At 35.6% G+C, this 57,671-nt stretch carries 62 protein-coding genes, 2 tRNA genes and 1 other annotated feature (1 of these 65 cut by a window edge); of the genes, 55 read left to right on the top strand and 9 right to left on the bottom strand.

The features are described from left to right. A protein-coding gene (locus FC97_RS12330; protein ID WP_056968318.1) for a cation diffusion facilitator family transporter crosses the window boundary here: on the top strand, nt 1-471 show its final stretch. 504 nt of this gene lie to the left of the window's left edge; only the last 471 of its 975 coding nucleotides appear in the window; its start codon lies beyond the left edge, outside the window; the stop codon is at nt 469-471. A gap of 46 nt (nt 472-517) precedes the next feature. On the opposite strand, the gene FC97_RS12325 is transcribed toward FC97_RS12330, so the two are convergent. The 4 genes from FC97_RS12325 to FC97_RS12315 all read right to left on the bottom strand — a co-directional run bounded on the left by FC97_RS12325 (nt 518) and on the right by FC97_RS12315 (nt 1,453). Then, a tRNA-Arg gene (locus FC97_RS12325) sits at nt 518-591 on the bottom strand. A gap of 144 nt (nt 592-735) precedes the next feature. Continuing rightward, nucleotides 736-809: transfer RNA gene (locus FC97_RS12320), tRNA-Arg, on the bottom strand. Nucleotides 810-944: 135 nt separating this feature from the next. Beyond that, the gene (locus tag FC97_RS13790) at nt 945-1,067 is read right to left on the bottom strand and encodes a hypothetical protein (RefSeq protein ID WP_256970472.1); all 123 of its coding nucleotides are present in this window, start codon (nt 1,065-1,067) and stop codon (nt 945-947) included. Nucleotides 1,068-1,252: 185 nt separating this feature from the next. After that, complete coding sequence (locus FC97_RS12315) at nt 1,253-1,453, bottom strand: hypothetical protein (RefSeq protein ID WP_054641980.1); 201 nt, start codon at nt 1,451-1,453, stop codon at nt 1,253-1,255. A gap of 185 nt (nt 1,454-1,638) precedes the next feature. On the opposite strand from FC97_RS12315, the gene FC97_RS12310 reads away from it, so the two are divergent. The 15 genes from FC97_RS12310 (at nt 1,639) to recN (ending at nt 13,564) form a co-directional block, all read left to right on the top strand. Further along, entirely contained in the window at nt 1,639-3,042 is a 1,404-nt protein-coding gene (locus FC97_RS12310; RefSeq protein WP_056968316.1) for a carboxylesterase family protein, read from the top strand. A 132-nt stretch (nt 3,043-3,174) separates the two neighbouring features. Continuing rightward, nucleotides 3,175-3,429, top strand: coding sequence for a hypothetical protein (locus FC97_RS12305; RefSeq protein ID WP_054641978.1), 255 nt, complete (start codon nt 3,175-3,177; stop codon nt 3,427-3,429). Between the two features lie 93 nt (nt 3,430-3,522). Further along, nucleotides 3,523-5,091, top strand: a complete 1,569-nt coding sequence (locus FC97_RS12300) for a hypothetical protein (RefSeq protein ID WP_054641977.1) — start codon at nt 3,523-3,525, stop codon at nt 5,089-5,091. Nucleotides 5,092-5,135: 44 nt separating this feature from the next. Continuing rightward, nucleotides 5,136-5,203: a sequence feature (ribosomal protein L21 leader region), on the top strand. 9 nt (nt 5,204-5,212) lie between these two features. Continuing rightward, nucleotides 5,213-5,524 (top strand): 50S ribosomal protein L21, encoded by a 312-nt coding sequence (rplU, locus tag FC97_RS12295; protein WP_025085481.1) that lies wholly within the window; start codon nt 5,213-5,215, stop codon nt 5,522-5,524. Nucleotides 5,525-5,526: 2 nt separating this feature from the next. Further along, a complete protein-coding gene (locus tag FC97_RS12290) occupies nt 5,527-5,871 on the top strand; it encodes a ribosomal-processing cysteine protease Prp (RefSeq protein WP_054641976.1) in 345 nt (114 codons plus the stop codon). A gap of 12 nt (nt 5,872-5,883) precedes the next feature. Next, nucleotides 5,884-6,156, top strand: a complete 273-nt coding sequence (gene rpmA / locus FC97_RS12285; RefSeq protein ID WP_025085479.1) for a 50S ribosomal protein L27 — start codon at nt 5,884-5,886, stop codon at nt 6,154-6,156. Between the two features lie 137 nt (nt 6,157-6,293). After that, on the top strand, nt 6,294-6,857 hold the full coding sequence (gene efp / locus FC97_RS12280; protein ID WP_054641975.1) for an elongation factor P: 564 nt from the start codon (nt 6,294-6,296) through the stop codon (nt 6,855-6,857). 23 nt (nt 6,858-6,880) lie between these two features. After that, complete coding sequence (locus FC97_RS12275) at nt 6,881-7,300, top strand: Asp23/Gls24 family envelope stress response protein (RefSeq protein ID WP_025085477.1); 420 nt, start codon at nt 6,881-6,883, stop codon at nt 7,298-7,300. A 5-nt stretch (nt 7,301-7,305) separates the two neighbouring features. Continuing rightward, nucleotides 7,306-7,710: a transcription antitermination factor NusB gene (gene nusB / locus FC97_RS12270; RefSeq protein WP_054641974.1), complete on the top strand. Its 405-nt coding sequence runs from the start codon at nt 7,306-7,308 to the stop codon at nt 7,708-7,710. Between the two features lie 39 nt (nt 7,711-7,749). Further along, nucleotides 7,750-8,598, top strand: coding sequence for a bifunctional 5,10-methylenetetrahydrofolate dehydrogenase/5,10-methenyltetrahydrofolate cyclohydrolase (locus FC97_RS12265; RefSeq protein WP_199800794.1), 849 nt, complete (start codon nt 7,750-7,752; stop codon nt 8,596-8,598). After that, entirely contained in the window at nt 8,591-9,940 is a 1,350-nt protein-coding gene (gene xseA / locus FC97_RS12260) for an exodeoxyribonuclease VII large subunit (protein ID WP_056968314.1), read from the top strand. The genes FC97_RS12265 and xseA overlap by 8 nt, the downstream gene beginning before the upstream one ends. After that, nucleotides 9,933-10,172, top strand: a complete 240-nt coding sequence (locus FC97_RS12255) for an exodeoxyribonuclease VII small subunit (RefSeq protein WP_025085473.1) — start codon at nt 9,933-9,935, stop codon at nt 10,170-10,172. The genes xseA and FC97_RS12255 overlap by 8 nt, the downstream gene beginning before the upstream one ends. Nucleotides 10,173-10,174: 2 nt before the next feature. Further along, nucleotides 10,175-11,023, top strand: coding sequence for a polyprenyl synthetase family protein (locus FC97_RS12250; RefSeq protein ID WP_054641972.1), 849 nt, complete (start codon nt 10,175-10,177; stop codon nt 11,021-11,023). 10 nt (nt 11,024-11,033) lie between these two features. Beyond that, a complete protein-coding gene (locus FC97_RS12245; protein WP_054641971.1) occupies nt 11,034-11,858 on the top strand; it encodes a TlyA family RNA methyltransferase in 825 nt (274 codons plus the stop codon). A gap of 8 nt (nt 11,859-11,866) precedes the next feature. Next, on the top strand, nt 11,867-13,564 hold the full coding sequence (gene recN, locus FC97_RS12240; RefSeq protein WP_054641970.1) for a DNA repair protein RecN: 1,698 nt from the start codon (nt 11,867-11,869) through the stop codon (nt 13,562-13,564). Here the strand turns inward: recN and FC97_RS12235 are convergent. Next, complete coding sequence (locus tag FC97_RS12235; RefSeq protein ID WP_054641969.1) at nt 13,556-13,876, bottom strand: hypothetical protein; 321 nt, start codon at nt 13,874-13,876, stop codon at nt 13,556-13,558. The two genes, recN and FC97_RS12235, sit on opposite strands and share 9 nt — an antisense overlap. A 179-nt stretch (nt 13,877-14,055) precedes the next feature. Between FC97_RS12235 and gmk the strand changes: the two genes are divergently transcribed. From gmk to FC97_RS12175, 12 genes are all read left to right on the top strand, one after another. Continuing rightward, the gene (gene gmk / locus FC97_RS12230) at nt 14,056-14,667 is read left to right on the top strand and encodes a guanylate kinase (RefSeq protein WP_025085469.1); all 612 of its coding nucleotides are present in this window, start codon (nt 14,056-14,058) and stop codon (nt 14,665-14,667) included. A gap of 4 nt (nt 14,668-14,671) precedes the next feature. Next, a complete protein-coding gene (rpoZ, locus tag FC97_RS12225; protein ID WP_054641968.1) occupies nt 14,672-14,929 on the top strand; it encodes a DNA-directed RNA polymerase subunit omega in 258 nt (85 codons plus the stop codon). A 72-nt stretch (nt 14,930-15,001) separates the two neighbouring features. Further along, nucleotides 15,002-17,410, top strand: coding sequence for a primosomal protein N' (priA, locus tag FC97_RS12220; protein WP_054641967.1), 2,409 nt, complete (start codon nt 15,002-15,004; stop codon nt 17,408-17,410). A gap of 10 nt (nt 17,411-17,420) precedes the next feature. Then, nucleotides 17,421-18,371 carry a methionyl-tRNA formyltransferase gene (gene fmt, locus FC97_RS12215; protein ID WP_054641966.1) on the top strand — a complete coding sequence of 317 codons (951 nt, stop codon included), beginning with the start codon at nt 17,421-17,423 and terminating at the stop codon, nt 18,369-18,371. Further along, a complete protein-coding gene (rsmB, locus tag FC97_RS12210; RefSeq protein ID WP_054641965.1) occupies nt 18,361-19,683 on the top strand; it encodes a 16S rRNA (cytosine(967)-C(5))-methyltransferase RsmB in 1,323 nt (440 codons plus the stop codon). Before fmt ends, rsmB begins: the two co-directional genes overlap by 11 nt. Before the next feature lie 19 nt (nt 19,684-19,702). Then, complete coding sequence (locus FC97_RS12205; RefSeq protein WP_054641964.1) at nt 19,703-20,449, top strand: Stp1/IreP family PP2C-type Ser/Thr phosphatase; 747 nt, start codon at nt 19,703-19,705, stop codon at nt 20,447-20,449. Continuing rightward, nucleotides 20,450-22,417, top strand: a complete 1,968-nt coding sequence (gene pknB / locus FC97_RS12200; protein WP_054641963.1) for a Stk1 family PASTA domain-containing Ser/Thr kinase — start codon at nt 20,450-20,452, stop codon at nt 22,415-22,417. Between the two features lie 7 nt (nt 22,418-22,424). Beyond that, entirely contained in the window at nt 22,425-23,315 is an 891-nt protein-coding gene (gene rsgA, locus FC97_RS12195; protein WP_054641962.1) for a ribosome small subunit-dependent GTPase A, read from the top strand. Between the two features lie 13 nt (nt 23,316-23,328). Further along, complete coding sequence (rpe, locus tag FC97_RS12190; protein WP_054641961.1) at nt 23,329-24,000, top strand: ribulose-phosphate 3-epimerase; 672 nt, start codon at nt 23,329-23,331, stop codon at nt 23,998-24,000. Next, nucleotides 23,997-24,650, top strand: coding sequence for a thiamine diphosphokinase (locus FC97_RS12185; protein ID WP_054641960.1), 654 nt, complete (start codon nt 23,997-23,999; stop codon nt 24,648-24,650). Before rpe ends, FC97_RS12185 begins: the two co-directional genes overlap by 4 nt. Nucleotides 24,651-24,812: 162 nt before the next feature. After that, nucleotides 24,813-25,433 (top strand): hydrolase, encoded by a 621-nt coding sequence (locus FC97_RS12180; protein ID WP_054641959.1) that lies wholly within the window; start codon nt 24,813-24,815, stop codon nt 25,431-25,433. A 209-nt stretch (nt 25,434-25,642) separates the two neighbouring features. Next, the gene (locus FC97_RS12175) at nt 25,643-26,788 is read left to right on the top strand and encodes a trans-sulfuration enzyme family protein (protein WP_054641958.1); all 1,146 of its coding nucleotides are present in this window, start codon (nt 25,643-25,645) and stop codon (nt 26,786-26,788) included. A gap of 58 nt (nt 26,789-26,846) precedes the next feature. Here FC97_RS12175 and FC97_RS12170 read toward each other — a convergent pair whose 3' ends face one another. Then, on the bottom strand, nt 26,847-27,677 hold the full coding sequence (locus FC97_RS12170) for a polysaccharide lyase domain-containing protein (RefSeq protein ID WP_054641957.1): 831 nt from the start codon (nt 27,675-27,677) through the stop codon (nt 26,847-26,849). A gap of 109 nt (nt 27,678-27,786) precedes the next feature. Next, nucleotides 27,787-27,972, bottom strand: a complete 186-nt coding sequence (gene rpmB / locus FC97_RS12165; protein ID WP_054641956.1) for a 50S ribosomal protein L28 — start codon at nt 27,970-27,972, stop codon at nt 27,787-27,789. Nucleotides 27,973-28,169: 197 nt separating this feature from the next. On the opposite strand from rpmB, the gene FC97_RS12160 reads away from it, so the two are divergent. The 14 genes from FC97_RS12160 to rplS all read left to right on the top strand — a co-directional run bounded on the left by FC97_RS12160 (nt 28,170) and on the right by rplS (nt 43,685). Then, a complete protein-coding gene (locus FC97_RS12160) occupies nt 28,170-28,538 on the top strand; it encodes an Asp23/Gls24 family envelope stress response protein (protein WP_025085695.1) in 369 nt (122 codons plus the stop codon). Nucleotides 28,539-28,563: 25 nt separating this feature from the next. Next, the gene (locus FC97_RS12155) at nt 28,564-30,252 is read left to right on the top strand and encodes a DAK2 domain-containing protein (protein WP_087882335.1); all 1,689 of its coding nucleotides are present in this window, start codon (nt 28,564-28,566) and stop codon (nt 30,250-30,252) included. 73 nt (nt 30,253-30,325) lie between these two features. Continuing rightward, complete coding sequence (recG, locus tag FC97_RS12150; protein WP_054641955.1) at nt 30,326-32,362, top strand: ATP-dependent DNA helicase RecG; 2,037 nt, start codon at nt 30,326-30,328, stop codon at nt 32,360-32,362. Between the two features lie 12 nt (nt 32,363-32,374). Then, entirely contained in the window at nt 32,375-33,379 is a 1,005-nt protein-coding gene (plsX, locus tag FC97_RS12145; RefSeq protein WP_056968312.1) for a phosphate acyltransferase PlsX, read from the top strand. Between the two features lie 11 nt (nt 33,380-33,390). Continuing rightward, nucleotides 33,391-33,633, top strand: coding sequence for an acyl carrier protein (gene acpP / locus FC97_RS12140; protein WP_025085698.1), 243 nt, complete (start codon nt 33,391-33,393; stop codon nt 33,631-33,633). An 85-nt stretch (nt 33,634-33,718) separates the two neighbouring features. Further along, nucleotides 33,719-34,408 carry a ribonuclease III gene (gene rnc / locus FC97_RS12135; protein ID WP_054641954.1) on the top strand — a complete coding sequence of 230 codons (690 nt, stop codon included), beginning with the start codon at nt 33,719-33,721 and terminating at the stop codon, nt 34,406-34,408. Between the two features lie 14 nt (nt 34,409-34,422). After that, nucleotides 34,423-37,968: a chromosome segregation protein SMC gene (smc, locus tag FC97_RS12130; protein ID WP_056968309.1), complete on the top strand. Its 3,546-nt coding sequence runs from the start codon at nt 34,423-34,425 to the stop codon at nt 37,966-37,968. Nucleotides 37,969-37,978: 10 nt separating this feature from the next. Then, complete coding sequence (gene ftsY / locus FC97_RS12125) at nt 37,979-39,460, top strand: signal recognition particle-docking protein FtsY (RefSeq protein WP_056968307.1); 1,482 nt, start codon at nt 37,979-37,981, stop codon at nt 39,458-39,460. Nucleotide 39,461: 1 nt separating this feature from the next. Then, nucleotides 39,462-39,803 (top strand): YlxM family DNA-binding protein, encoded by a 342-nt coding sequence (ylxM, locus tag FC97_RS12120; protein WP_054641953.1) that lies wholly within the window; start codon nt 39,462-39,464, stop codon nt 39,801-39,803. 12 nt (nt 39,804-39,815) lie between these two features. Further along, nucleotides 39,816-41,252: a signal recognition particle protein gene (gene ffh / locus FC97_RS12115; protein ID WP_054641952.1), complete on the top strand. Its 1,437-nt coding sequence runs from the start codon at nt 39,816-39,818 to the stop codon at nt 41,250-41,252. 383 nt (nt 41,253-41,635) lie between these two features. Next, nucleotides 41,636-41,908 (top strand): 30S ribosomal protein S16, encoded by a 273-nt coding sequence (gene rpsP / locus FC97_RS12110; protein WP_010019451.1) that lies wholly within the window; start codon nt 41,636-41,638, stop codon nt 41,906-41,908. A 66-nt stretch (nt 41,909-41,974) separates the two neighbouring features. Next, the gene (rimM, locus tag FC97_RS12105) at nt 41,975-42,490 is read left to right on the top strand and encodes a ribosome maturation factor RimM (RefSeq protein WP_054641951.1); all 516 of its coding nucleotides are present in this window, start codon (nt 41,975-41,977) and stop codon (nt 42,488-42,490) included. After that, nucleotides 42,490-43,218, top strand: coding sequence for a tRNA (guanosine(37)-N1)-methyltransferase TrmD (gene trmD, locus FC97_RS12100; protein ID WP_054641950.1), 729 nt, complete (start codon nt 42,490-42,492; stop codon nt 43,216-43,218). The genes rimM and trmD overlap by 1 nt, the downstream gene beginning before the upstream one ends. Nucleotides 43,219-43,331: 113 nt before the next feature. Then, on the top strand, nt 43,332-43,685 hold the full coding sequence (rplS, locus tag FC97_RS12095) for a 50S ribosomal protein L19 (RefSeq protein ID WP_054641949.1): 354 nt from the start codon (nt 43,332-43,334) through the stop codon (nt 43,683-43,685). An 85-nt stretch (nt 43,686-43,770) separates the two neighbouring features. Here the strand turns inward: rplS and FC97_RS12090 are convergent, their stop codons facing one another. Then, nucleotides 43,771-44,391: a histidine phosphatase family protein gene (locus FC97_RS12090; RefSeq protein ID WP_054641948.1), complete on the bottom strand. Its 621-nt coding sequence runs from the start codon at nt 44,389-44,391 to the stop codon at nt 43,771-43,773. An 87-nt stretch (nt 44,392-44,478) separates the two neighbouring features. Beyond that, nucleotides 44,479-45,102 carry a transcriptional repressor LexA gene (lexA, locus tag FC97_RS12085; protein WP_025085679.1) on the bottom strand — a complete coding sequence of 208 codons (624 nt, stop codon included), beginning with the start codon at nt 45,100-45,102 and terminating at the stop codon, nt 44,479-44,481. 94 nt (nt 45,103-45,196) lie between these two features. Between lexA and FC97_RS12080 the strand changes: the two genes are divergently transcribed. The 13 genes from FC97_RS12080 to purD all read left to right on the top strand — a co-directional run bounded on the left by FC97_RS12080 (nt 45,197) and on the right by purD (nt 57,226). Beyond that, nucleotides 45,197-45,439 (top strand): DUF896 domain-containing protein, encoded by a 243-nt coding sequence (locus FC97_RS12080; protein ID WP_025085678.1) that lies wholly within the window; start codon nt 45,197-45,199, stop codon nt 45,437-45,439. Between the two features lie 62 nt (nt 45,440-45,501). Continuing rightward, complete coding sequence (locus FC97_RS12075) at nt 45,502-45,720, top strand: YneF family protein (RefSeq protein WP_025085677.1); 219 nt, start codon at nt 45,502-45,504, stop codon at nt 45,718-45,720. A gap of 240 nt (nt 45,721-45,960) precedes the next feature. Continuing rightward, nucleotides 45,961-46,446: a 5-(carboxyamino)imidazole ribonucleotide mutase gene (gene purE, locus FC97_RS12070; RefSeq protein ID WP_054641947.1), complete on the top strand. Its 486-nt coding sequence runs from the start codon at nt 45,961-45,963 to the stop codon at nt 46,444-46,446. Beyond that, nucleotides 46,439-47,569, top strand: coding sequence for a 5-(carboxyamino)imidazole ribonucleotide synthase (gene purK, locus FC97_RS12065; RefSeq protein ID WP_082397450.1), 1,131 nt, complete (start codon nt 46,439-46,441; stop codon nt 47,567-47,569). Before purE ends, purK begins: the two co-directional genes overlap by 8 nt. A 3-nt stretch (nt 47,570-47,572) precedes the next feature. Then, entirely contained in the window at nt 47,573-48,280 is a 708-nt protein-coding gene (gene purC, locus FC97_RS12060; RefSeq protein ID WP_054641945.1) for a phosphoribosylaminoimidazolesuccinocarboxamide synthase, read from the top strand. Nucleotides 48,281-48,289: 9 nt separating this feature from the next. Next, entirely contained in the window at nt 48,290-48,535 is a 246-nt protein-coding gene (gene purS, locus FC97_RS12055; protein ID WP_056968305.1) for a phosphoribosylformylglycinamidine synthase subunit PurS, read from the top strand. Next, a complete protein-coding gene (purQ, locus tag FC97_RS12050) occupies nt 48,536-49,207 on the top strand; it encodes a phosphoribosylformylglycinamidine synthase subunit PurQ (RefSeq protein WP_054641944.1) in 672 nt (223 codons plus the stop codon). Beyond that, on the top strand, nt 49,207-51,417 hold the full coding sequence (gene purL, locus FC97_RS12045) for a phosphoribosylformylglycinamidine synthase subunit PurL (RefSeq protein WP_054641943.1): 2,211 nt from the start codon (nt 49,207-49,209) through the stop codon (nt 51,415-51,417). The genes purQ and purL overlap by 1 nt, the downstream gene beginning before the upstream one ends. Next, complete coding sequence (gene purF, locus FC97_RS12040) at nt 51,402-52,808, top strand: amidophosphoribosyltransferase (protein ID WP_056968303.1); 1,407 nt, start codon at nt 51,402-51,404, stop codon at nt 52,806-52,808. The genes purL and purF overlap by 16 nt, the downstream gene beginning before the upstream one ends. 10 nt (nt 52,809-52,818) lie before the next feature. Continuing rightward, nucleotides 52,819-53,838, top strand: a complete 1,020-nt coding sequence (purM, locus tag FC97_RS12035) for a phosphoribosylformylglycinamidine cyclo-ligase (RefSeq protein WP_054641942.1) — start codon at nt 52,819-52,821, stop codon at nt 53,836-53,838. Then, a complete protein-coding gene (gene purN, locus FC97_RS12030; protein ID WP_054641941.1) occupies nt 53,835-54,416 on the top strand; it encodes a phosphoribosylglycinamide formyltransferase in 582 nt (193 codons plus the stop codon). Before purM ends, purN begins: the two co-directional genes overlap by 4 nt. Further along, complete coding sequence (purH, locus tag FC97_RS12025) at nt 54,416-55,957, top strand: bifunctional phosphoribosylaminoimidazolecarboxamide formyltransferase/IMP cyclohydrolase (RefSeq protein ID WP_054641940.1); 1,542 nt, start codon at nt 54,416-54,418, stop codon at nt 55,955-55,957. The genes purN and purH overlap by 1 nt, the downstream gene beginning before the upstream one ends. Before the next feature lie 12 nt (nt 55,958-55,969). Then, nucleotides 55,970-57,226 (top strand): phosphoribosylamine--glycine ligase, encoded by a 1,257-nt coding sequence (gene purD / locus FC97_RS12020; RefSeq protein WP_054641939.1) that lies wholly within the window; start codon nt 55,970-55,972, stop codon nt 57,224-57,226. Nucleotides 57,227-57,671 lie beyond the last annotated feature (445 nt).

The following is a 57,671-nucleotide window of genomic DNA, read 5'->3' as shown; positions in this document are numbered from 1 at the left end:
TGGTGGATGAATCGTTTGGCTGGTTTAAAATTACAGAATGCAGCTTTGACGGCAGCTTCTCAGGATAGTTTAAGTGATGCTTTGACTAGCTTAGGAACCTTAGTAGCTATTGGCGGTGCCTTATTGTTCAAAGTGACATGGCTTGATGGCGTAGCAAGTATCATTGTTGGTATCTTTATTTTGGTAGCTGGCATCAAGATTTTTAAAGAAAGTAGTTTGAATTTAGCTGATTACTTTGATCCAAAAGCTGAAATGCAATTTCGTACAGCTATTGAGAATAATCCTCAGGTTAAGAAGGTAGAGGATATAAATGCCCATTACAGTGGGAATATGGTCACTATGGATGTGATTATTGCTGTAGATGCCCATATGGAAGTGAAAGACAGCTACCGCTTGGGGGAGGAAATTGAAGCTCAGATGCGTCGTCAGTTTGGAATTGTTGATACTGATGTAATGGTCGTTCCAGCATAAAAAAAGCCGTTAGGGTTATCCCTAACGGCTTTTAACGTATAAAAAATGTCACAGGTGAGATTCGAACTCACGACCTACGGTTTAGAAGACCGTTGCTCTATCCAACTGAGCCACTGTGACATCACTTGTACTATTATAGAGAAAAGTGATTTGAGTTGCAATAATTAATTTGAATTTTTTTATTATAAATTATGGCTCAAATTAGTAATTAGATATTAAAAAAACCGTTAGGAGACAATCCCAACGGCTTTAGCGTATAAAAAATGTCACAGGTGAGATTCGAACTCACGACCTACGGTTTAGAAGACCGTTGCTCTATCCAACTGAGCCACTGTGACATCACTCGTACTATTATAGTGAAAGTGATGACTTGATGTCAATAAAATTTTAACTAAATATTCGAAAAAAGGGCAAAATAAAAGGTTCACTTAATAATAAGTGAACCATCCCTAATAATAATTTACTGAATGACATTATTTACCAAACAAGAAGGGTTTGTTTTCAGCTTCAAGTTCGGAGAGTATCTCTCTATCTTGAGTAGAAGCTTCATTTTTTTCGGCTTTTAATAATGATTTGATCCAAGTTATCAATTTCATGGTTTTCATCTCCGAAATAATCACAGCTTTTTATGTCATCAGCATCTGGACAGAACGCTTATAGGACAAGGCTTCCTTTAACCTTATCCTTAGCCAAATTATATCAGAAAAAATAAAATTAAGATAAATTAATGTCTTATTTTAAAAAAATTTTTGTGATTTTCAAATGCAAAGGCATACATTTTTTAAAATTGATTATTTAGGGATTGTGCTAATTCTTTACGACGACCCTCAATGATGTCCTGGAGTTCTTTTAAGTCTTCCAAGGTAGACTTTTTACGAATAAAACTTCTTGCAGATGAACGCATAGCAATATAATTTGCACGTTCACGATGATTCTTATGCCATTTTTCATTGGCACGCTTTTGTGCATCTGTTAATACCATAAATTACTCTCCCTCTAAAACGTATCTCTGAAATTATATACAAGCTTTATTAACTAAACAAGGCAAATTATGAATAAATTTATATAACTTTCTTGTAAAAATGGTTTCATGAAATTCTTGTACATTAATATTATTAGTTTAGAATGTTAACTAAACCGATATTTTGTTTACTGGGGGTTTATTTGATGAAAAAGATTATAAAAACAACAACTGGTACTTTCCACGGAATCGCTGATCATCAGCATGTGGACTTTCTAGGAATTCCTTTTGGTTACGGTCGAAGATTCAAGCGAGCTGAGGAATTTTCAATTGCCAAATTTGGTAAACAAGAAATCAATAAACTCCAATATGCTGTACATAATGGTACACAACCAATGCAAAATGAAGCTTTGGAACAAAGTGAGAGTAAAATTAATTTTGGTGAAAATTGTTTGAATTTAGATATTTGTACACCCGATGTCGATGGAGATTATCCAATTGTCATTGAATTTTATGGTGGGGGATTCACAACAGGTGGAAATTATCAAAAACAGATGTCCTGGTTGGATCACCAAGAAGTAGTACACGTTGTTCCTAATTATCGATTAGGTTTGTTTGGTTGGGGGAAAGTTGACGGTGGTGACACTAATGTCGGCCTATCTGATCAGTTAATGGCAATTCAATGGGTTATAGATAACGCACGTAGTTTTGGTGGCGATGTAGATAATATTAATTTGATAGGGTTGTCTGCTGGAGCAAAATCAATTTCTGCCTTGATGGCGTCTAATTCTAAAATGCTGGATCGCATTAAAAAAGTGATTATGTTTTCTGGTGGTGTACAGACTATACGTGATTTAGAAACAGCCCAAAAAGTGATTGATAATATTTGCCAAGCTAACAAGATTAAAACAAGTAAAGATTTATTTAATTTAACTGATGATGGTTTGCAATTAGCTCAGAAGACAGCCTTAGAAGGACATTTTGCAACTAACTGGTTTGGTCCTGTGATCGATGATGATTTGATTTCTGCTGATTGGCAAGACAAACTAATTCAACGTGTCAAGAGAACTAGTTTTAAAACAATTATTTCAGCTGGCAGCAATGAATTAAAATTTTTTGAAGATATGGATTCCACTCAAATTGAACAGAATGTTTTGCCAGACTTATTTGGCGAAAGTGCTGAACAATTGAAACAAGAATTATTGGGCAAAAATTATTCTAAAGCTGAATTGATCCAAATGTTAGGTAATGCAATGTATGCTTTGCCTGCAAGAAGATTAGCTGATTTATTGATTAAAAATAGTGATGCAGAAGTTTATTGTAATTATGCCAAAGTTGATGAGGGGAAGCATGGTGGTATTGTGCGTTATTTGAATACACCGACTGCTGATCTAAAAATTGATTATCGTAAGAATCAGTTGCACATGCTCCGTTTGCTGAAAGAATTTATTAATAATGGCAAACCTTACGACGAAGAAATTAAGTTTGAATGGCCTGCTTATGATGATGACCAATTAGTTCTTGAATTAGATCCTGATGACCTTAAAAGTATCTCTGTAATAAGCCGCCGAAGCCCTGATGATTTACCTTGGCAGTCATACAAACTATAGTCTATAAATAAATATTGTGATTTTCATTATAAAAAATATATTGCAATTAATATATCCCACTTTTATACTATAGATGTTGTGCTTAAGTTTGAGCATCTTTTTGCGGTGCTTAGGATTTTAGAGGTGGGCGATTTGAAAAGAAAGTTTTCATTTGTTATTACAATTGCTTTCATTTTAATTGATGTTGTTGCAGCATTTTTAACGCAGCAGGCGATTATTAGTAATTTAATGGGGATTTTAATTGGTGTAGGGCTAATTGTTGCTCTTATACTGATAACAAGCTTGATCAGAAGATTGAAATTTAGTAGAGGCAAATTAGTTTTGGCAACACTATTCTTCTTTTTGGTCATCGGACATGTAGTCATGGCAACCTTGCCAATATACTAAAACTGAATATTGTAAAAGGGTTGTGAAGAATAAAGTCTTCGCAGTCCTTTTTTAGTATAATTATTTAGTAAGTCATTTTTTAAGGGGCTAATTATGTCAAGTCGTTCATGGAGAAGAATAATCGTTGGAATTATTTTTCTAATACTAACTATTTTTTATACATTCTTATTTTTAAAACACGCGTCGGTGACTAATGAACTGATATTCAATATCGCACATATCAAAAGTTTATCTAATATTTTTATTTCACCGATCAATTTCGATTACTGGGGCCATACAGGCAGTCTGATCAATTTCTATAGTCCATGGTTAACGATATTGCCTGGGCTACTCTTTTTGAATCAAAACGTCATTATTGGCTTTGTATTTATTTTTGCATTAGTTACTTATTTAACCTTCACAAGTTCTTATTACTATATGAAAAAGTTTTCTAACGATACCTTGGAAGCTTTACTGTTCGCCGTAATTTATACATTATCTTTTAATCGTTTCTTGTTGGTTTTTGATGAACAGAGGATTGAAAATTATTTGGTTTTAATTTTTTTGCCGATGGTCTATTATGGAGCATTTCAAATTTTTAATGGTAAATTTCAAGATTGGTTGACATTAGCTTTAGGGATGACATTGATTATTTGGACCAATCCATACATGGCACTCGCAGTTACTTTAACTTTGTTGCCAATATTACCATTGATGATTTTTTCAAAACTTTCTCACAATTGGACATATTGGTGGAAAACTTTACTGAGTTTAATTAAAGCTGGATCAGTAACAGGACTATTGACTGTTGGCTACTGGGGACCGTTATTGGAGAATCAGTGGTCCAAGAAAATACTGCAACAAAGTCGCCCACAATTTGACTACTGGACTTGGTTCAGTAAGGAAGTGTTAGCAAAGAATAATTGGTATCTTGTTTTAACTTTAGCAATTTTATTAGGTTTAGTTTTGATTATGGTTTTCTTAAAGAGTTCTTTCAGTTATAAAATCATGATTTTGGAAAGCTGTGTTCTAGCAACTTTATTAATAGTTCGTCCACAATTAGCGTTTGATGTAAGCCGATTGATGTTTGCAATGATAACGATTTTGGATCTTTTTTTTATCGTTATTTTAATTCGAGTCGTTTTATTGCTTTTCCAAGAAGGACCGTCTATTTTGCAATTGTTGATTCTATTATTAGCTATTGGAAGTTTTGGGTATTTAACATATAGCCAAGCAAATCAATTGCAGCCGCGTAATAAAATTGAATTTACTCAAAAAGTTGATTATAAGAACTTGGTTGTGAATTATCATGACCGAGCCTCAGACAGTAAAAATCATTTTTTGATTGATGGTCACAGTAGTCAGGTACAGTTCAATACGAAAGGAAATGAATATTGGTTGCAATATTATAATCCTAAATCTGTAGCAATGGATATTCCGATTCAAAAGTATGCCGGATATAAAGTCACTGTTAACAATGAACAACCTAAAATTGCTCATTCTAAGCGTCAAACACTATTATTAAAGACAGATCCAAATAAAAATATTATTGAAATCCATGCTCACTATACTGTTTTGGCTGTAATTTCTTTATTGATCAATTTATTTAGTTTCATTGGTTTAGGCTATATTTATTTCAGTAATAAATGGAAAATGAAGAAAAAAATCGTGGCAGAGAGTTGAAAAAGTATGTGAAATTTGCTATATTTTATTAGTTGCAATCACTATTGCATCTACAACCGCTCAAAACTAGGTTTAAGCTTAGTGCACCTAGTTGGCGAGTCTTAGAAGGGAGTGTACGTTTATGTACGCAATTATTAAAACTGGTGGTAAGCAATATAAAGTTGAAGAAAATGCTTCAATTTATGTTGAAAAGCTTGATGTCAAAGAAGGAGACGCAGTTACATTTGATGATGTAATCTTAGTTTCTGATGGCAAGACTGTTAAAGTTGGTAGCCCAGTAGTTGAAGGCGCTAGTGTTTCAGGTAAGGTTGAAAAGCAAGGTAAGGAAAAGAAAGTTGTTACTTACAAGTACAAACCTAAGAAGCATTCACACAAGAAGACAGGTCACCGTCAACCATATACAAAGGTACTTATCGATAGTATCAAGGCTTAATCATGATAAGAGCGAGTTTTCACCAGAATTCAGATGAACAGATTGATTCCTTTTTAATTAAAGGACATGCTGATTCAGGGCCTTACGGTCAAGATTTGGTTTGTGCTGCTGTTTCAGCAGTGACAATTGGAACAATCAACAATCTGGAAAAACTTACTGGGGCTAGTCCTCAGGTCGTCATGGATGAAGTTAATGGTGGTCATCTTGGCTGCCAATTCGATAAAGCAGTTTCACATGACACTGCCTTATTATTAGATAATTTATTTTGGATATTGAAAGATATTGAAGGTAGTTATTCTAAAAATATTGAAGTTCAAGTGCAAAAAAATAATATAGATCTTGATTAGGAGGTAAATTTCATGCTTAAGATGAATTTACAATTTTTCTCTCACCATAAGGGTGGTGGATCAACAACTAATGGCCGTAACTCAGCTGGTCGTAGACTAGGTGCAAAGCGTGCTGATGGTCAAGCTATCACTGCTGGTGCAATTATTTATAGACAACGTGGAACAAAGATTCACCCAGGTGCTAATGTTGGCCGTGGAAACGATGATACATTGTTCGCACTTAAAGATGGCGTTGTTAAGTTCGAAAGACTTGGCAGAGACAAGAGAAAAGTTTCAGTATACTAATATATTGAGAAAAAAAGAGGACAATGTTCCTCTTTTTTTTATATAATAAGTATGAGTTATTGCCATTAACACCGAAATATTGGTAAGATAATGTATAGTGTTCTATTGGCAAAATTTAGGAACCAAGGGAGAAAGAAATGTCAATTTCAGTAAATGAATTTAAAAATGGATTAACAATCGAAGTAAAAGATGGTATCTGGCGTGTTGTAGAATTTCAGCATGTTAAGCCAGGTAAGGGTAGTGCCTTTGTTCGTTCAAAGTTAAAGAATTTAAGAACTGGTGCCGTTCAAGAAATGACATTCAGATCAACTGCTAAGGTTGAAAAAGCTAACATCGAAAACAAAAAGATGCAATATCTATATGCAGAAGGTGACAACTACGTCTTCATGGATACTACAACTTATGAACAACTTTCATTACCAGGTGATGAAATTAGAGATGAACTTAAGTTTTTGAAGGAAAACATGGAAGTCAGCGTAGTCATGTATAATGGTGAAACACTTGGTGTTGATGTACCTAATACAGTTGATCTTAAAGTTGTTGAAACTGAAGCTTCAATTAAAGGTGATACACAATCTGGTGGTTCAAAACCAGCTACTATGGAAACAGGCTTAGTTGTGCAAGTACCATTCTTCGTTAACGAAGGTGATATGCTAACTATCAATACTCAAGATGGTACTTACATTTCACGTGCTAATTAATAACTGATTATGGAGATAAGTTTATGGCTGAACAAAAATATGTTTCTCTACAACAAGATAGTGGAAAAATAAACGGTAATGTTGAAATATCACATCAAGTTATTGAGATCCTTCTTGGGATTGCTACAAACCAAGTTGAAGGTGTCTACGAAATGCGTGGCACTATTTCTAGTCGAATAGATTCACTTTTTGGCAGAATCAATCATGGTAAGGGCGTTGATGTGTCGTTCAATGACGATCAAATATCTGCGGATGTTTATGTATATTTGGAATATGGCGTATCGATTCCGAAAGTATCCTTGGAGATCCAAAAATCAGCCATTGAACAACTTGAATTCATGACCGATTTAGACTTAAGTGAAATTAACGTACATGTTGTAGGTTTGATCGCTAAAAAAGATAGCGGCGAAATAGAACGTGTAACAACAGATAAAAAGGAATAAAACTAGTGATAAGTAGACATAAGATCAGAGAACTCGCAGTTCAATCACTATTTTCTATCGAAACGACTCAGGATACTCCTCAAGATGCTATTTCTTCTACCATGCAATTATGCGATTTGACATCTGAGGCAGTACCAGATTATTTGACGTTTCTAGTTTCAGGTGTTGTAGAACACCAAGATGATCTTGACAAAGAAATTTCAGAACACTTAAAGAACAAGTGGACTGTTCAGCGTTTATCCAGAATTGACCGCTCGATTTTACGTGTGGGATTATTTGAAATGGAAAATAGTTTAGAAGTACCCAGAAAAGTAGCTATTGATGAAGCAATTGAAATGGCTGGCGATTTTGGCGACAAGGACTCAAAGTCCTTCGTTAATGGTATTTTATCTAATTTTGTAGAAGGGTAAGGCTGGTGATTTTTTGCCAGCCTTTTTATGGTGATTAGTGTGAATTTATTAGAAGGTAAAAAAGTAGCAACAGCATTAGATGAAACAATGACAAAGCGTGTTCAAGTTTTGAAAGAAAAGGGTGTAACTCCTGGTTTGGCTGTTATCTTAGTTGGTGACAACAGTGCCAGTGCTGTTTATGTTCGTAATAAGAAACGTCGCGCTGAAAAATTAGGAATTGATTTCCAACTCATCCATTTCGATGCCACCGTTACGGAACAAGAGTTGCTAAATAAGATTGATGAATTAAATAATGATCCAGCTATTGATGGATTTATTGTTCAATTACCAGTTCCAGATCATATTGATGAGGATAAAGTTATTGAAGCCATTAGTCCGGCTAAGGATGTTGATGGCTTTACACCAATTAGTGTCGGAAACCTATGGATTGGTACACCACTAACCAAACCAGCCACAGCTTCTGGTATTTTAATGATGTTGGACTATTATAATGTTGACCTTGATGGTAAGAATGTTGTCATTGTCGGACGTAGTAATATTGTAGGTAAGCCTACTGCTGCTTTGATGTTGGATCGTAATGCCACTGTAACGATCACGCATTCACATACTAAGAACCTAAAAGAAATAACAAGTAAGGCTGATGTGCTAGTTGTTGCCATTGGACAAGCTAAATTTATTAAAAAAGATTATGTCAAAGATCAAGCAATTGTTATCGATGTCGGAATGGACCGCGATGAGAATGGCAAGCTTTGTGGAGACGTTGATTTTGAAGATGTTAAGGATCACGTTTCAATGATCACACCGGTACCTGGTGGGGTTGGCCCAATGACGATTACTGCATTAGTAGATCAAGTGATTGAATTAGCCGAAGGCAGGGCAAATGGATAATGAGCAATATTTAACTGTAACGGCTTTAACTCAATATCTGAAAAGAAAATTTGACGTGGACCCTTATTTGGGACACGTCTATTTGATGGGGGAAATTTCTAATTTTAGAATGCGTCCCAATGCTCATCAATATTTTTCTTTGAAAGATGATAAAGCCAAAATTTCAGCTATCATGTTTAAATCAAATTTTAGTAAGGTTAAATTTCAACCAGAAGAGGGAATGAAAGTTCTCGTCAAGGGTCGGATTTCACTTTATGGACCTAGCGGTTCTTATCAGATTTATGTTGAATCGATGGAACCGGATGGATTAGGAGCTTTGTACTTAGCTTTTGAGCAATTGAAGAAAAAGCTGGCAGCACAAGGCGTCTTTGATTTACCTAAAAAGCCTATACCACAATTCCCTAAACGAATAGCGGTGGTAACCAGTCAATCAGGTGCGGTTATTCATGATATTATGACAACCGTTGCTAGAAGGTATCCAATTGTACAAATAGTTTTGTATCCGGCTCAAGTTCAAGGTCAAGAAGCCGCCCCAACGATTGTTAAGCAACTGAAACGAATTAATGAAGATGGTAATTATGACACTATCATTATTGGACGTGGTGGTGGATCGATTGAAGATCTGTGGCCATTTAATGAAGAGGTGGTTGCCCAAGCCATTGTTCAAAGTAAAATTCCTGTAATCAGTTCAGTTGGTCATGAAACTGACACGACTATCGCTGATTTAGTTGCTGATTTAAGAGCAGCCACACCAACGGCCGCTGCTGAATTGGCTACACCAGTTTTGAGGGATGTGCTATTACATCTGCAAGATCTCAATACGAGACTGTATAATGCACAAACAAAGATTATAGGTAATTACAAGGATAAAGTTGATTCCTTGGCTCAGAATGTCTTTTTGCAACATCCAGAGCGAATCTACGAAGTGTATTTGCAAAAAGTCGATTATCTGCAAGATAAATTACATCAGAATTTCTCTAATTCATTGAGCAGGTCGAAAACAGAATTGATTCAGTATGCTAATCGATTGGTACAAGCGTCACCTAGAGATCAAATCTATAGTTACGCCAATCAAGTCAATCGGTTATATCAAATTTTGATTAATAATGTAAATAAAATTATCAATAAAAATCGTAATGTATTTAATAGTGAGGTTGCCACATTGGATTCGTTGAGTCCACTAAAAACTTTGAGTCGTGGATATGCCATTCCTACTAGTAAATCAGGCAAGGTGTTGAAGAATGTAACTGATTATCAAGTAGATCAAGAGGTTGACCTAAAAGTTAAAAATGGTAACGTCAAATTAATAACCAAAGAAGTAAGCGAGGACGGAAATGGCTGAAAAGAAGAAATCATTTGAAGAAAATCTTGCTGATTTAGAAGCAATTGTAACTAATCTTGAGGCGGGAAACGTTCCTTTAGAAGAAGCAATGGAAAAGTTTAAAACGGGTGTTACTTTAAGTAAGGAACTTGAAAAAACTTTAAGTGATGCTGAAGAAACTGTAACTAAGGTTATGACAAAAGATGGCGAAGAAATTAATATCAAACAAGACCAAGATAAGGATCAAAAATAATTATGGAAATAAAAAAGTTCTCTGATTTTTGCGATCAAGTCTTGCCTGATTTTAATAAGTTTTTGGATAATAAATTGAAAACAGAAATAAAGCAAGCCACTTTAAGAGATGCCATGCTTTATTCATTAGACGCTGGTGGTAAAAGAGTTCGCCCGATGCTCTTTTTAGCAGTTGCCTATTCTAGCAGTATCAAGTTAGATAAACTTTCGCAGTTTTACGATATCGCCGGTGCAATTGAATTAGTACATACCTATTCGTTGATCCACGATGATTTGCCAGAAATGGATGATAGTGATTATCGTCGTGGTAAATTGTCGAATCATAAGCAATTTGGTGTTGGACCCGCTGTCTTGGCCGGGGATGGTTTGTTAACACAAGCTTTCTATTGGATTGCTAAATCGAATTTGAGCACTGATAAACGTATGGCTGCTGTAAGAATTTTGGCCCATAATGCTGGTCCTATGGGAATGGTAGCTGGTCAAATGACTGATATTACCATGGAAAATAAAGTTTTAACTGAAGATGAATTGACAACTCTACATAGAGAAAAAACAGCTGATCTAATTACTGCAGCTGTGACAACTGGAGCCTTTTGTGCCGGTCATGAACTATCGAAGAATTTAGTTCAATACGCGAATGATATTGGTTTGGCTTTTCAGTTGAAAGATGATTTGAACGATGCTGACGATGGTGAGGATAGTAATAAGAATACTTTCCCTAATTTGATTGGTAAGGAAGCAACGGAAGCTAAGTTGAAAGATTTAGTTAAAGATGCTTTGAATGCAGTTTTAAAAGAAAACGAGTTTGACAAGAACTTATTGGTAAGCTTCTTAGATTATTTCAAAGAATAGGTGACACATATTGGCAAAAAAAAGAATTGATGTTTTATTAGTTGAACAAAATTTATTTGAATCCAGAGAACAAGCTAAGCGTTCAGTTATGGCTGGAGAAGTTTATAATCAAGACAATCTGCGTTTCGATAAACCGGGGGAAAAAGTTGATCCAGACACTGTTTTTCATCTGGCTAAGAATGCTCATAGTAAATATGTCAGTCGTGGTGGTTACAAGCTTGAGAAAGCCTTAAAATCGTTTGATATTGATTTGTCTGATCGTATCTGTCTAGATATTGGTTCTTCAACTGGTGGTTTTACAGATGTGGCTTTACAAAATGGCGCAGAAAAGGTTTATGCGTTGGATGTTGGTTACAATCAATTGGCTTGGAAACTGAGAAAAGATGAGCGTGTAATTGTAATGGAACGGGTTAATTTCCGTTACAGTAAACCAGAAGACTTTCATGAAGGTCTACCTAGTTTTGCTATGACAGACGTTTCCTTTATTTCTTTGGAATTAATTTTGCCACCAATGTTTAACATCATTTTACCGGGTTCAGATGCAGTTTGTTTGATTAAACCACAATTTGAGGCTGGCCCTGAAAACGTTGGTAAACATGGAATTGTCCGTGATCACAAAGTTCATAAGATGGTCTTAGAGAAGATTACTAACTTCGCTAAAGAGGCAGGATTCATTGTTTCTGGTTTAGACTTTTCGCCTATCAAAGGTGGAGAGGGTAATATTGAATTCTTGATGCACATTCAAAAGCCTCAAGAAGAACAACCTGGTGAAATTTTAGATAATGTTTCCGTTGAAAATACAATGGAAGCAGCTTATGCAAATCTTAATAAATAGGTGAGATAATGCTAAAAAAACTAATAATCAATAACTTTGCGATTATTAATAAGCTACAGATTGATTTTAAAAGTGGAATGACTGCTTTAACTGGTGAGACCGGAGCTGGTAAGTCAATTATTATTGATGCTTTGGGCTTATTAGTTGGGAGTAGATCGTCAATTGATTTTATTAGAACAGGACAAGAGCAATTAAATGTGCAAGGACTATTTGAGGTAAAAGCAAGTAGTCCTATTTTTGCTATTCTGGCTGAATATGGGATTGCTCACGATGATAATCAAATTATTATTAAGCGAGAAATCAATCGTAAGGGTCGAAATGTCTGTCGCATCAACAACGAACTAGTTAAAACAAATGTTTTACGACAAGTTGGTAAATTTTTGGTTGAGATTCATGGTCAAAATCAGCAGCAAGAGTTACTAGATGAAGATAATCACATCAACATCTTGGATCGTTTTGCCGATGATGATTTTCAACATGATTTATTGAAATATGTTCAACTTTTTGAAGAATATCAAGCTAAACGTAGTCGCTTAAGAACGATTCAAAAGAACTCTCAGAATTTAGTGCAAAGAATTGATATGCTTAAATTCCAAATTGAAGATATCGACAGTGCTCAATTGCAAGCTGGCGAAGATGATAAATTGGAAGATGAGAAAAATCAGTTGTCTAACTTTGAAAAAATCAGTTCATCTCTTCAAGATAGCTATCGAGGTTTATCTGAGAATAATGTGGGTGTCGTAGATGCTCTAGGGAATGTACGTGACAATTTAGAGGAAATCATGGATTATGATTCTTCTTATAAAGAACTTTATGATTCCGTTAACGGGGCTTATTATCAATTGCAAGATAATGCTGCCACGATTGCTGATCAGCTAGAGAATCTTGATTTTGATGAGAATCGTTTAGATGAAATTCAAAAGCGTTTAATCACTTTGGATAATTTGAAAAAGAAGTATGGTCCTACTTTAGATGAAGTTATTGAGTTTAGTAAGAATGCTCATGAAGAGTTATCTAAGATCAATATCGATGATGATACCGAGGCTCAATTGACAGATGAAATTAGTCAATATCAGACTAAATTGCTTAATTTAGGTAAAGATTTATCCAAGCAACGTCATAAGACCGCTACAGCTTTAGAAAAATCAATCAATCGTCAATTAAAAGATCTATATATGCCTAACGCCAAGTTTGGTGTAGCTTTCAAATCGTTGGATGATGATAATTTATCGCCCAAGGGAATTGATCAAATTCAATTCAACTTGAAAACAAATGTAGGTGAAGATTATAAGCCGTTAGTTAGAGTTGCCTCAGGTGGTGAATTATCTCGTGTCATTTTGGCTTTTGAAGCTATCATTGCTGAAAAAATGAACGTAGAGACTATTGTTTTTGATGAAATTGATACAGGTGTCAGTGGTCGTGTTGCGCAAGCTATTGGTGATAAAATTTATAAGGTTTCACAATTCTTACAAGTCCTCTGTATTACACATTTACCACAAGTAGCAGCTATGAGTGATATTCAATTTGAAATAAAAAAAGAGACCGTTAAGGATAAAACAGAAACAAAAGTTTCTATACTTAACGATCTCCAAAGGATTGAAGCTATTTCTCTAATGTTGGCTGGGACTAAGGTAACTGATTTGACTAGGAAGCATGCTCAAGAGTTGTTGGAATTGGCTCAAGGAGAGCAACAAAGATTAGACTAGGTTGATTGACTTGATTTGGTCGAGCATTGCAATTTTAAAGAAGGCCGAATTCATCTTAAATACATATTTATTTTTATTAACTTGTGAAATAAATTTGCCTTGGAACTGTTCATCGTTTAACATTGTAATAACGACAGAATAATGTCTTTGAAAACTCTGTTCTGCGAAAAGCTCTATTTGCATAAAAGGCATTTGTTTAATTTGAAGATTCTGATTACTTTCAATATTAAAATCAAAGTTATTATTAATAAAATTAGCGGTATGGTTGATTAGATTTGTAGTGAAATGATTGTATGCTTGTTTTGCTTGCATTTTTAAACCCCCGAACACTTGTTTGTGTCTTCATTATACGAACCTTTGTTCGAAAGAGCAACTCTATTTTTTTATTTCTTTGGTAATTTTTGTATTGACAAGTCGGAAAGCCTTGAAAATCAAACGATTTTATTGCATGATAGATACCATATTATATAGATAGTAGGGATAACTTAATTATGTCAACAAGGGGAATGTTAATCGTTTTATCAGGTCCATCTGGAGTAGGTAAAGGAACTGTTAGAAAAGCTATGCTTAAGAATTCATCAATCAAATTTGATTATTCTGTCTCAATGACTACTCGTCAAATGCGTCCTGGAGAAGTCGATGGAGTCGATTACTATTTCCGAACAAATGAAGAATTTGAAGAAGAAATAAACAATGGTGGTATGCTTGAATATGCTAAGTATGTCGATCATTATTATGGAACACCATTAAAGTACGTTAATCAAAAGCTTGATGCTGGGATTGATGTCTTATTGGAAATTGAAGTGAATGGTGCAATGCAGGTTCGTGAAAAGATGCCTGATGGTGTCTTTATCTTCCTTACACCACCTGATTTAACTAGCTTACGAGATCGTATTACTCATCGAGGTACAGATGATGAAAAAACAATCGACAAGCGTATGGTTCAGGCTAAAAAGGAAATTGAAATGATGACAAGCTATGACTATGCCGTCGTAAATGATAAAATACCTAATGCAGTCGAAAAAATTGAAGGTATAATTAGAGCCGAACACTTGAGAGTGCCACGCGTAATTGATAAATACAAAAAGATAATAGGAGATTGATAATATGATTATTTATCCATCAATTGATAAACTTTTAGATCGAGTTGATTCTCGATACTCATTGGCAGTTCTAGCCGCAAAGCGTGCTCACCAATTAGAAAATGGTGATATTGAATTATTGAACAAATATGAATCACCAAGAACTGTTGGTCGTGCATTTGAAGAAATTGCTGACGATAAAATCGAAATTGATCCTAATTCAATTCTTCTTGAAAAAGAAGCTGAAAAGATTGAAGAAGAGAAAAAAGAAGACGACGAATAAACCATTCCTTCACTGATTGTTGAATTAGTGGAGGCTTTTTTATTTAAAAAATCTATTTACTGGGTGGTTTTTATGGCAGTAGCAGAGATAATTGTAGATGTACCTACTATGCAAACTAATCGACCATTTGAATATTTGATACCCGATTCTTTGTCAGACGTTGTTGTACCGGGAATGCGAGTTGAAGTACCATTTGGCCGTGGAAAAAGAAAAATCCAAGGTTTTGTTATGCAGGTCAAGGCAACAAGTGACTTTCAAGGTAAATTAAAGCCTATTTCAAGAGTGATTGATTTGAAGCCGGTTTTATCAGATGAGATGTTGCAATTATCATACTGGTTAGCCGATCGAACATACTCATTTCAAATTTCATGTCTACAAACGATGCTTCCTAGTGTCATGAGGGCAAAGTATAAACAGTATGTTATTCCTTTGGATAATGAGGATACTGAAGTTCAGACACTCTTAGATGGCAAGGAAACATTGGAAATTACTAATCAACTAGATGATGCCACGATTAGATTAATTAATAAATTACGTCAGAATAATAAAATTGATATTCAATATGTTGTTGAGAATCAAGCTTTACAAATTAAACGACAAGCAGTGACGACAAATTTGAACGTTATTCAGTTACATGAAGCTAAAAGTAAATTACGTGCCAATGCCAAGTCACAGATCAAATTGCTAGATTTTTTAGCACATCATTTGGAAGAGTTGCCAGTCGAATTAAATGTCTTGCAAAAAGAGTTTGGAATTTCACGTTCAGCCATTAAAACAGCCGAAAAAAATCAATTGTTGCAAATAACTGAAGTTACTAAACTACGTAAGCCAGTTGGAATTGATCCTGAAAAAACGACTAAACTCAAATTAACAGAAGAACAACGAGTTGCTGTGTCTGAAATTAGTGATGCTATTCAAAGCGAGACGCCACAAACTTTTCTAGTTGAAGGTGTTACTGGTAGTGGTAAGACTGAAGTTTATTTACAGACAATTGAGAAAGCCTTGCAACAGGATAAAACGGCTTTGATGCTCGTACCAGAAATCTCTTTGACTCCGCAAATGGTCAATCGAGTTGTTGGTCGTTTTGGCAATCAAGTCGCCGTGTTACATAGTGGTTTGTCAAGTGGTGAGCGATATGATGAGTGGACTCGAATTGAAAATCACGATGTTAAAGTAGTTGTTGGTGCTAGAAGTGCTGTTTTTGCACCTTTGAATAAAATAGGCCTGATCATAATTGATGAGGAGCATGAGGCCAGTTATAAGCAAGATGACAATCCTCGTTATAATGCACGTGATGTAGCTTTGTGGCGTGCCCAGATGAATCATTGCCCAGTTGTTTTAGGAAGTGCGACCCCATCTTTAGAATCGCGGGCACGAGCCGAAAAGGGTGTTTACAGATTAATTCGGATGAAAAAACGAATCAATAATCAAAATTTACCCCATGTACAAATTGTGGATATGCGGGATGCCGAGAATTCAGCAACTAAGGGTGATTTTTCCCCAGCTTTAAAAGAAGGCTTACAGACAACACTTCAAAGACATGAGCAGGCAATTGTTTTATTAAATCGTCGAGGTTATTCTTCATTTATGATGTGTCGGGAGTGTGGTTTTGTACTGAAGTGTCCTAATTGTGATGTTTCACTGACATACCATAAAGATCTGGGTAAAATGAAGTGCCATTATTGTGGACATGAAGAACCCGTGCCACGGGTTTGTCCTAATTGTAAAAGTAAGAAAATTGGCTTCTATGGTACCGGAACGCAAAACATTGAACAACAATTGAATACACTCTTCCCTGAAGCACGTGTTTTAAGAATGGATGTTGATACAACGCGTCGTAAAGGTTCACACGCCAAAATTTTGCAAAAATTTGGTCAACATCAGGCTGATATATTATTGGGAACACAGATGATTGCCAAAGGATTAGATTTTCCCGATGTCACTTTAGTTGGGGTGATCAATGCTGATACAACATTGAGTTTGGCTGATTTTAGGGCTAGTGAACGAACCTTCCAATTGCTAACTCAAGTGAGTGGTCGTGCAGGTCGAGCCGATAAAACTGGTCATGTCGTGATCCAGACTTTTAATCCAGATCACTATGCGATTAAGGATGCTGCTAAGCAAGATTATGAGACTTTCTTTAAACAAGAAATGTATATCAGACATCAGGCTAATTACACACCATACTATTTCACGACCTTGATCAGCGTAGCCAATAAGGATGAAGGGCAAACTTTAAAACAAAGTTATTGGCTAAAAAAGCAGCTTGAAACGTCGCTGTCAAAGGATGCCATCTTATTAGGACCTAGTCCAACGATGATTTCACGTAAACAAAACAAATATTATTATCAAATTATTGTAAAATATAAACATGAACCTCAATTGCATCAAAAATTACTAGAAATTTTAAATGAGACCCAAGCTGATGCAAAAAAGGGTTTTACGATTGCAATTGATAATGAACCACAACATATAGATTAAAGGTGATTGAATGACAAAAGTTATATTTTTAGGAACACCGGAATTTTCTGCAACAGTTTTAAAAGGACTTCTAAAAGAAGGCTATGATGTAATTGCTGCAGTGACTCAACCAGATAAACCGGTTGGTCGTAAACAAAAATTACAAAAGAGCCCTGTAAAGTTAATTGCTGAAGAGGAGAATATTAAACTCTATCAACCAGCTAAGTTACCAGGGAGTTCTGAAGTTGAAGAGTTGAAGGCACTACAGGCTGATTTGATAATTACAGCAGCTTATGGTCAATTCTTACCAACTTCTTTCTTGAATTCAGCCAAGGTAGCAGCTATTAATGTGCATGGTTCCTTGCTACCTAAGTATCGTGGCGGCGCTCCTATTCAATGGTCATTGCTTAATGGTGATAAAGAAACAGGAATTACTATCATGTATATGGTTAAAGGAATGGATGCTGGTGATATTATCAGCCAAGAAAAGTTACCAATTGAAAACGACGATGATAATGGTAGTTTATTTGAAAAATTGGCTATTGTTGGTCGTGAATTATTGCTTGATACTATTCCTAAGATTTTGAGTGGCGACATTCAACCTATTCAACAAGATCCTGATAAGGTAGTTTTCTCACCAAATATTTCTAAAGAACAAGAACATATTGATTTCACACAACCGGCCGAAGCTGTCTTTAATCAAATCAGAGCTTTAAGCCCTGATCCTGGTGCTTGGATGATGCTTAATGGTCAAAGAACTAAGCTTTATAAGACGGAAGTTGAAGAAATCAATTCTGATTTACCTGTAGGCAGTGTTTATGACTTAGGTAAGAAACGTTTAGTTATCGTTGCCGGTGATGGACAAGGCGTTTCAATTAAAAAGATTCAACCAGCCGGTAAAAAAATTATGGATATTGCCAACTACATGAATGGTTTGGGCAAAGATCTAGAAAAAGGACAACAAGTAATAGATGAAAAATAATCCACGTGAATTAGCAGTGATCGCTTTAACAAAGGTTTTCCAAAATAAGGCCTATTCAAATATTGAAATCAGTAATTTATTGAAAGATTCTGATATGTCAGACGCCGATAGTCGTTTAATGACAAATATTATCTATGGTGTTATTCAAAATAAATATGTTTTGGAATATGAATTGAAGCCATATTTGCAAGATAAAAAAGTTGAATTGTGGTTAGATCTTTTATTGATGAGTGCTGTATATCAATTGCACTTCTTAGATAAAATTCCTGATCATGCTGTCTTAAATGAGTCAACTGAGATTGCTAAACAAAAAGCTGGTCGTGGGGCTGGTAATTTGGTTAATGCAGTTCTAAGAAATTATCAACGACATGGTTATAAGGAATTACCTAAGAGCAATTCTGTTTATGATTTGAGTTTACGTAACAGTATTCCCCGCTGGTTAGTTGACCTCTTTATTGACCAACAAGGACTTGACAAAACTAAAGAGATCCTTAGTTCAATCAATCAACCATCACACGTTTCTATTCGTGTGAATACTAATAAAACAACGGTTAAAGATTTACAAGAAGCTTTGGATAAACAAGGTTTTGATGTTCATCCCAGCAAGATTTCTTCAGTTGGTTTAATCTGTAAGAGTGGTAATTTAGTCAACACACAAGAATTCCGTGATGGTTTGTACACTATTCAAGATGAAAGTTCAATGTTAGTTGCTCCAGCACTTGATGTTCAACCTAACAGTAAAGTACTAGATGCCTGTTCAGCTCCTGGTGGCAAGACAACGCATATTGCTAGTTACTTAAAAGATGGAGAAGTCTTTGCCTTAGATATTCACAAACATAAGACTAAGTTAGTTCGTGAGAATGGTGAAAGAATGGGTTATGGTGACCTTATCAGCACCGGAGCAGTCGATGCTCGTAAAGCTAAGGATGTTTTGAATACTAAATTTGATCGTATTTTGGTCGATGCTCCATGTTCTGGACTTGGTTTAATTCGTAGAAAACCAGAATTAAGATACTTCCGTAAAGAAGAAGATTTAAAGAATTTGCAACGTGTTCAACTAGAAATTCTCGATAGCATGGTAGATTTACTAGAAGTTAACGGGAAATTAGTTTTCAGTACTTGTACTTTTGATGATGAAGAAAATGAACTAGTTGTAAAGAAATTCCTTGATAAACATTTGAACTTTGATTTAATTCCAGTTAAACATGATCCTGCTTTGGATGGATCAATGACTCATGGAATGTTAAAAATCTTCCCAAGTGATTACTTTACAGATGGATTCTTTATAGCAGCGTTTGTTAGAAAAAACTAAAGAGGTAAGGTTGAGACTAATGAAGTATGCGTTATTAACTGATGTTGGAAAACTCAGAGAAAATAATCAAGATTACGTCAATGTTTTCAAGAATAAAAAGAATATTGTTTTTGGCATTGTAGCTGATGGTATGGGCGGACACCGCGGCGGGGATGTTGCTTCAGATATGGCAGTCTCACATTTGGGACATAATTTTGAAGAGTCCGAAGTCGATAATATTGCCGAATTGCGTGAATGGATCATTAGGGAGTTAAGTAAAGAAAATGATCGAATTGTTTCTGTTTCTAATCAATTTGATGATTTAAACGGTATGGGAACAACTATGGTCGGCGTTTTCTTTATTGACAAGAAAATGATGGTCGTCAATGTTGGCGATTCACGATGCTATATTTATACAAATGATGAATTAAAGCAATTGAGTGTAGATCACTCACTAGTTCATGAATTGTTAGAAACGGGCCAGATTAGTCCTGAAGAGGCTGAGAATCATCCACAGAAAAATATTATTACTCAAACTTTGGGTGTTTCACAAACTGTTCAACCACGGGTAAAAGACTTCGATTTAGTACCTGATTCAATTATTTTGTTGTGCACAGATGGATTAACTAATATGGTTCCTGAGAATGAAATTAAAGATATTTTGGCTCAAGAATTAAGCTTAGAAGCTAAGTGTCATCTTTTGATTGATAAAGCTAATACCGCCGGGGGAAGAGATAATATTACCGCCTTGCTCTTTTCTACAAATGAAGACGGAGGTAAGCATTAAATGGAGAAGGGTTACCTAGTAGATGGTCGTTATGAGATTCTAGGTACACTTGGCGAAGGTGGAATGGCCAATGTTTATTTGGCTAATGACACGCTTTTAAATCGAAAGGTTGCCGTAAAGGCTTTGAGATATGATCTTCAGGATGATGAATCTGTCAAAAGAAGATTTGCTCGTGAAGCTAAAGCAACTAGTGGGCTCTCCAATCCTAATATCGTAAATGTCCTAGATGTCGGAAATGATAAGGGCGTTCAATATATTGTTATAGAGTATGTTGATGGTCCGAATCTTAAGAAGTATATAAGAACACATTTCCCAATTCCTTATCATGAAGTGGTCGATATTATGAAACAGATCTGTATGGCTGTTTCAGATGCACATGAGCATGGAATTATTCATCGTGATTTAAAACCAGAAAATATTTTGGTGGATGAATCTAAGGATCCAATACAAGTTAAAGTTTCTGATTTCGGAATAGCTCTAGCTTTGAGCGAACGTTCAATTACCAGAACTAATTCGCTTTTGGGTTCAGTGCATTACATGTCGCCAGAACAGATCAAAGGTCGTTCGGCTACAGTTTTGTCGGATATTTATGCTTTGGGGATCATTTTGTTCGAGTTATTAACTAAACATGTTCCCTTCACAGGAGATACAGCGGTAACGGTCGCTCTGAAGCATTCTAAAGAAGATATGCCGGACTTACGTAAGATTGACCCTGATATTCCGCAACCACTGGAGAACGCCGTTTTGAAAGCTACAGCTAAGGATCCAGATCAACGCTATCAATCAGTTAGAGAAATGTGTGATGATCTGAATACTTGTTTGATGCCTGAACGTGCTGATGAACCAAAATTTATACCGACCCCAATCAATAATTTAGAAGAAACACGTGTGATGGAACCGTTGACTGATACTGATGATGATACGCCGGTTCCTAAACACCAAACAAAGAAATTAAGTAAAAAAAGAAAAATAATTTTGTTAGCGTCACTTGTTCCGTTGATTTTGATTTTATTTGTCATTGCAATGGTCATCAAGAGCAATCAAGAGACAACAGTACCAGATTTGTATAATTTGACTGTTAAACAGGCGACTGTCATGTTAAAGAGCTCTAATCTTCAAGTTGGGGATCTGTCTAGAGAAAATGATGACGATGTTGAAGCAGGTCACGTTATTAAATCAATTCCTGCTAAAGGTCTAAAATTGAAAAATAGCGCACAAGTCAATTTGGTTGTTAGCCTAGGAGCCACATACTACAAGATGCCAAAATTGGTTGGTAAACAGTATGAGGACGTTTCTGATAATCTGAAGAAACGGGGCTTTAAAGTCAAGATTGAATACAAAGCCACAAATGAATACGTAGCTGGGACGATTTTAAAGCAAAGTATCCCTAAAGGTAAAAAAGTCGTTACGAAGAATAAGTCTTTAACTTTGACTTTAGCTAAAATTAAGACGGTTAAACCTAAGATGGTCAAAGTACGTGATCTTGATGGATATAACTTGAAGAGTATTCAGGATTATGCCAGTGAAACCGGACTGAGTTTGAATGTTTCTTATCAATATTCAGATGATGTTGAGAGTGGTCTTTTGATTAGTCAAAATCCGGCCGCTAATAGTACAATTAATCAGGGTGGTACATTGGCAGTTGTTATCTCTAAAGGTAAAGATCCTGATAAGTCGACAAGTACAAATAAGGATGACAGCGATAGTAGTGACAGTAATAACGATAGTAGTTCTTCATCAACAAGTACTGTAACTAAAGATATTACGATTCCTTATGATGCCGGTGGAAATAATAGTGTAACAATTTATATTTCCGATGCTACACATAACATTGGAACAGTCTATAAGACGATGACAATTACGCAAGATACTCCCGTAACATTGAGCTTTAATTTAAAGGATGGACAAACTGGATCATATGTAGTTGAACGAGATAACAAGACCGTTCTTGGTGGTTCAGTTAAATAGGTGATTTATGGAAAAAACAGGAAGAATCATAAAATCAATCAGTGGTTTTTATGATGTTTTTGACGATGAAAGTAAAGAGATAATCAGAACTAGGGCACGAGGTAACTTCCGTAAGCGTAAGATTAAACCTTTAGTTGGTGATAAAGTCACTTTTGATGCGACAGGTGATTTAGGCTATATTCTAGAGATTTTGCCGCGTGAAAATAGTTTAGTTCGACCACCAATAGCAAATATTGATCAAGCTATTGTAGTTACTTCAGCGGCAGAACCAAATTTTTCAAGTAATTTATTAGATAAGATTTTGATCAATATTGAACATAATGGTATTGAACCAGTAATTTATTTGACAAAATCAGATCTTTTAAACGATGAACAGTATCAAACTTTAAAAGAGACCTTAGAAGGTTATCATCGAGCTGGTTATTTAGTCTTTGATGATCGTGATAGTTACAATGACCAACAGGTTGCTAAATTAGAGGCAACCTTTGCGGGAAAAGTTACTGTCTTTACGGGCCAGTCTGGTGCTGGTAAGTCAACTTTGCTAAATCATATTGATACAGAACTGGGTTTGGCCACAGCAGCCATTTCTCAGACTTTGAATCGTGGTAAACATACGACTAGACAAGTATCGTTGTTTGATATTGCAGATGGTTTGGTAGCTGATACTCCAGGATTTTCATCGATTGATTTAATGAATGTTGCTCCAGAAGAATTGCCTACTTTATTTCCAGAGTTTTTGGAATATAGTCCTGAATGCCAATTCAGAGGGTGTCGTCATGTCAATGAACCCAACTGTAAGGTTAAGGAAGAATTGGCTGAAGGTAACATAATGCAGAGTCGTTACGACAATTATCTGTATTTTTTAAATGAAATTAATTCATACAAAAAAAGATATTGAGGAGTTGATTTAAATGACAGTAAAGATTGCACCTTCAATTTTGTCTGCAGATATTATGAATCTAGAACGAGATGTGAAAGTAGCTGAACAAGCTGGAGCAGACGTGTTCCACATTGATATTATGGATGGGCACTTTGTGCCTAACATGTCCTTTAGCCCTAGTGTGGTTGAAGGAATGCGAAGAGTAACTGATAAGCCATTGGATGTTCATTTGATGATCGATAATCCTGATGCCTATATCAAGCCAATCGTTGATGCTGGTGCTGACACCATTTTGGTTCATGCTGAAAGCACACAACACATCTATCGTTCAATTGATCTGATCAAGAGCTTAGGTGTTAAGGCTGGAGTAGTTGTTAACCCTGGAACACCTTTGGAAACAGTTAAAGAACTTTTCCCAGTTATTGATCAAATTTTAGTTATGACAGTTAATCCTGGTTTTGGTGGTCAAAAATTCATTCCAGGTATGACTAAGAAGATTCAACGTTTAGATCAATTACGTCAAACAGCTGCCGATGATGATTTCCAAATCGAAGTTGACGGTGGAATCAATAATGAAACTATTGCTCAATGTGCTCATGCCGGTGCCGATATTTTTGTTGCAGGTTCATATCTTTATGGTCATGATGATATCAAGGATCGTGTTGATAATTTGAAGTCGTTAGCAGTGAACGCCAAGCAATGAAACGAGTGAATATTCTTTTAGGCGGTCCCAAATCTGAGTATCCGGATGAGTTAAGTAAGAGCATCAAAGGAATTCCTGGACCTTGGGTTGGAGCAGATCGTGGTAGTTTGTATTTGTTAGAACAAGGCATTATTCCTGATATTGCTATTGGCGATTTTGATTCTATTAACAAAAAAGAACAACGTTTGTTGAAAGACAATATTGCTGATTTTAAAAAGTTCCCACCTGAAAAAGATGATACCGATTCAGAGTTATGCCTTTTAGCAGCTAGGGAAAAATATAATGCCCAGGAATATTATGTTTATGGTGCAACTGGTGGCCGAATTGATCATTTCCTAGTTAACTTGTTTTTACCATTCGATCCAAGGTTTTTGGATTTTTACGATAAGTTGTACTACAAGTCATCGACGAATACGATTAGATTCTGTAAACCAGGCCGCTACAAGATTTATCATGAGAATGGGATGAAATACATAGCCTTTGTTAATTTAGGCCCTGTAACGCATTTAAACATCTATGATGCTAAATATAAGCTAAAAGATTTTAATGCTGGACATCCAGTCAGTTGGGCAAGCAACGAGTTTCTAGATGAAACCATTGATTTTGGCTTTGAAAGTGGAATTGTTGCTGTTATTCAAAGTAAAGATTAATGAGATAAAAAAGCAGATATCTAATTAGAAGAAAGTATTTCTAAGTAGATATCTGCTTTTTGTTTAGGTAAAGACGATATGTATCTCTAAGATATTTGTTTAATTAAGCGATTCAGCTTATATTACCACTGTAAAAATTTTTTAGATACGAGGAAATTTAATATGACTAGTATGCTAAAGAAAGCATCAGAAGATGATACATTGTTGAATTCAGATAATTCTGTTTTTGTTCTAATTGATTATCAACCAACACAGGTGAATTCAATTAATTCAATGAATCGGGCTGAATTAATCAAGAATATCGTTGTTACTCAAAAATTGATCAATGGCTTTAAAATACCAACTATTTTATCAACAGTGAATGTAGCTACCGGAAAGAATAAGGATACTATTCCGCAATTGAAGGAGTTATTACCTAATGTTGAATCTTACGATCGAACGCAGATTGACGCCTGGGAAGATCAAGAATTTTATGATGCGGTAAAGGCGTCAGGTAAGAAAAATATTATCATTGCGGCTTTATGGACGGAAGCCTGTCTAAGTTTTCCAACCCTTAATGCCTTAAAAGAAGGGTATCACGTCTTTCCAGTTGTTGACGCAGTCGGTGGTACTTCTAAAATTGCCCATGAAACAGCATTACGAAGAATGGAACAAGCAGGTGCACAATTGACAACAGTCACACAGTTAGCTTGTGAATTACAACGTGATTGGGGTCGTAAAGAAACTGTACCGGCGTTTGTTGAAGCAATGACTGCTATGGGGGATTTCTTGGAACTTGGATAAAGAAATTCAATCGAAAAAAATAATTAATTCATATCGTATTAAAAAGAGTATCTATATCAATTTTTGTGGTTGATATAAATACTCTTTTTTGACGATTTAAAAAATATAAATATTTAGATAATAAAAGTACATATAGTTAAAAGATTCTATTAGAAGTGATACGATAGGGCTTGTTTTGCACCGACTAAATCAAATGTTGGAGGGAAATTATGACAGAATTTGATACGAAATTAGTTCATGGGACACCACAAAAAGATAACAATACAGGGGCCGTTAATGTACCTGTTTACAATTCATCAACTTATATTTATCCATCAGTTGATGCCAAAGTTAAATATGATTATGCTCGTTCTGGAAATCCAACCAGAAATTATTTGGAACAGCAAGTTGCAGAACTGGAGGATGGTTATCGAGGATTTGCCTTTTCTTCAGGGTCAGCTGCCATCCATGCAGTTTTGGCAATTTTTAAACCAGGGGATCATTTGATCATTGGCAAAGAAATTTATGGCGGAACTTTTAGAATTATTAATGAATTTTTTAAACGTTGGAATTTAGAATTCACTGCTGTTGATACTCAAAATTCTGAAGAAATTGAAGCAGCAATTAGACCGAATACTAAAGCAATTTATTTTGAAAGTTTTACTAATCCTTTATTACATGTAACAAGTGTTAAGAAAACAGCTGAGGTCGCTAAGAGACACAATCTTTTAACAATTGTCGATAACACTTTCTTATCACCATATCTTCAAAGACCTTTGGATTTGGGAGCTGATATTGTGATCCATTCGGCTACTAAGTACTTAAGTGGACATTCAGACGTTATTGCCGGTATGGCGGTAGCCAAGGATGCAAAAATTGCTGAAAAGATTTATTTTAATCAAAATGCGATTGGTTCAACACTTTCGCCTGAGGATTCCAATTTAGTTCGTCGAGGAATTCAGACTTTAGCAGTTAGAATGGATCGTCATTTGAGTAATGCTCAAAAAATTGTGGAATTTTTACAAAGCCGTTCAGAGATTGCTAAAATTTATTATCCAGGAATTGCTGGCAGTAAAGATCACGAAATAGCCCAAGCTGAGGCCGATGGCTTTGGCGGAATCGTTTCTTTCGAATTAAAAGATGGTTTGGACTCTACTGAATTTGTTGAAGGAACTGAATTGATTCAATTGGCCGTTAGTTTGGGTGCTGTCGAGAGTTTAATTGAATTGCCATATAAGATGACACATGCTGAATTATCGTCTGAGGAGCAATTAAAAGCGGGTATTACGCATCAATTAGTTAGATTATCCGTTGGTATTGAAGATCCTAAAGACTTAATCACAGATCTTGCTAATAGTTTAGACCGATTACAATAAAAAACATCTATGTCAGAAAATGATACGAATTATGTATCGTTTTTCTAGTCATAGATGTTTATTTATTTTTTTTAATGTTTTGGTGATCTTCATTGAATGGTTTTTTGTCATCAACCGAAACTTTAGAAGAATTATCGAATTTAAAATGTAATTGATCAGGTTCAGGATTAGTATTGTTAACTTCAAAGTCACCTTTAAAAATTCGTAACTTTGGCTTATCGCTGGTAAAAACTAAATCTTGACCTTGAAATTTAGATCCGCTATGGACGGTTAGGTCATTTTTATGAGGAACTACGTATGAAACCATAGTTAAATTACGAAAATAAGTTTCTGAGTGTTGACGTAATTTAAATTCGTGAGTAACGATTGAATTTCTCAAATATGCTTTTGATTTTCTTTGAAATAAAAATTGAATTGAAGTATTGTCCGCAAAAATTTGGCTATTATCGAGCGATAGGCCGATTGCTTTTGTCTTCATGCCGGTCAAAATTTGTGAGTTTTTGAATGAGAAGTTAGCATTTTGACCGTAAACTGTATCCCAATTATCAGAAGTTTCACGATTTATGCAGACATTGTCCGTATAAACTTCGGCACCGTCATAGGCGGATAAAGTGTTTTCACCGTTAGCAGGGAAAGTAATTGTTAAATTTTTAAAAATAATAATATTCTTAGCACCAATGGTAAAACTACAATTTAATTTAATATTATCTTTGTTAGAAGATTTACCGATAAAAGTTAAATTTTGTCTGACTGTACAAATAAAGGGGCTCTCACTTGTAAAGTAGGTGCCAGGCTGCAATTCAATAACATCGCCATCCTTAGCGTTTACAATAGCTTGAGCCAATTGATCATCTTTATTTTCTTGATCGCCAATGATAAATTTACTCATTTTAATAGGCCCCCTTTAGAAAAGAATTTTAGAAATTTATTATAATAGAGTAAAATAAAAAGGACCAACAATATAGATTGCTAGTCCTTTTTAAATAATTAAGTGATAATTATACACGAGTAACTTTTCCTGATTTCAATGCTCTAGCTGAAACCCATACACGTTTTGGCTTACCATCAATCATGATACGAACTTTTTGCAAGTTTGGCTTCCAAGAACGTTTTGATTGGTTAAGAGCGTGTGAACGTTTGTTACCGAACACTGTTTTACGGCCTGTAATAATATCTTTTGCCATGGGACCGACCTCCTTTGGCTACATGTTTTTCTTTAAAATATCACCTGACTAATTTACCATAACCTAGAAATGAAATCAATAGACTAATTGTGTAATAATAGAGTTTATTATAGTTTATTTCTTTAATTCGAAATGTTGCTATGATAAAATTTTAATGTTTATTATAGCTTAGGTCCAAAGAATAGGAGGATCCAGAAATGGCAGTTACAATAAAAACAAAACATGGTGAAATTGAAATTTCAACAAATACTGTTGCAACAATCGTTGGTGGAGCTGCTTCTGATATCTACGGTATCGTAGGTATGGCAAGCAAGAATCAATTGCGTGATGGTATGAATACAATCTTAAACCGTGAAGATTTTTCTAGAGGTATAGTTATTCATCAAGAAGATGGTAAACTGGCCGTTGATGTCTATATAATCGTTGGATATGGAATTAAAATATCTGAAGTAGCAAGAAATTTAAAAGAAAAAGTAAAATATAACCTAGAAACAATGCTAGGAACACCAGCCGGCACTGTTAACATCTATGTTCAAGGAATTAAAGTTCTAGATGATATTGAATAGGTAAAGCTGGTTGGAGGGGAAACTTTTGAGCAAAGAATTAATTACAAAAAAAGAATTTTCAGATATGGTGCGTGTTGCATCGCACAGACTTGAAAAAAATGCTAAGTTTGTAAATTCGTTGAATGTCTTTCCGGTTCCTGATGGCGATACCGGAACTAATATGAGTTTGACAATTCAGAGTGGTTTTAAAGCTGTTAATGAATCAGAGAGTGAAAATGTCGGTGTTCTTGGCAAAGCTCTTGCAAAAGGTCTTTTGATGGGCGCACGTGGTAATTCAGGTGTTATCACTTCACAAATTTTCCGTGGTTTCTCAAAGAGTATTGAAGATAAAGATTCTTTGACAGCTATGGATTTAGCTAAAGCTTTCGATGATGGTGTGAAAACGGCCTATAAAGCTGTTATGAAGCCAGTTGAAGGAACAATTTTAACTGTTGCCAGATATGGTGCTGAAGCTGCTATGAAGAAGGTCGAAAGCACTAATGATACGATCGAGATTCTACAAGCAGTTGTTGCAGGTGCTAAGGTCGGACTAGAGAAGACACCGTCATTACTTCCTGTATTGAAAGAAGTTGGTGTAGTTGATTCTGGTGGTCAAGGACTAGTATTCATCTATGAAGGCTTCTTAGAAGGTCTAAGCGGTCAAACAAGCAATGATGAAGAATATGTCCCTGATGAAAAAGATATGAGTGAGATGGTTAATGCTAGTCATCATCAATCAGCTCAAGGTCAATTTAATACAGATGATATCGAAAATGGTTACTGTACTGAAATGATGGTCAAATTGGGTGATGATCCTACTTCTGACGAAAAATTTGATAATGAAAAGTTACGTAGCTATTTAGATACTATTGGTGATTCACTGATTTGTGTGTCTGATGATGAAGTGATTAAAGTCCATGTTCACACCAACTATCCTTACAAAGTTTGGGAAGCTGGTCGTAAATTTGGTTCTTTATCAAAAATTAAAATTGATAATATGAGACTTCAACATGAAACAATTGTTGAAGAAGATGAACCATTTGAAAATGCTGAAGCACCTAAGGAAGAAACAAAACAATTAGACTATGCTGTTATTGCCGTTTCTTCAGGTGAAGGTTTAGCTAAGTTATTTGAAAGTTTAGGTGTGACAAATATTATCAGTGGCGGACAAACAATGAATCCATCAACAAATGATATTGTTGACGCAATCAATAAATCTAATGCTAAACGTGCACTTGTTTTGCCTAATAATGGAAATATCATTATGGCGGCCAAACAAGCGGTCGATCTAGTGGATATTCCGGTAGCTATTGTTGCTACAAAGACGATTTCACAAGGAATGACAGCGATGCTTTCATTCAATCCTGAATCTGATTTGGAAGATAACAAAGAAAATATGGAAGACTCCTTAGATACCGTTAAGAGTGGTCAAATTACTCAAGCTATTCGTGATACTGAGATTGATGGCTTAAAGATTACCAACGGTCATTATATGGGAATTGTTGACGGTAAGATCTTAGTTGATGATGCCGATATTATTGCCGGTACGGAAAAGATGCTCGACAAAATGATTGATGAAGATAGTGAAGTAATTACTATCTTGGTTGGTAAAGATGGAAATACTGAAGATGCTCAAAAAGTCGCCGATTACTTAGATGATAAGTATGCTGATCTCGAAACAGAGATTCACCAAGGTGACCAACCAGTTTATCCATATTTAATTTCGGTTGAATAAAAATAAAGGAGGCACTGATGAAACGTTTGTTTTGTCATGCCTCTTTTAGTTCTGTTAGAGAAAGGGGAAATTTATGGATCTTAGAAAAGTATCGTTGGCAACATTGCCTGGCGTAGGTCCTAAACGCTTAGAATCTTTACAATCGTTGGGAATCGAAAATGTCTATGATTTGTTATTTTATTTTCCTTTTCGATATGAAGATATGGAAGCTAAGTCATTAGATGAAGCCACCGATCAAGAGAAGATTCTTTTGAAGGGTGTTGTTGCCAGTGATCCGGTCGTTTTCCGTTTTGGTTACAAAAAAAATCGTTTGAACGTACGACTCTTGGTTGAAAATGAATCGATCATGGTGACTTTCTTTAATCAACCATGGTTAAAAGATAAATTTGAGACCGGTAGTGATGTAGCGGTTTATGGCAAATGGAATCAAAATCGACGTGCACTGACTGGTGTTAAAGTGATTGATGTAAATAATGACGACTCGATCGACTCAGTTTATTCAGTAAATAAAAATATTCATCAAAAAACATTGATTAATTTGATAAAATTAGCTTTTGAAAAATATCATGATCAGATTGATACCGTAGTACCAGAATTCTTGCGGGAAAAATATAAATTGTTGAATGATGAACAGATTGTAGCTGGAGTTCATTTTCCTAAAGATGCAGAACAGAGTGATGAAGCCAGACGTAGTGCAAAATTTCGTGAATTTTTCTTATTCCAGTGTGGTTTGCAGAGTATTAAATTAAATGATAATCAAGGAAATGTCGGAATAATTGAAGGTTATGATAAGACATTTATTGAAAAATTTATTCAAGATTTACCGTTTACTTTAACGCCAGCACAAGATCGAGTTGTCAAAGAAATATTGAGTGATATGGATTCAGATCATCACATGAATCGTCTTTTGCAAGGGGATGTTGGATCTGGAAAGACAATCGTTTCAGTTATTGCTATGTTGGCTTCAGTAACAGCGGGATATCAGGCTGCCATCATGGCACCAACGGAAATTTTGGCTCAACAACATTTTGATAAAATTAGTAAATTGTTGGCACCATTGAAGATTCGGACGGCTTTATTGACAGGCTCACAGACAAAGAAAGAGCATGATTTTATTACTAGTGACATTGCTGATGGCAAAACAAATATTATTGTGGGAACCCATGCTTTGATTCAAGAGGGTGTCGACTATAAGAATTTAGGTTTGATTGTAATTGATGAACAACATCGTTTCGGTGTTAATCAACGAAAAGCTATGCGTCAGAAGGGTGAAAATCCAGATGTTTTGGCAATGACGGCCACTCCAATCCCAAGAACTTTGGCAATTACTACTTATGGTGATATGGATGTTTCACGAATCGATCAGTTGCCCGCTGGACGTAAAAAAATTGAAACCTACTGGATCAGAAGTCAGAAGATCGAACAGATGTATCAATTTGTCGATAAAGAGTTATCCACAGGAGCTCAAGTGTACGTAGTCACACCACTGATTTCTGAATCAGAGAAGATGGACTTAAAAAACGCTGAGTTGATTTACGATAAATTTACAGAACTTTTTGGTAAGAAGTACAAAATTGGATTACTACATGGCCAAATGCCTAATGATCAAAAAGAATCAGTTATGAATGATTTTAGTGATAAAAAAATTGACGTTCTGGTTTCTACGACAGTTATTGAAGTCGGAGTTGACGTACCGAATGCTTCAGTAATGGTTATCTATGACGCTAACCGTTTTGGTTTATCGCAGCTACATCAGCTTCGTGGTCGTGTTGGTCGGGGGGAGAAACAATCTTATTGTATTTTGATTGCAGATCCTAAAAACGAAACAGCATTAGAGCGGATGAAGATCCTGACTTCAACTAATGATGGCTTTGTTCTAGCTGAAGAGGATTTGAAGATGCGTGGCGCGGGTGATATGTTAGGTAATCGTCAGTCAGGTTTGCCAGAGTTTAAAGTTGGTAATCCTGTTAATGACATCAACATTCTAGAAGTGGCTCAAGAAGAAGCAAAACGTCTCTTTGAAGATGAGAAACTGATGAATAGTCCAGAAACAGAGACTTTAAAATCATTTATAAGTGATGAATTTGACCAATTAAATAATTTTGATTAGTGAGGAAACAAAATGAAAATAGCTGTAGATGCAATGGGTGGGGACAATGCTCCTCAAGTAATTGTTGAAGGTATTGAACAAGCACGAGACGAATGGGATAATTTGGAATTCGTTTTATACGGTGATCAAGAAAAGATCAAGAAATATTTGAAAGATAGCACAAGAATTTCTATCGTTCACACGGATGAAGAGATTTTGGGAACTGACGAACCAGTTAGAGCTATTCGTTCTAAAAAGAATGCTTCAATGGTTTTGGCCGCAAAGTCAGTTAAAGATGGCGAAAATGATGCCCTCTTTTCATTAGGAAATACTGGTGCATTGTTGGCAGCAGGAATCTTTATTGTTGGAAGAATCAAGCAAGTTGATCGTCCAGCATTGATGCCAACTTTACCAGTAACTAATTCTTCCTTAGGCGTTAATATTCTTGACGTTGGTGCAAATGCCGAAGCTAAGCCTAGCTACTTACAACAATGGGCTGTGATGGGTTCAATTTATGCTCGCGATGTTAAAAAGATTGATAAACCACGTATTGCCTTGTTAAATAATGGTACTGAATACGATAAGGGTGATTCTCTACATAAAGAGGCTTATCAATTATTGAAAGATACTGAAGGTATCAACTTTATTGGCAATGTTGAATCAAATAATATTCTGGCTGGCGTAGCTGATGTTATCGTTACTGATGGTTTTACTGGAAATGCTGCTTTGAAGGCAACTGAGGGAACTGCTACGATTCTTTTAAGTGAATTAAAAGATGCCTTGCTAAACAACGGTATTTTTACTAAAATGGGTGCAGCTATCGTTTCACCGTCATTAAAGGGTTTAAAGAAGATGTTTGATACATCTCAAGCCGGTGGGGCAGTCTTACTTGGATTGAAGTCACCGGTAATCAAAGCACATGGTGCCGCAGATGCCAAAACAGTCTTTTATACAGTTAAGCAAATTAATGATATGCTACAGAATGATACAATTAACAAAGCAAATAAGTATTTTGAAAAAATGAGTACTGAAAAATAAGGAGAAACTCCATGACAGAACAAGAAGTTTTTGACAAAATCGTTTCATTGATTACTGACAAATTTGAAGTTGAACCATCAACAATTACTAAAGAAACATCTTTTACTAAGGATCTCGATGCTGATTCAATCGACCTTGTTGAATTTGTGCTTGAACTAGAAGATGCTTTCGGTTCAGAAATTCCAGATGATGATGCAGAAAAGATTACAACAGTTGGTGAAGCAGTTACTTACATTTCTTCACATCAAAAATAAGGCCGCGTGGTCTTATTTTTTTATCCGGATAATTATTTATGATAAAAGTTTAGTATAATTAATGTTATTGGAAAGGGGACACGTTATGTTAGATCCGAAATTCTTAGAATTTTTAGATGAAAGATACGGAATTAAATTTAACGATAAAAGACTCGTTGAAAGAGCCATGACACATTCGTCATTTGATAATGAACACAAGGAATTAGGTATTGGTGACTATGAACGTTTGGAGTTCTTAGGAGATGCCGTTCTAGAAATTAATATTTCTCGTTATTTGTTCAAAAAGTATCCTGAATTACCTGAAGGTAAATTAACAAGATTAAGATCAGATATTGTTAGAACAGATAGTTTTGCTAGATTTGCTAAAGAAATTAATATTGATAAATACCTTTTGATTGGTAAAGGTGAGGAAAAACAAGGTGCACGTCAAAGACATACATTATTGGAGGATATTTTTGAAGCCTTTAATGGTGCTTTGTATTTGGATCAAGGTAATGAAGTTGTAAATGAATTTTTGAAGAAAGTTGTTTATCCGCATATTGATTCAGGTGAATTCTCTGAGGATACAGACTTTAAGACTCATTTACAGGAGAAGTTACAACAATCCGGTGAAGTAGAAATTGATTATAAAGTGATCGATGAAGAAGGTCCTGATCACGATAAGAAGTTTAAAGTAGAATTAATTGCTAATGGTAAAATCTTGTCCAAGGGTCTTGGATACAGTAAGAAGCACGCCGAACAAATGGCAGCCAAAAGAGCATTAGAGGAATTATAGTAGGAGTTTAGTTTATGCCATTAAAATCGTTAACGATCAATGGGTTTAAATCTTTTGCTGACAAGACAAAGATTGACTTTACAAGTGGAATCACTGGTATTGTTGGGCCCAACGGGAGTGGAAAATCAAATATCACAGAAGCCATTCGTTGGGTAATGGGTGAACAATCAGCAAAAAGTTTACGTGGAGACAAAATGGTCGATGTGATTTTTGCTGGTAGTGCAACACGTCCCCAAATGAATCGGGCGGAAGTTGTTTTAGAGTTTGATAATCGTAATCACGAATTAAAATCGTCACAAGATGAGATTGTTATTTGTCGTCGTCTGTTTAGAAATGGCGATACAGAATTTTTGATCAACAATAAGCAGTGTCGTTTACGTGATATTACAGAATTATTTATGGATTCAGGGATGGGGAAACAATCATTCTCCATTATTTCTCAAGGCCGTGTTGAAGCTATCTTTAATAGTAAACCGGTTGAAAGAAGAACCATTATTGAAGAATCAGCGGGTGTTTCACTATTTAAGCAGAAGAAGCAGCAGGCTGAGAATAAAATGTCTGAAACAACAGATAATTTACATCGTGTTTCGGATATCGTCTCTGAGTTATCTAAGCAAGTTGAACCCTTGAAAGAGCAAGCTAGTATTGCTCGCGATTATCAAGAACAAAAGAGTAAGTATGACAGCATTTATCAAAAAATCTTAACAATTGAAATTAGAAATTTATCAGCTCAAAAGCATCAAATTGATAAGGAATTGCGTGAAGTTAAGTTAAGTGCTCAAAATATTGCTAGAGAAGTTAAAATTGCGAATAAACAAGTTGAAGACAACAACGCTGCTATCAATGATTTGACGCAAAAAATTGATGAGAACCAGACTAAATTGGTTGAGAATACCCGCACGCTTGAAGTATATAACGGTAAAGTGGCTGTAGCGGATGAACGTAGTGGCTTTAATTCAACTAATCAACTTTCTTTAAATAAACAATTAGATGATTTAAAGAAACAAAGGGAAGTTAATGAGAAAAAATTAACTGATTCTAATCAAAAATTAGCTGATTGTGAAGCACAGATTGCTGATTTTCAAAAGCAATTAAAAGATGTTCAACAGTTGAAGCAAAAGACTCCAGCTGATATTGAAAAGAATATTAGTGATCTTCGTGATCAATATGTAGATTTATTGCAGGAGCAGGTTTCTAACAATAATGAACAGAATTTCTCACAGAAGCAGCTGGATCGAATTCAAGCTCAAATTGGCGATCAAAATCAGCAAATTGAATCAATTAACAGTGACTTAACTGAATCAAAAGAGAAACGTCAGGCGGTAGAGGCCAGAGTTAAAACTTTGGTTACCGATAATAAGTCTTTAATTGAACATGATCGGACTTTGGCTAAAGAAATTGATCAAGTAACTGAGACTGGGAAACAAGAGAATCGTAATTATTTAAATGTCTTAGAAGGACTTCAAGAAATCAAGGCACGAAAAAAAGTTCTAGAAAACATGGAGCAAGAACATGCCGGCTTCTTTGAAGGTGCCAAAAATATCTTGAATAATCAATCTAAGCTAACTGGAATTGTTGGGGCCATTGCTGAGTTAATTTCGGTACCTAAAGAGTATCAATTAGCTGTTGAGACGGTTGTAAGTAACCAATTGCAATCAATCGTCACTGAAGATGAAGTCTCAGCTAAAAAGGCTATTGCTTTCTTACGCCAAAGCCGTGGTGGTCGAGCTACTTTCTTGCCTTTAAACATCATCAAACCACGCAGTATTTATGCTAATGACTTGAACAAAGCCCAAGCAATCGCAGGTTTTGTTGGGGTCGCTAGTGACTTGATCAAATATGATGGCAAAGTTGAAAATATTGTAAAGAATATTTTAGGTAATTTATTAGTTTCTGAGAACATTGATGCTGCTACTAGGATTTCAGCTGCAGTAGGCCGTAAGTATCGTGTTGTTACTTTGGACGGTAATGTGGTAAATGCTGGTGGTTCGTTAACCGGTGGTCAACAAAGAAGAGTTAATTCTAATATTTTGACAAGAAAAGATGATTTGACAGCCTTAACGACGGAATTATCTAAAAAAGAAATTTTACTTGATCAAAAGCAAAAGACTGTTCAAGATTTGCGTCAAAAGTTGATTGGCTTGAATGCTGAAAAGAAGACGGCTGATGAAAAATTAGCTAGCTTTAATCAAGAAAAGAATCAATTAGAAAACTCGATGTCAACTTATCGAAATGAAGAAAAACATTTTAAAGAACGTTTGGATGTTGTACAATACAGTCTTTCTAAGAATCAAGCAGAGGAATCAGATCTGAAATCCGACTTGGAAAAACAAGTACAATTGGCTAATGACATCAAGGACAAAATTGCTCGAGTACAAGATGAGATTAAGCAAAAAGAACAAATTCTAGCTGATTTTGATAGTGAGTTAAATTCAATTAACGAAAACGAACAAAACTTGCAGACTAAATTGGCAGTTGTTCAGAGTAAACATGAAAATGAATTGGCTCAGAATAATGATTTAAAAGAAAGTACAGTTAGTCTTAGCCGTCAAGTAACAGAAGTTGAAGAACGATTGAAAGATTTGAATTCTGAAAAAGATAAATTGCAATTAAGTAATTCAGAAGTAAAAGAAAAGATCAATCAGTTGAAACAAACAATTGCAGAACTCCAAAATAATGCTACAGATTTGAAGAGTAAACGTCAGAAACAACAAGAGCTATCTACTCAATTGAATGCAAAAGCTCAACGTAATTTTGATTTGCAAAAGAATGCTTCTGATCAACAAGAGACGTTAGCTATTAAGAATACAAAGCTTTCCAATGAAATTGATAGTCGTTTAGATATTCTATCTCAAGATTATCAATTAACTTATGAGGCTTCATTAGTTGAATTGAATAAGGGCGACTATGATCCAGAACAACTACAAAAAGAAGCTCGTCTACTTAAGATGGGAATTGATGAGTTAGGAACTGTTAATTTATCGGCAATTGCTGAATATGATAAAGTAAAAGATAGATATGAATTTTTAACACAGCAACAAAATGATTTGTTAAAAGCTCGAGCACAATTGTTAGATACAATGTCAGAGATGGATAAAGAAGTAACAACCAGATTCAAAAAGACATTTGATGAAGTTGCAGCTGCTTTTGAAGACATTTTTCCAGAGATGTTTGCTGGTGGTCGTGCCAAATTAGTACTAACCGAACCTGACAATCTTTTGGAAACAGGGATTGAAATTATTGCTCAACCACCAGGGAAGAAGTTCCAGCGTTTGAGTTTGTTATCCGGTGGTGAAAAAGCTTTAACAGCCATTACGTTATTGTTTGCTATTATCAAAGTGAAACCAGTACCATTCTGTATTTTGGATGAAGTTGAGGCTTCACTTGATGATGCCAACGTTTATCGCTTTGCTAATTATTTGAACCAATATGATGACAATACAGAATTTATTGTGATTACTCACCGTAAAGGAACCATGATGAATGTTAACCGTTTGTATGGAGTAACCATGGAAGAATCTGGTGTATCACGTATGTTGTCCGTCGAAGTCAAAAAATAAGGAGTTAATTATGGGATTATTTGATCGTATTAAAAAAGCTTTTACTGGAAAAGACGATTCTAAAGATGAAAAATTAGAAGAAAAAGCTCCAGAAGCTGAAAAAGAACCTGACCAAAGTGTTGAATCCAGCAAAACTTCTGATGATTCCGATAAAACAGAGGAAACACCTAAGGAAACTGAAGAATCAACTCCAGAGGTTAAAGCAGAACCAGAATCTGAATTAAAACCAGATTCAGAACCAGAACCAAAAGAAACGGAACCTGAAAAAGAGCCTGAAGAAGTTCAACCTGAACAAAAGGAGTCTCAAGTAGAAACACCTGAGGTTAAAGAAACTGTAGAACCAAAAGAATCTGAACCTGTAGACGCAACTGAAAATGAAGCAGAAGTAGATTCAGAACCAGAATCTGAACCAGAAGAGACACAAACAGAGGAAACAACTACTTCTGAAGATACTAAAGTAGAAGAGGAGACTGAGTCTGAAGAATCAGAGGACGTTGAATCAGAAACTGAAGATAAGTCTGAAACAGAATCCGAACCTAAAGACGATGTTAAAGAATACGATGAAGGTTTGAAAAAGAGCCGTAACTCCTTCAGTGCCCGTTTTAATCGTTTCTTAGCTAACTTCAGAAGTGTCGATGAAGATTTCTTCGATGATTTGGAAGAATTATTGATTGAATCAGATGTTGGTTATGAAACAGCAATGCGTATTTCTGATGAATTGCGTGAGGAAGTAAAACTTGAGAATGCTAAGAAACGTTCTGATGTTTCTAACGTTATCGTTAAGAAATTAGTTGATATGTACGGTGAAGAAGGTAAGAACGAAGATAATACTTTGAAATTCAGTGCTGATAAAACACCGACTGTTTTCCTATTCGTTGGAGTTAATGGTGCTGGTAAGACAACTACAATCGGTAAATTAGCACATAGATATCAACAAGAAGGCAAAAAAGTTTTACTTGCTGCAGGTGATACTTTTAGAGCTGGTGCGATTGAGCAACTTCAAGAATGGGGTAAACGTGTTAACGTACCTGTTCAAGCAAGCAAAGCACATACTGATCCAGCTTCAGTTGTTTATGATGCTGTCCAAAGAGCTGTAGAAGAGGATTTTGACATCTTATTAGTTGATACAGCTGGACGTTTGCAAAACAAAGAAGGCTTGATGCGTGAGTTGGAAAAGATCAAGCGTGTTATTACGCGTGAATTACCAGATGCACCGCAAGAAGTATTGTTAGTATTGGATGGTTCAACGGGTCAAAATGCTTTGAGTCAGGCTAAACAATTTAATGAGACAACTGCTGTTTCAGGTATTGTTTTGACAAAACTTGATGGTAGTTCTCAGGGTGGAATTGTCTTGGCTATTCGTAATGAGTTACATATTCCTGTGAAATTAGTTGGTTTGGGAGAACAAATGGATGATTTGCGTGACTTTGATCCTGAGAAGTTCATTTACGGACTATTTAAGGAACTAATTGTTGGGGCTTCAAATAAATAAAATGAAGATAGATGAAACCACACGCGTGAATCTGTTGTATAATTTTTATCATTCTTTATTAACTAAGAAACAGAGCCGCTATATTGAACTTTATTATGTTGAAGATTTCTCACTTAGTGAAATTTCTGAACAGTTAGAAGTTTCACGACAAGCGGTTTTGGATAATTTACATCGTACTGTTAATTCATTGGAGTCTTTTGAACAGGAATTAGGATTAATTAAAAAGACAACTGAGATTGATGATATTGCCGATACTTTGCAAACCTTGGTCGAAAAAAAATATTCCAACGATAAAGAGCTTTTAGATTTGGTACAGAGAATTTTAAAAATAAATGAAAATTAATAGGAGAAGAATATGGCTTTTGAAGGATTAAGCGAACGTCTACAAAAAGTTTTTTCGACCTTAAAGGGTAAAGGAAAACTTTCTGATGAAGATATTCGTAAAGTAATGCGTGAAGTACGTATGGCTTTACTTGAAGCTGATGTTAACTTTGATGTTGTTAAGAGCTTCGTCAAAACAGTTAGAGAACGTGCTCTGGGTGCCGAAGTAATGGATAGTTTGACACCATCACAACAAGTTATCAAAATTGTTGATGAAGAGTTAACTAAGTTGATGGGACAGGAAGCTGTTCCGTTAAATAAATCAGCTCATATACCGACAATTATTATGATGGTTGGTTTGCAAGGTGCTGGTAAAACTACAACAGCCGGTAAATTGGCTAATTATCTTAAAAATGATAAAAAAGCTCGTCCACTCTTTATTGCCGGAGATGTTTATCGTCCAGCCGCTGTTGAACAGTTAAAGACTATTGGACAACAATTGGACGTACCTGTGTACGATGAAGGAACAGAACATGATCCTGTTGATATCGTTCGTAATGGTTTAAAGGTTGCTGACGAAAATAAAAATGACTATGTAATTATTGATACTGCTGGACGTTTGGAAATCGATGAGCAATTGATGGAAGAATTGACACGTATCAAAGAATTAGCTCATCCAGATGAAATCTTGTTTGTCGCTGATTCTATGACCGGACAAGTAGCCGCTAAAGTAGCTGCTGGATTTGATGAACAATTGGATATTACTGGTGTTGTTCTAACTAAGTTGGATGGTGATACCCGTGGTGGTGCCGCACTTTCAATTCGTTCCGTTACTGGGAAACCAATTAAGTTCATTGGACAAGGTGAAAAACTAGATCAATTAGATGTCTTCCATCCTGATCGTATGGCTAACCGTATCCTCGGTATGGGTGATATGTTGACCTTGATTGAGAAAGCTCAATCAGATTATGATGAAAAGCAAGCTAAAGAAGTAGCCGAAAAAATTCGAGAGAATAGTTTTGACTTTAATGATTTTATTGACCAAATGGATCAGATTCAAAAAATGGGTCCGTTGGATGAAATTATGAAGATGATTCCAGGGATGGCTAATAATCCGGCTTTAGCTAATATTAATATTGGTGAAAAAGATATTGCGCACTTAAAGGCAATAGTTTATTCTATGACACCAAAAGAACGTGAAGACCCCGATTTGTTGAATCCTTCAAGAAGAAGAAGAATCGCTAAAGGATCAGGTCAAAGTATTCAAAATGTTAACCGAATGATCAAACAATTCAAACAGTCACGAGACATGATGAATAAGATGAGCAAAGGTAACATGGCCGGAATGGATCAACTTATGGGCAATGGTATGCAAGGACGTCTAGGTAAGATGGCGATGCATTCGATGGTTCGTAAGAGTAAGAAACGTAAGAAGAAACGCTTAAAGAAGATTAAACGATTCAAATCATAGAGAGCGCAGTAGGGGCGGTCAGCCCACGAGGATTTGCCTAAGTATTGAAATTGTCCGCGTACCGTGCGGATGATTCCAATACTGTAGCAAACCACAATGGGTTGCCCCTACGCAGCTCATTTCAAATAGAGAGCGCAGTAGGCCCGTTTAGATTCTGAGCATTTGCAGGACTTTGCGAATTGACTGCGTAGCAGGCAGTTTGCGAAGTCGGGCAAAGCACAGGAATCTGGCCTACGCAGCTCGTTTCCACTATTCAACATAGAACATTGGTTATTAAAAAATAAGAAACATAAAAAAAGAGAGTGGTGTAAAGAAAAAAACTTTACACCGCTCTTTTTTTTGTGTATACTAACGAAGTTAAGTATTTAGGAGGAAACAAACATATGTCAGTTAAAATTAGAATGAAACGTATGGGTAGCAAGTTACGCCCATTTTATAGATTAGTTGTTGCAGATTCACGTTCACCACGTGATGGCCGCTTTATCGAACAAGTTGGTTACTACAACCCAATCTCACAACCAGAAGAAATCAAACTTGATGACGACAAGATCGTTGAATGGTTGAACAAAGGTGCACAACCTTCAGATACAGTTCGTCACTTGTTGAAACAACATGGTATTATGCAAAAGTTCCATGAAAGCAAGTTTACAAAATAGTAATTTTGATGGGGCCAGATAAAACAATGTTTTGTCAGGGTCCTATTTATTTATCACGGAGGAAAAATGACCGAAAAATTATATCGAGTTGGTACTATCGTCAATACGCATGGTATTAAAGGTGAATTAAAAGTCGTTCCAATTACAGATTTTCCAGAAGATCGTTTCAAGACAGGTTCTAAGTTAGTCTTTAAAAAAAATAATTCTAGTGAAGAATTCACTGTGGAGTCAGCTCGTAAACATAAGAATTTTATTCTTTTGAAATTAAAGGGATATGACAACATCAACGATGTTGAAAAGTATGTTAAATCAGAGCTTTTTGCCAGTGGTGAATTAACTTCCGAATTAAACGAAGGCGAATTTCTTTATAAGCAAATTATTGGTTTGCAAGTAGTAGATAAAGACCTTGGTGAAATTGGAAAGATTACTGAGATCATGGAATTAGGTCCCAATGATGTTTGGGTCGTAAAAGGAACTAAGTATAAGGAAGTTTTACTACCTTATATTGAAGATGTTATTAAGAATGTTGACCTCGACAAACAAATTGTTGAAGTCGAAATACCGGATGGATTGATAGATTAATGGATATTACAATTTTAAGCATTTTTCCAAGAATGTTTCAGGCTTTAAATGAATCTTTGATTGGTAAAGCTCAAGAAAAAGGACTTGTTAATATTGATGTAGTTGACTTTCGAGATTATACGACGAATAAACAACATCATGTTGACGATACAACATATGGCGGTGGAGCAGGTATGCTTTTGCAAGCTCAACCAATTTATGATGCTATGAATTATGTTGAAACAAAAAAACCAGGTCGTAAGCGAGTAGTTTTACTCGATCCAGCTGGTAAAACTTTCAACACAAAGATGGCACGTGACTTTGCTAAAGAAGATCAATTAGTTTTTATTTGTGGGCACTACGAAGGTTTTGATGAACGTGTCAAAGATTTAGTTACAGATGAAGTTTCAATTGGTGACTATATTTTGACCGGTGGAGAATTACCAACTATGAGTATGATTGACGCAACATTGCGTTTTGTACCTGGAGTTTTAGGTAATTCATTCTCTGCTGAAGAAGAATCATTTTCAAATGGACTATTAGAGTATCCACAGTATACAAAACCAGCTGATTTCCGTGGTAAGAAGGTTCCAGAGGTTTTGACAAGTGGTGATCATGAAAAGATTCGTCTTTGGAGATTGACTCAAGCTTTGAAAAAAACTCTGGAACGTCGACCAGACTTATTGGAAACTGCAAAGCTGACGGATGAAGAAGAGAAGTTACTCAGAAAAATTCGTCAAAATATATAGTTTACAAGTTCGTCTAAATAAAGTATCATTGTAAGAGTGTTTGGACACATATTAACGATATTCCGCTGTATGTCAGAGATATATAAGAGTGTCGAATTAGGGAGAAATTATTCATGAATGAATTAATTCAAGATATTACAAAAGAACAATTACGTTCTGACATTCCTGACTTCCGTAGCGGTGACACTATTCGTGTACATGCTAAGGTTGTTGAAGGTACTCGTGAACGTATTCAATTATTCGAAGGTGTTGTAATCAAGAGACATGGCTCAGGTATCAGTGCTACATACACTGTACGTAAGATGAGTAATGGTGTTGGTGTTGAAAGAACATTCCCATTGAACACACCTCGTGTAGAACAAGTTGAAGTTATCAGACATGGTCGTGTACGTCGTAGCAAGCTTTACTACCTACGTGCTCGTACAGGTAAGGCTGCTCGTATTAAGGAACGTCGTCGCGACATCTAATTTAATACATTTAATGCAACTAAACTTCAAAAAATAAACCATCACGTTGAATTTTATAATTCAATGATGGTTTATTTTTTTGCATTTAATTAAAAATTTGGTTGAAGTATTCTAAGTAAAATTTTTGATCTTCAGGAGTAGCGACGATTTTAGTGACACTAGTATTTCGAGGTTCAGGGATACTCATCATATCTTGAGGTTTCAAAACATCTAATGCGGCGGCTTTAACGGTAAAACCGTGCGTAACGCAGATAAGTTTATCATTGGGGTATTTACTTAGAGAATCTTTTAAAAAGCTGTGTACTCGTTTAACAACGTCCTCAAAACGCTCCCCATCGGTGGCATACTTAGTGTAAAAAGGTAGAACGTCGTTCCAGTATTCATTGTAAGCATCAGGATGAATCTTTTTTAAGTCGGCATTCTTTTGTCCGTCCCATTGTCCATAAGATATTTCCACCAATCTTTTATCATAAGAGATTGGTAAATTGGCCTGTTTATTTAAAATCGCGGCTGTCTGTTGAGCACGTTTTAAAGGGCTACAGATAATACGATCAGCAAAGCTGATATCAAAATTTTGAGCCAGAACTTGGGCCTGTTCCTGACCATGCTCATTTAGGTAAGTCATTTCAGTGTTGATATTACCTTGTTTCATTTTCATCACGTTAGCTTTAGTTTGTCCATGGCGGATGAGATAAAATTCAGTCATAATTTCTCCCTCGTAGTTAAATTACTTTCTATTATAGAAGAAATTACTGATAATAATAAAAAAATCACCCCAAAAGGAGTGATTGATTTAAAAAATTTGTGAACGATATAATCCAACAACTTTACCAAGTATCTCTACGTTATCTAGGATAATTGGATCCATTGTATCGTTTTCAGGTTGTAGGCGGTAATGTCCATTTTCTTGATAGAATCTTTTACATGTGGCTTCAATGTCTTCAGTCATGGCAATAACGATTTCACCATTGTTAGCAAAGTTTTGTTCGTGTACTATGACATGGTCGCCATCGTAAATACCACAGTTGATCATACTTTCTCCGTGAATTTCAAGCATGAATAACTCGCCGGAATCACGATTTAAGTCAGGTGGAATTGGAAAGTAACCATCAGGATTACGTTCAGCTGTGATTGGTTGCCCAGCAGCAACGGTACCGAGGATAGGAATTTGTTTTGATTTGATACCGATGGAGTTTAAACCTGCACCAGTAAGTTCAATTGCCCTAGGTTTAGTAGGGTCACGTTGAATAAAACCTTTTTTTTCAAGACGAGATAAATGACCATGTACCGTTGATGTAGATGATAAGTCCACAGCTTCGCAGATTTCTCTGACAGTTGGCGGATATCCATGTTCATCTAAATAATCATAAATGCATTGTAAAATTTGTGACTGTTTAGAGCCTTCAGCTTTTGACATTAGAACACCTCATTGTTAATATCTTAATTAGATTGTATCAAAATATGAATGCAAGTTCAAACAAGTGTTCGATATAATGGGGAGAGTTAAAATTATGAACGAACAAGAAGAGTTGCTCAAAAAAATTAATAAATTAGCTCATAAGGCTAAGGATGGAACTATTACCAAAGAAGAAGAAGATCAACAAGCTGAACTTAGAAAAGAATATTTGAAGAATTTTCGTGCCAGTTTTAGATCTCAACTTGAGATGACCCGTGTGTTTGATAAGCAAGGAAATGAAGTCACACCAGAGAAAGTTAGAGAAATTCAACGTAAAAAAGGTTTACGTGACGATTAACACTTTCAATTAGAGTGATTTTTTTGTAATATTAATAGATGTATGGAAAGGGTGAAACATAAATGGGAACAACAATAATCGTTGGTATTATAGCCTTATTAATCGGTTTAGTTGGTGGATTCTTTATTGCCAGATGGTATATGAAGAAGTACTTCCAAGACAATCCACCAATCAGTGCAGATATGATTAAGCAAATGATGGCTCAAATGGGACAAAAACCATCACAAAAGAAACTTAATCAGTTAATGAGTACTATGAAGGCATCACAAAAAAAGAAGTAATTAGTTAAATTAATAGGCGATATGCATATTTTAATATGTGTATCGCTTATTTTTTTGTCTAAAAAATCAATCATTCTTTATTTACGAACTATGATATTAATAATATCTAAAATAATCTAAATGAAAACGGTAAATACGAATATTAAGCAAAAATAATTGGATTAAATACGTGTTTTGTATTGAAAGAATTTTCATAACTTGATAGAATTTGGTTACTAAAGACAGAAAGGTGGAAAACCAATGAGTGATGTAGCAGTAGTTATGGGATCAATTTCAGATTTGCAAGTTATGCAGAACACAATTGATGTTTTAAAAGACTTGCAGGTTAGCTATGAAGTCAAAGTGATCTCAGCACATAGAACTCCTCAAGAGATGCTGGATTTTGCAAAAACAGCACGTTCCAATGACTTTAAAGTGATAGTAGCAGGTGCAGGGGGCGCTGCTCATTTGCCAGGAATGATTGCTTCATCAACTAGCTTGCCAGTTATCGGTGTTCCAGTACCATCTAGGTATTTAAAAGGGATGGACTCTTTATTGTCAATTGTTCAAATGCCAGCCGGTGTCCCAGTAGCTACAGTTTCCATCGGTGAAGCTGGGGCTAAGAATGCTGCTATTATGGCGACAAAAATCTGTGCTTTACAAAATCAAGATTATGAACTTTCTCTGAATGGTTATACCAAGACCATGCACGATAAGTCATTGGAAAGTGGGAAGAATCTTGACTAAAACAATTTTACCCGGTGCAACCATCGGTATTATCGGTGGTGGACAACTTGGACAAATGATGTCTTTTTCAGCAAAAGAAATGGGTTATAAAGTTATTATTCTTGATCCCACACCAGATTGCCCAGCAGCACAAGTTTCTGACAATCAAATTGTTGCTGAATATAATGATTTAGCTCAATTAATCGAATTAGCCAAACGTTGTGATGTTTTAACTTATGAATTTGAAAATGTTGATGCAGAGACGATTAATGAGGTGAAAAAGTATACAGAGGTACCTCAAGGTACTAAGGCTTTAACGATTACCCAAGATCGTGTATTCGAAAAGAATTTTATTGAAAAAAGTGGTTTTTCAGCGGTTCCTCATGTCGTTATTGATAATATTTTTGAATATCATCGAGCTGTTGAAAAATTAGGAGCTCCAGTAATTGTAAAAACGACTCGTGGTGGTTATGACGGTAAAGGTCAGATATTGGTCGAAGATCCTGAAAATGTTTGTTACGCCGATATTGAAGAATTGCTGATGCATGGAACGTGTATTGTTGAAAAAAAGATTGCCTTGAAAAAGGAAGTTTCAATTGTTGTTTCAGCTAATAGTTCTCGACAAACTTCTATTTTTCCAGTAATTGAAAATGTTCATCGTCATAATATTTTGCACCTAAGTAGCTGTCCAGCATTGATTAGTACAGAAACTGAAAATAAAATTTATCAAATTGGTGAAAAATTAGCTCAGAATTTGGAGTTAGTCGGGACTATGTGCATTGAATTTTTTATTTCTACAACAGATGAAGTTTTCGTTAATGAGATTGCCCCACGTCCACATAATTCAGGGCATTTGACAATTGAATCGTGTAATATTTCTCAATTCGATGCTCATATTCGTGGGGTCTGCAATTTGGCTATGCCAAAAATTAAACTTTTGCAGCCAGCGGTTATGGTGAATCTATTAGGACAGCATTTACAACCAGCTAAGGAAGCTTTATCAAAACATGTTGAATGGCATTTCCATGATTATGGTAAAGCTGAAAGTAAGAATAATCGCAAAATGGGTCACATTACAATTTTGAGTGACGATTTGCGAGAGACAAAGAATGCGATTGAAAAAAATTCGATTTGGGATGTGTAGATCATGACTGAAAATAATTTACTTTATGAAGGTAAAGCTAAGAACGTTTATAAAACAGACAAAGAAAATGAACTTTTGATGGTCTATAAAGATCAGGCGACAGCTTTTAATGGTAAGAAAAAAGAAGTGTTACCCGGTAAGGGTGTTTTGAATTGTCGTATCTCTACTTTAGTGTTTGATTATTTAATCAAAAATGGTGTTAAAACTCATTTAATTGAAAATTTGTCAGATCATGAACAATTAGTTCAAAAGAGTGATGTATTTCCATTAGAAGTGGTTTTGAGAAATATTGGCTCAGGTAGTTTTGTACGCAAGTTCCACCTTGAAGATGGTTTGGAATTGAGAGAACCGATCATTGAATTCTATTACAAGAGTGATGCCTTAGATGATCCATTTATCAATGAATCACAAATTCATGCCTTGCGCATTGCGGACAAAGAAGAAATAACTACGATTAAGCAAATGACACTAGAAATTAATCAACTATTAATTCCGTTTTTTGCCCGAAGTGATTTTGATTTAGTTGATTTCAAATTAGAATTTGGAAAAGTTAATAATGAAATTATCTTAGTAGATGAATTTTCACCAGATAACTGTCGTCTCTGGGATAAGACGAGTCATCATTCAATGGATAAAGACGTTTTCCGTAAGCATGAAGGTGACTTAGTTAAGACGTACCACTCAGTTTTAGAAAGATTGACAACACGATAGGAGTAAATAATGAAATTAGTTAAAGTTTATGTGACACTCAAACCCTCTGTTCTAGATGCCCAAGGCGAGGCCATTAAATCAGCTATTCAGACTATGGATTATGACAAGGTATCCGCTGTTCATATGGGAAAATATTTCGAATTGAATTTTGAAGATTATCCTGATTTAGAAAAAGATATTGATGCAATCTGTGACAATTTGTTAACTAATCCCAATATTGAAACATATCGCTATGAGATTTTGGAGGCTGAATAAATGAAGTTTGCCGTTGTTAACTTTCCTGGATCTAATTGTGATATGGATTTGTACTATGCCATTAAAGACGGTATTAAAGAAGAAGCAGAACTAGTTGATTATCGCCAAACTAGTTTAGAAGGTTTTGATGGTGTTTTGATTCCAGGTGGTTTCTCTTATGGGGATTACTTAAGAAGTGGTGCAATTGCTGTCCACGCTCCAATCATCAGTGAAATTGTTCGTTTTGCCAATGAAGGAAGATTCGTTTTAGGTATCTGCAATGGATTCCAAATTTTAACAGAATTGCATTTATTACCAGGTGCTCTGATTCAAAACGAAAAGAGTCGTTTTATTTGCGAGACGGTTACTCTGCAAGTGATGAATGACCAAACAATGTTTACCAATCAGTACACTAAAAATGAAAAGATTCGTATACCAGTTGCACACGGTGAAGGTAGATATTACTGTGATGAGCAGACTTTGACAGAATTAAAAGCTAATGATCAAATTGTTTTCCGTTATAACGAAAATGTTAATGGAAGTGTTGATCAAATTGCTGGTGTAATGAATCGCCAGGGAAATGTTTTAGGGATGATGCCTCATCCAGAGCGTGCTTTGGAAGATATCGTAGGTTCTTCTGACGGGCTTAAACTATTTCAATCAATAATCAATCAAGTAAGGGTGAATAATTAATGACTGAACCTACTGCTAAGCAAATTCAGGATTCAAAGTTATATCAACAATGGGGATTGAGTGATTCAGAATATAAATTGATTTGTGAAAAGATTTTACATCGTCTTCCTAATTACACAGAAACTGGGTTGTATTCGGTTATGTGGAGTGAACATTGTTCCTACAAGAATTCCAAAAAAGTTTTACGAAAGATGCCTAATAAGAGTGATCGAGTATTAGCCGGACCGGGTGAAGATGCTGGAATTTTGGATATTGGTGATGGTCAGGCAGTTGTTTTCAAAGCTGAAAGTCACAATCATCCATCAGCAGTTGAACCTTACCAAGGGGCTGCAACTGGCGTTGGAGGTATTATCAGAGATATTTTTTCAATGGGAGCCCAACCTTTTGCTTTGTTAAATAGTTTGAAATTTGGTCCATTAAAGGATGGTCAAACTAAACATCTAGTTAATGAAGTGGTAGCTGGTATTGGTGGTTACGGGAATTGTATCGGTTTGCCAACTGTTGGTGGTGAGATTTCCTTTGAAAATTGTTATGAAGATAATCCTTTAGTTAATGCCATGTGTGTTGGTTTGTTGAACAAAACTGATTTTAAACATGGTACAGCTAGTGGTAAGGGAAATTTGATTGTCTATGTTGGCGCTAAAACAGGTCGTGATGGGATTCATGGTGCTACCTTTGCTTCAGATGAATTTACGGATACTAAAAACAAACAACGTTCAGCTGTTCAAGTAGGAAATCCTTTTATTGAAAAGTTACTGATGGACGCTTGTGTTGAAATTATTGAAAGACATCCTAATTGGATTTTGGGGATTCAAGACATGGGTGCTGCTGGATTAGTATCGTCCACCGCAGAAATGGCTTCTAAAGCTGACAGTGGTTTGATTTTGAACTTAGACAATGTTCCACAGCGTGAAACAGAAATGTCAGCTTATGAAATGATGTTGTCTGAATCTCAAGAACGAATGGTTCTCTGTGTGAAACCTCAATTTAAAGATAACGTTCTAGAATTCTTTAAAAATTTCGAATTAGATGCCGTTGTAATTGGTGAAGTAACCGAGGACAAACAATATAAAATTTATCATCACAATGAGTTGGTAACTGATATTCCTGTTCGTAGTTTGACTGAAGATGTACCTGAGTATGATCGTCCAGAAGTTGAACCAGCACGTATTGCCAACAATCGTGATTATCATTTTATGCCTGAAATTGATTCACTAACAGATACATGGCAAAAGCTTTTGAAGCAACCTAATATTGCTAGTAAAAAACACTTTTATCAGACTTATGATTCACAAGTTAAAGCAGATACATTGGTTCAACCTGGTAGTGACGCTGGTGTAACTCGTATCAGGGGTACAAAAAAAGCTATCGCGATGACGAACGATAGTAATTCTAAATATGTTTATTTAGATCCATATGTTGGCGGACAAATCACAGTCATGGAAGCCGCACGTAATATTGTTGCTAGTGGTGGAGAACCAATTGGTGTAACTGATTGTTTGAATTACGGTAATCCTGAAAATCCCGAAGTTTTTTGGGAGTTAGATAAGAGTGTAGAAGGAATCGCTAGTGCCTGTGAAAAAATCAATACGCCAGTAATTTCCGGTAATGTGTCACTCTATAACGAATACAATGATGAAGCAATTTATCCTAGTCCGATGATCGGGATGGTTGGCTTGATTGATGATATGAAAAAAGTTACTACGGCCTCCTTTAAAGAAGTCGGAGATCTGATTTATTTGCTTGGTAATACGTTCGATGATTTCAATGGCTCAGAGATTCAATTGCAACAAACTGGTGCGATTAAAGGCGGTTTACGACCATTAGATCTGAATGAAGAGAGACTTCATCAGGATTTAGTACGCCAGGCCATTAATCAAGGATTGGTTGCCAGTTGTCATGATTTGAGCGAAGGTGGTTTAGCAGTAGCCTTATCAGAATCAGCTTTTGATAGAGAATTAGGATTTGAAATTGAAACTGAATTAACTTCTGCTCAAATGTTCTCTGAAACACAGTCACGTTTCTTATTGACTGTTAAGCCAGAAGATAAAACTAATTTCGAAAATCTAGTTTTACGAGATTACCAATATTTAGGTCAAGTTACAGAAGATTCTATTTTCAGGGTCACGACTAAAGATGAAGCAGTTTCAATCAATGGTAAAGAAGCATTGAATAACTGGAAAGAGGCGATTGCGTGCTTGATGAAGTAAAGAGTTTAAACGAAGAATGTGGTGTTTTTGGTGTTTGGGGAGCTAAGAATGCTAACTATTTAACTTATTTAGGACTCCACAGTCTACAACATCGTGGTCAAGAAGGTGCAGGAATTGTCGCCAATGATGGTAAAAAATTGCGTACTTATCGTAATTTGGGATTGTTGACACAAGTTTTTTCTAAACCTGAATATTTGAATAATTTGGTTGGTAATTCTGCCATCGGACATGTGCGATACTCCACTGCTGGGGAGAATAAGATTGAGAATGTTCAACCACTGCTTTTTGATTTTACTGATAGTCAATTAGCATTAGCTCACAATGGTAATTTAACTAATGCAATTACTTTGAAAAAAGAGTTAGAACGTCAAGGTCATATTTTCAAATCTAGTTCTGATTCAGAAGTCTTGGTACATTTGATCAAACAGTCAGCCCAAGAGACTTTCCGTGATCGTATGGTTGAAGCATTAAACAAGATTCAAGGAGGCTTTGCCTATCTACTTTTAACTAAGGATGCTTTGATCTTAGCTTTAGATTCTCATGGTTTTCGTCCGTTATCAATTGGAAAACTAGAGGATGGTGGATACGTAGTCGCTAGTGAAACTTGTGCTTTGGATGCGGTTGGAGCAACTTTTGTTCGTGATGTACAACCGGGTGAATTAATTACGATTTCTGATGAAGGGATGAAAATCGATCATTGGACAACTAAGACACAATTAGCCATCTGTTCAATGGAGTTTGTCTACTTTGCTCGTCCTGATTCCGATATTCTTGGGATTAATGTTCACTCAGCTAGAAAACGTATGGGGGCTAATTTAGCTCAAGAATATCCTGCACCAGGTGATATCGTAGTTGGTGTTCCTAATTCATCTTTATCAGCCGCTAGTGGTTACGCCGAGGCTAGTGGATTACCTTACGAAATGGGCTTGATCAAGAATCAATACATGGGTCGAGAGTTTATTCAACCCACACAAGAATTACGTGAAAAGAGTGTTCGTCAAAAACTGGCCGCCGTTAAGGGTGTTGTTAAAGGCCGCCGTGTTATTTTGGTGGATGACTCGATTGTTCGTGGAACGACTTGTGCCTACATTGTGCAGTTGTTGAGGGATGCCGGTGCAACAGAAGTTCATTTACGAATTGCTTCACCAAGATTTATGCATCCATGTTTCTACGGAATAGATATTCAAGAGAAGAGTGAATTGATTGCAGCTCACAAGAGTATTGAAGAGATGAATCAGATTTTTGGTTCTGACTCATTACGTTTCTTGAGTGAAGATGGGTTGATCGATGCTATTGGATTAAATGCTGATGCACCATATTCTGGTTTAGATATGTCGTATTTCAATGGTGATTACCCAACCTACTTATATGATTACGAATCTAAAAAATAAGGAGAATTTTATGTCAAATCCCTATCAAGATGCTGGTGTGAACGTGGAATCTGGTTATAAGATTTCCCAATTTGTAAAACAGAAGACTAAAAGTAAGAGTATAGGCAATTTTGGTGGTATCTACGAAATTCCGGCTGGATTTAAACAACCAGTATTGGTTTCGAGTGACGATGGCGTCGGGACTAAACTTTTACTGACTAATGAGTTCAAAAAATGGGATACGATTGGGATTGATTGTGTTGCCATGTGTGTCAATGACATTTTAGCTCAAGGGGCCATTCCACAATATTTTTTAGACTATATTTCAACTGGCAAAGTTGATCAAAAGGTTGAAGAGATTCTAAAAGGCGTTATCACTGGTTGTCAAATAGCTGATGCGGCTTTAATTGGTGGTGAGACAGCTGAAATGCCTGGAGTATATGATGCTAGTGATTATGATATTGCTGGGTTTGCAGTTGGTATCTGTGAAAAAGATGAACTTCTACATAAAGAGAACGTTGAAGAAGGTGATGTTTTAATTGGAATCACTTCAAGTGGGATACATTCCAATGGTTATTCTTTAGTTAGAAAGATTTTCTTCCAAGAAAATAATTTTGACTTGAATACTAATTTGCCTGAGCTCACAGGACAGTCACTAGGCGAAGCTTTACTAATACCAACTAAAATTTATTCTCATGAATTAGTGCCATTGTTAGCTCAAAAATTTATCAATGGTGCTGCTCATATTACCGGTGGGGGATTTTTTGAAAATATTCCTCGAATGTTACCAGAAGGATTGGCTGCTGAGATCAACATCGATATTTGGCCGGAATTACCGATTTTTCAAGCTTTGCAAAAATATGGCAAATTAAAGACTATTGATATGTATCATATTTTCAATATGGGTGTAGGGATGGTTTTGGCAGTTGATCCTAAGAATGAGTTGGAAGTTCTAGAACAATTGAATCAACGTGAAACATTAGCCTATACAATTGGTGAAGTTGTTAAAAAGGATTCGGCTAATCTGATTTTGAAAGGAGATAAGCTATGAAAGTAGCCATCTTTGCCTCAGGCAATGGAAGTAATTTTGAAGCCATTGCTGGATCAGATGAATTAAGAAGCTTAGGTTTAGGAATTGAATTATTGGTTTGTGATCAACCCAACGCTCATGTAATTAAACGAGCTGAAAAATATCATATTCCTGTGTTTGTGAATCAATTATCTGATTATGCTAATCGTGGTGAATATGAACAAGCAATTATTGACAAGTTAATGCCGCTAAAGATTGAATACATTCTTTTGGCAGGATATATGCGTGTGGTCACACCGGTCTTACTGGGCGCATACCCTAAGCATATTATTAATATTCATCCATCATTGTTACCAAAGTATTCTGGATTAGAAGCGATTGAACGGGCTTATGCAGCTAATGAACCTGTAACGGGTGTAACGATTCATTATATTGATGAGGGGGTCGACACCGGTCCTATCATTAAGCAAATGAAAGTTGTGCGATTAAAAAATGATACTGAAGCTAGTTTAGAAAGTCGAATTCATCAGACTGAGCATCAAATGTACCGTACAGTAGTGCGAGATTTATTAATAAAAAATAATGGGGTAAGTAAATAATGAAAAGAGCTTTGATTAGTGTTTCTGACAAAACTGGAGTTGTTGAGTTTGCTAAAGGATTAATTGAAAATGATTTTGAAATTATTTCTACTGGTGGTACATACAAGAAGTTACAAGAAAATGGCGTAAAAGTTACTGAAATTGACGAAGTAACTAAGTTTCCCGAAATTCTTGATGGACGTGTAAAGACGCTTCATCCGATGGTTCATGCGGGTTTATTAGCTAAACGTGATAATCCTGAACACATGAAAACTTTAGAAAAATTGAATATTCAAACAATTGATCTAGTTTGTGTCAATCTTTATCCATTTAAGGAAACAATTTCTAAAGATGGTGTTACACCAGCTCAAGCCATCGAACAAATCGATATCGGTGGTCCATCAATGATTCGTTCAGCTTCGAAGAATTTCAAGAGCGTTTACGTTGTTATTGATGCTAATGATTATGGGAAAGTTTTAGCAAGTATTAAAAATGATGAAGACGATTTAGCTCTAAGACAAAGTTTGGCTGCTAAAGCATTTAGACATACTGCTGAATACGATAGTATTATTGCTCACTACTTATCAGATCTTAATGGTGAAGAATTCCCTGATGTAGAAGTATTAGGCTACGATTTCCATCAAGAATTGAGATATGGTGAAAATTCACATCAAAAGGCAGCCTTTTATCAAAGCGCTATGCCTAGTGAATACTCAATTGCTTCAGCTAAACAATTGCATGGTAAGGAACTCTCTTTCAATAATATTAAAGATGCTGACGCTGCCTTGAGAATTGTAGCTGACTTTGACAAACCTTGTGTAGCTGCTTTGAAACACATGAATCCTTGTGGTGTTGGTGTAGACGATGAATCAATTTATCAAGCATGGCGTAAAGCTTATACAGCCGATACAATGTCAATCTTTGGTGGAATCGTTGCGGTTAATCGTGAAGTGACTAAAGAAATCGCTGAAGAAATGCATAAGATTTTCTTGGAAATTGTTATTGCTCCAAGTTTTACACCTGAGGCTTTGGAAATCTTAGAATCTAAGAAAAATATTCGTTTAATGACTCTGGACTTTACTAAATCTCAAGCTGCTGATAAATATGAATATGTTTCCGTTATGGGTGGTCTTCTAGTTCAAGAAAGAGATACAACAGTTGATAATCTAGATGAATTCCAAGTTGTAACTAAAAAAGCCCCAACTCCTGAAGAGATGAAGGCTTTACTATTTGGTCAACAAGTTGTTAAACATGTTAAGAGTAATGCAATTGTTATTTCTACAACTGATAAAACTTTAGGAATCGGTGCAGGACAAATGAATCGTATTGGCTCTGTAAAGATTGCTATTGAACAAGAAGAACAAGCTGAAGAACACAAACCATTGATTATGGCTTCTGATGCCTTTTTCCCAATGGATGACTGTGTAAACTACGCTGCTGAACACGGTATTACAGCTATTATCCAACCAGGTGGTTCAATTAAAGATCAAGATTCAATCGATATGGCTGATAAATATGGTATTGCCATGGTCTTCACTGGTAGAAGACACTTCAAACATTAGAGAGGTTTATTAATGAAAATACTTGTTATCGGTTCTGGAGCAAGGGAAGATGCCATTTGTCAGGCACTCCAAAAGAATTCTCAAAATGTTGTTTTCTGTGCTCCTGGTAACGATGGAATGAAATTATCTGGAATCAAAACCATTTCAATAGAAGAAAATGATTTTGAAAGAATGGCAAATTTTGCCCAAACCAATTCCATTGATTTTACAGTTGTGGGTCCAGAAGAACCATTAGTCAATGGAATCGTGGATTTCTTTAAACGCCAAAATTTGAAAATTTTTGGACCAAATCAACAAGCAGCTCAGGTGGAGGGATCTAAGACTTTTACCAAGAGATTAATGGCAGATGCTGGTATTCCAACCGCTCAATATCAGGAATTTACAAAATTAGAAGGTGCTCTAAAGTACCTGAAGTCAACTTCTGATTTTCCAATTGTTATTAAAGCAGATGGATTAGCTGCCGGAAAAGGTGTTTTTATCGCTAATGATCTGGTTTCAGCTACTGAAACAGTAACGGATTTATTAGCTGAACATAAATTTAATACCAAAAAAGTTGTAATTGAGGAATTTCTTGAAGGCGAAGAGTTTTCATTGATGGCTTTTGTTGATCATAAACGTTTCTATCCTATGCCACTGGCACAAGATTATAAGAAAATTCTTGATGGTGATTTGGGACCTAATACCGGTGGTATGGGAGCTGTTTGTCCAGTTCTTAATATCTCTAAAGATATTGAGAAAGAAGCAATAGAAACCGTTTTGAAACCATTTGTGACAGAACTCTATGATCAAGGCATCAAGTACACTGGAATCCTTTATGCCGGTTTGATTCTGACAAAGAAGGGTATCAAAGTTATTGAATTTAATGCTCGCTTTGGTGATCCCGAAACAGAAGTAGTTTTGCCACGCTTGGAGTCGGATTTATCTGAAATGATTTTTTCCATCTTAAATCATAAAAAGATTGAATCAATAAAATGGCGACAAAAAGGTCTAAACTTGGGTGTTTTTGCTGTCAGCAAGGGTTACCCTACAAAATCTGTATTTGGTTCATTGGGAGATAGAGACAATTTTAAGAATTGTTCATTAACAATCAATTATGCAGCTGTGAAGCGAGAGCAAAAGCAATTGTTTAGTCACGGTGGCCGTTTATACTTGATGCAGGCACAGGCTGAATCAGTTGAAGATGCTCAGAAAAAAGTTTATCAAGAACTAGAAAAAATGGATCAAACAAATATTTTTTACCGACGTGATATTGGTAAGAACTCCATTTAATAAATAAATGAAGAGGTAGAAGTAGAATTTCATTTGAAATTTTACTTCTATCTTTTTTATTTGAACCGATATTTTAGAATTGTAGTTTTTGTGATAAATCAATGAGCAAATGGATTTAGAATGTTTTTATTGGTTATTGAAATATGGAAAAAGAGTTGCTTAGAATAGAAAGGAAAGTTATGCTTTAAGAAATTGAGAACCTTATTTTCAAGTTGATAAAAATAAGTGATTCTCTAATTTTAGAATGTTGATATAGCGGCCTTTTTTTAGTGTGCTCCCTATGTATATAGGGATGATTCTATCATGTCGATGTAAACGACCAGCACGTTGTAGTGATCCCTATAGATATAGGGAATGATTTAATGGAATTTCTATCTGTATCAAAATAAGAGCAGTGTTTCCACGGAAATAAAAATATGGACATGAATTCACTTATATATATTTA

The organism is Companilactobacillus kimchii DSM 13961 = JCM 10707, from assembly GCF_001435445.1.
Taxonomy (GTDB): Bacteria; Bacillota; Bacilli; order Lactobacillales; family Lactobacillaceae; genus Companilactobacillus; species Companilactobacillus kimchii.
This window is presented reverse-complemented; position numbering and strand designations above follow the sequence as displayed.

Excerpts from the sequence above, each read along its gene's own strand:
- FC97_RS12255 (WP_025085473.1), top strand. The coding sequence starts at position 9,933 with ATGGCTGAAAAGAAGAAATCATTTGAAGAAAATCTTGCTGATTTAGAA.
- FC97_RS12075 (WP_025085677.1), top strand. The coding sequence starts at position 45,502 with ATGGGAACAACAATAATCGTTGGTATTATAGCCTTATTAATCGGTTTA.
- rnc (WP_054641954.1), top strand. The coding sequence starts at position 33,719 with ATGTTAGATCCGAAATTCTTAGAATTTTTAGATGAAAGATACGGAATT.
- ylxM (WP_054641953.1), top strand. The coding sequence starts at position 39,462 with ATGAAGATAGATGAAACCACACGCGTGAATCTGTTGTATAATTTTTAT.
- purC (WP_054641945.1), top strand. The coding sequence starts at position 47,573 with ATGACTGAAAATAATTTACTTTATGAAGGTAAAGCTAAGAACGTTTAT.
- FC97_RS12250 (WP_054641972.1), top strand. The coding sequence starts at position 10,175 with ATGGAAATAAAAAAGTTCTCTGATTTTTGCGATCAAGTCTTGCCTGAT.
- acpP (WP_025085698.1), top strand. The coding sequence starts at position 33,391 with ATGACAGAACAAGAAGTTTTTGACAAAATCGTTTCATTGATTACTGAC.
- priA (WP_054641967.1), top strand. The coding sequence starts at position 15,002 with ATGGCAGTAGCAGAGATAATTGTAGATGTACCTACTATGCAAACTAAT.
- purQ (WP_054641944.1), top strand. The coding sequence starts at position 48,536 with ATGAAGTTTGCCGTTGTTAACTTTCCTGGATCTAATTGTGATATGGAT.
- FC97_RS12185 (WP_054641960.1), top strand. The coding sequence starts at position 23,997 with ATGAAACGAGTGAATATTCTTTTAGGCGGTCCCAAATCTGAGTATCCG.
- fmt (WP_054641966.1), top strand. The coding sequence starts at position 17,421 with ATGACAAAAGTTATATTTTTAGGAACACCGGAATTTTCTGCAACAGTT.
- FC97_RS12175 (WP_054641958.1), top strand. The coding sequence starts at position 25,643 with ATGACAGAATTTGATACGAAATTAGTTCATGGGACACCACAAAAAGAT.
- FC97_RS12310 (WP_056968316.1), top strand. The coding sequence starts at position 1,639 with ATGAAAAAGATTATAAAAACAACAACTGGTACTTTCCACGGAATCGCT.
- purH (WP_054641940.1), top strand. The coding sequence starts at position 54,416 with ATGAAAAGAGCTTTGATTAGTGTTTCTGACAAAACTGGAGTTGTTGAG.
- FC97_RS12090 (WP_054641948.1), bottom strand. The coding sequence starts at position 44,391 with ATGACTGAATTTTATCTCATCCGCCATGGACAAACTAAAGCTAACGTG.
- FC97_RS12205 (WP_054641964.1), top strand. The coding sequence starts at position 19,703 with ATGAAGTATGCGTTATTAACTGATGTTGGAAAACTCAGAGAAAATAAT.
- rplS (WP_054641949.1), top strand. The coding sequence starts at position 43,332 with ATGAATGAATTAATTCAAGATATTACAAAAGAACAATTACGTTCTGAC.
- ftsY (WP_056968307.1), top strand. The coding sequence starts at position 37,979 with ATGGGATTATTTGATCGTATTAAAAAAGCTTTTACTGGAAAAGACGAT.
- lexA (WP_025085679.1), bottom strand. The coding sequence starts at position 45,102 with ATGTCAAAAGCTGAAGGCTCTAAACAGTCACAAATTTTACAATGCATT.
- efp (WP_054641975.1), top strand. The coding sequence starts at position 6,294 with ATGTCAATTTCAGTAAATGAATTTAAAAATGGATTAACAATCGAAGTA.
- FC97_RS12170 (WP_054641957.1), bottom strand. The coding sequence starts at position 27,677 with ATGAGTAAATTTATCATTGGCGATCAAGAAAATAAAGATGATCAATTG.
- rpoZ (WP_054641968.1), top strand. The coding sequence starts at position 14,672 with ATGATTATTTATCCATCAATTGATAAACTTTTAGATCGAGTTGATTCT.
- purD (WP_054641939.1), top strand. The coding sequence starts at position 55,970 with ATGAAAATACTTGTTATCGGTTCTGGAGCAAGGGAAGATGCCATTTGT.
- FC97_RS12180 (WP_054641959.1), top strand. The coding sequence starts at position 24,813 with ATGACTAGTATGCTAAAGAAAGCATCAGAAGATGATACATTGTTGAAT.
- recN (WP_054641970.1), top strand. The coding sequence starts at position 11,867 with ATGCTAAAAAAACTAATAATCAATAACTTTGCGATTATTAATAAGCTA.
- purL (WP_054641943.1), top strand. The coding sequence starts at position 49,207 with ATGACTGAACCTACTGCTAAGCAAATTCAGGATTCAAAGTTATATCAA.
- purS (WP_056968305.1), top strand. The coding sequence starts at position 48,290 with ATGAAATTAGTTAAAGTTTATGTGACACTCAAACCCTCTGTTCTAGAT.
- FC97_RS12160 (WP_025085695.1), top strand. The coding sequence starts at position 28,170 with ATGGCAGTTACAATAAAAACAAAACATGGTGAAATTGAAATTTCAACA.
- purE (WP_054641947.1), top strand. The coding sequence starts at position 45,961 with ATGAGTGATGTAGCAGTAGTTATGGGATCAATTTCAGATTTGCAAGTT.
- rsmB (WP_054641965.1), top strand. The coding sequence starts at position 18,361 with ATGAAAAATAATCCACGTGAATTAGCAGTGATCGCTTTAACAAAGGTT.
- rpmA (WP_025085479.1), top strand. The coding sequence starts at position 5,884 with ATGCTTAAGATGAATTTACAATTTTTCTCTCACCATAAGGGTGGTGGA.
- xseA (WP_056968314.1), top strand. The coding sequence starts at position 8,591 with ATGGATAATGAGCAATATTTAACTGTAACGGCTTTAACTCAATATCTG.
- ffh (WP_054641952.1), top strand. The coding sequence starts at position 39,816 with ATGGCTTTTGAAGGATTAAGCGAACGTCTACAAAAAGTTTTTTCGACC.
- rimM (WP_054641951.1), top strand. The coding sequence starts at position 41,975 with ATGACCGAAAAATTATATCGAGTTGGTACTATCGTCAATACGCATGGT.
- rplU (WP_025085481.1), top strand. The coding sequence starts at position 5,213 with ATGTACGCAATTATTAAAACTGGTGGTAAGCAATATAAAGTTGAAGAA.
- FC97_RS12235 (WP_054641969.1), bottom strand. The coding sequence starts at position 13,876 with ATGCAAGCAAAACAAGCATACAATCATTTCACTACAAATCTAATCAAC.
- FC97_RS12300 (WP_054641977.1), top strand. The coding sequence starts at position 3,523 with ATGTCAAGTCGTTCATGGAGAAGAATAATCGTTGGAATTATTTTTCTA.
- FC97_RS12315 (WP_054641980.1), bottom strand. The coding sequence starts at position 1,453 with ATGGTATTAACAGATGCACAAAAGCGTGCCAATGAAAAATGGCATAAG.
- rpe (WP_054641961.1), top strand. The coding sequence starts at position 23,329 with ATGACAGTAAAGATTGCACCTTCAATTTTGTCTGCAGATATTATGAAT.
- rpsP (WP_010019451.1), top strand. The coding sequence starts at position 41,636 with ATGTCAGTTAAAATTAGAATGAAACGTATGGGTAGCAAGTTACGCCCA.
- FC97_RS12290 (WP_054641976.1), top strand. The coding sequence starts at position 5,527 with ATGATAAGAGCGAGTTTTCACCAGAATTCAGATGAACAGATTGATTCC.
- smc (WP_056968309.1), top strand. The coding sequence starts at position 34,423 with ATGCCATTAAAATCGTTAACGATCAATGGGTTTAAATCTTTTGCTGAC.
- pknB (WP_054641963.1), top strand. The coding sequence starts at position 20,450 with ATGGAGAAGGGTTACCTAGTAGATGGTCGTTATGAGATTCTAGGTACA.
- FC97_RS12275 (WP_025085477.1), top strand. The coding sequence starts at position 6,881 with ATGGCTGAACAAAAATATGTTTCTCTACAACAAGATAGTGGAAAAATA.
- FC97_RS13790 (WP_256970472.1), bottom strand. The coding sequence starts at position 1,067 with ATGAAATTGATAACTTGGATCAAATCATTATTAAAAGCCGAAAAAAAT.
- rpmB (WP_054641956.1), bottom strand. The coding sequence starts at position 27,972 with ATGGCAAAAGATATTATTACAGGCCGTAAAACAGTGTTCGGTAACAAA.
- trmD (WP_054641950.1), top strand. The coding sequence starts at position 42,490 with ATGGATATTACAATTTTAAGCATTTTTCCAAGAATGTTTCAGGCTTTA.
- purM (WP_054641942.1), top strand. The coding sequence starts at position 52,819 with ATGTCAAATCCCTATCAAGATGCTGGTGTGAACGTGGAATCTGGTTAT.
- rsgA (WP_054641962.1), top strand. The coding sequence starts at position 22,425 with ATGGAAAAAACAGGAAGAATCATAAAATCAATCAGTGGTTTTTATGAT.
- purN (WP_054641941.1), top strand. The coding sequence starts at position 53,835 with ATGAAAGTAGCCATCTTTGCCTCAGGCAATGGAAGTAATTTTGAAGCC.
- FC97_RS12080 (WP_025085678.1), top strand. The coding sequence starts at position 45,197 with ATGAACGAACAAGAAGAGTTGCTCAAAAAAATTAATAAATTAGCTCAT.
- gmk (WP_025085469.1), top strand. The coding sequence starts at position 14,056 with ATGTCAACAAGGGGAATGTTAATCGTTTTATCAGGTCCATCTGGAGTA.
- recG (WP_054641955.1), top strand. The coding sequence starts at position 30,326 with ATGGATCTTAGAAAAGTATCGTTGGCAACATTGCCTGGCGTAGGTCCT.
- plsX (WP_056968312.1), top strand. The coding sequence starts at position 32,375 with ATGAAAATAGCTGTAGATGCAATGGGTGGGGACAATGCTCCTCAAGTA.